The 56,443-nt window shown below is 45.3% G+C and carries 57 protein-coding genes, 2 tRNA genes, 3 rRNA genes and 1 pseudogene (2 of these 63 running past the window's edge); 38 read left to right on the top strand and 25 right to left on the bottom strand.

Going from position 1 to position 56,443, the window contains the following annotated elements:
- Positions 1-1,123 carry the 5' end (the start) of an EAL and GGDEF domain-containing protein gene (locus tag B1L02_RS00470; protein ID WP_232003121.1) on the bottom strand. Its footprint begins 1,550 nt before the window's first position, so 1,123 of the gene's 2,673 nt are visible here — the first part of the coding sequence; the start codon lies at positions 1,121-1,123; its stop codon lies off the left edge, out of view.
- Between the two features lie 255 nt (positions 1,124-1,378).
- On the opposite strand from B1L02_RS00470, the gene ubiD reads away from it, so the two are divergent.
- The 3 genes from ubiD to B1L02_RS00455 all read left to right on the top strand — a co-directional run bounded on the left by ubiD (position 1,379) and on the right by B1L02_RS00455 (position 4,207).
- Entirely contained in the window at positions 1,379-2,851 is a 1,473-nt protein-coding gene (gene ubiD / locus B1L02_RS00465; protein WP_088529514.1) for a 4-hydroxy-3-polyprenylbenzoate decarboxylase, read from the top strand.
- Between the two features lie 77 nt (positions 2,852-2,928).
- Complete coding sequence (gene fre / locus B1L02_RS00460; protein WP_088529513.1) at positions 2,929-3,642, top strand: NAD(P)H-flavin reductase; 714 nt, start codon at positions 2,929-2,931, stop codon at positions 3,640-3,642.
- 157 nt (positions 3,643-3,799) lie between these two features.
- On the top strand, positions 3,800-4,207 hold the full coding sequence (locus tag B1L02_RS00455) for a CBS domain-containing protein (protein WP_088529512.1): 408 nt from the start codon (positions 3,800-3,802) through the stop codon (positions 4,205-4,207).
- A 20-nt stretch (positions 4,208-4,227) separates the two neighbouring features.
- Here the strand turns inward: B1L02_RS00455 and add are convergent, their stop codons facing one another.
- The 7 genes from add to cyaY form a co-directional block, all read right to left on the bottom strand.
- Positions 4,228-5,223, bottom strand: a complete 996-nt coding sequence (gene add / locus B1L02_RS00450) for an adenosine deaminase (protein WP_039491021.1) — start codon at positions 5,221-5,223, stop codon at positions 4,228-4,230.
- Between the two features lie 132 nt (positions 5,224-5,355).
- Positions 5,356-6,459 (bottom strand): heme biosynthesis HemY N-terminal domain-containing protein, encoded by a 1,104-nt coding sequence (locus B1L02_RS00445; protein WP_088529511.1) that lies wholly within the window; start codon positions 6,457-6,459, stop codon positions 5,356-5,358.
- Entirely contained in the window at positions 6,456-8,273 is a 1,818-nt protein-coding gene (locus tag B1L02_RS00440; RefSeq protein WP_088529510.1) for a uroporphyrinogen-III C-methyltransferase, read from the bottom strand. Before B1L02_RS00440 ends, B1L02_RS00445 begins: the two co-directional genes overlap by 4 nt.
- Positions 8,274-9,212, bottom strand: coding sequence for a hydroxymethylbilane synthase (gene hemC, locus B1L02_RS00435; RefSeq protein ID WP_088529509.1), 939 nt, complete (start codon positions 9,210-9,212; stop codon positions 8,274-8,276). It lies immediately after the preceding gene.
- 103 nt (positions 9,213-9,315) lie between these two features.
- Complete coding sequence (locus tag B1L02_RS23640) at positions 9,316-10,203, bottom strand: DUF2914 domain-containing protein (protein WP_151208237.1); 888 nt, start codon at positions 10,201-10,203, stop codon at positions 9,316-9,318.
- Between the two features lie 45 nt (positions 10,204-10,248).
- Positions 10,249-10,905 (bottom strand): alpha/beta hydrolase, encoded by a 657-nt coding sequence (locus B1L02_RS00425; RefSeq protein ID WP_088529507.1) that lies wholly within the window; start codon positions 10,903-10,905, stop codon positions 10,249-10,251.
- Positions 10,905-11,225, bottom strand: coding sequence for an iron donor protein CyaY (gene cyaY, locus B1L02_RS00420; RefSeq protein ID WP_010604230.1), 321 nt, complete (start codon positions 11,223-11,225; stop codon positions 10,905-10,907). The genes B1L02_RS00425 and cyaY overlap by 1 nt, the downstream gene beginning before the upstream one ends.
- Positions 11,226-11,380: 155 nt before the next feature.
- On the opposite strand from cyaY, the gene lptM reads away from it, so the two are divergent.
- The 7 genes from lptM to B1L02_RS00385 all read left to right on the top strand — a co-directional run bounded on the left by lptM (position 11,381) and on the right by B1L02_RS00385 (position 17,613).
- Positions 11,381-11,557, top strand: coding sequence for an LPS translocon maturation chaperone LptM (lptM, locus tag B1L02_RS00415; RefSeq protein ID WP_010604229.1), 177 nt, complete (start codon positions 11,381-11,383; stop codon positions 11,555-11,557).
- Between the two features lies 1 nt (position 11,558).
- The gene (lysA, locus tag B1L02_RS00410) at positions 11,559-12,812 is read left to right on the top strand and encodes a diaminopimelate decarboxylase (protein WP_088529506.1); all 1,254 of its coding nucleotides are present in this window, start codon (positions 11,559-11,561) and stop codon (positions 12,810-12,812) included.
- 127 nt (positions 12,813-12,939) lie between these two features.
- Positions 12,940-13,770, top strand: coding sequence for a diaminopimelate epimerase (gene dapF / locus B1L02_RS00405; RefSeq protein ID WP_088529505.1), 831 nt, complete (start codon positions 12,940-12,942; stop codon positions 13,768-13,770).
- On the top strand, positions 13,767-14,393 hold the full coding sequence (locus B1L02_RS00400) for a DUF484 family protein (protein ID WP_088529504.1): 627 nt from the start codon (positions 13,767-13,769) through the stop codon (positions 14,391-14,393). Before dapF ends, B1L02_RS00400 begins: the two co-directional genes overlap by 4 nt.
- Positions 14,390-15,313, top strand: a complete 924-nt coding sequence (locus B1L02_RS00395; protein ID WP_088529503.1) for a tyrosine recombinase XerC — start codon at positions 14,390-14,392, stop codon at positions 15,311-15,313. The genes B1L02_RS00400 and B1L02_RS00395 overlap by 4 nt, the downstream gene beginning before the upstream one ends.
- Positions 15,314-15,315: 2 nt before the next feature.
- Positions 15,316-16,017, top strand: a complete 702-nt coding sequence (locus B1L02_RS00390; protein ID WP_088529502.1) for an HAD-IA family hydrolase — start codon at positions 15,316-15,318, stop codon at positions 16,015-16,017.
- A gap of 84 nt (positions 16,018-16,101) precedes the next feature.
- The gene (locus B1L02_RS00385; RefSeq protein ID WP_088529501.1) at positions 16,102-17,613 is read left to right on the top strand and encodes a peptide MFS transporter; all 1,512 of its coding nucleotides are present in this window, start codon (positions 16,102-16,104) and stop codon (positions 17,611-17,613) included.
- Positions 17,614-17,642: 29 nt separating this feature from the next.
- Here the strand turns inward: B1L02_RS00385 and B1L02_RS00380 are convergent, their stop codons facing one another.
- Positions 17,643-18,983, bottom strand: a complete 1,341-nt coding sequence (locus B1L02_RS00380) for a hypothetical protein (RefSeq protein WP_088529500.1) — start codon at positions 18,981-18,983, stop codon at positions 17,643-17,645.
- 114 nt (positions 18,984-19,097) lie between these two features.
- Here B1L02_RS00380 and B1L02_RS00375 point away from each other — a divergent pair, with 114 nt between their 5' ends.
- Positions 19,098-19,967, top strand: coding sequence for a dTDP-4-dehydrorhamnose reductase family protein (locus B1L02_RS00375; protein WP_088529499.1), 870 nt, complete (start codon positions 19,098-19,100; stop codon positions 19,965-19,967).
- A gap of 3 nt (positions 19,968-19,970) precedes the next feature.
- On the opposite strand, the gene B1L02_RS00370 is transcribed toward B1L02_RS00375, so the two are convergent.
- Positions 19,971-20,276, bottom strand: a complete 306-nt coding sequence (locus B1L02_RS00370; protein ID WP_045964690.1) for a DUF6482 family protein — start codon at positions 20,274-20,276, stop codon at positions 19,971-19,973.
- 82 nt (positions 20,277-20,358) lie between these two features.
- Here B1L02_RS00370 and B1L02_RS00365 point away from each other — a divergent pair, with 82 nt between their 5' ends.
- Entirely contained in the window at positions 20,359-21,051 is a 693-nt protein-coding gene (locus tag B1L02_RS00365) for a pseudouridine synthase (RefSeq protein ID WP_088529498.1), read from the top strand.
- Between the two features lie 24 nt (positions 21,052-21,075).
- Here the strand turns inward: B1L02_RS00365 and B1L02_RS00360 are convergent, their stop codons facing one another.
- Positions 21,076-21,462 (bottom strand): MAPEG family protein, encoded by a 387-nt coding sequence (locus B1L02_RS00360; RefSeq protein WP_088529497.1) that lies wholly within the window; start codon positions 21,460-21,462, stop codon positions 21,076-21,078.
- Positions 21,463-21,768: 306 nt separating this feature from the next.
- Between B1L02_RS00360 and B1L02_RS00355 the strand changes: the two genes are divergently transcribed.
- On the top strand, positions 21,769-22,638 hold the full coding sequence (locus tag B1L02_RS00355) for a DMT family transporter (protein WP_088529496.1): 870 nt from the start codon (positions 21,769-21,771) through the stop codon (positions 22,636-22,638).
- Here the strand turns inward: B1L02_RS00355 and B1L02_RS00350 are convergent.
- The gene (locus B1L02_RS00350) at positions 22,625-22,939 is read right to left on the bottom strand and encodes a DMT family transporter (protein WP_010604216.1); all 315 of its coding nucleotides are present in this window, start codon (positions 22,937-22,939) and stop codon (positions 22,625-22,627) included. The two genes, B1L02_RS00355 and B1L02_RS00350, sit on opposite strands and share 14 nt — an antisense overlap.
- A 1-nt stretch (position 22,940) precedes the next feature.
- On the bottom strand, positions 22,941-24,467 hold the full coding sequence (locus tag B1L02_RS00345; protein WP_088529495.1) for a bifunctional GNAT family N-acetyltransferase/carbon-nitrogen hydrolase family protein: 1,527 nt from the start codon (positions 24,465-24,467) through the stop codon (positions 22,941-22,943).
- 157 nt (positions 24,468-24,624) lie between these two features.
- Here B1L02_RS00345 and B1L02_RS00340 point away from each other — a divergent pair, with 157 nt between their 5' ends.
- On the top strand, positions 24,625-25,695 hold the full coding sequence (locus B1L02_RS00340) for a GGDEF domain-containing protein (RefSeq protein ID WP_088529494.1): 1,071 nt from the start codon (positions 24,625-24,627) through the stop codon (positions 25,693-25,695).
- Between the two features lie 28 nt (positions 25,696-25,723).
- Here B1L02_RS00340 and B1L02_RS00335 read toward each other — a convergent pair whose 3' ends face one another.
- Positions 25,724-28,018 carry a penicillin acylase family protein gene (locus B1L02_RS00335; RefSeq protein WP_088529493.1) on the bottom strand — a complete coding sequence of 765 codons (2,295 nt, stop codon included), beginning with the start codon at positions 28,016-28,018 and terminating at the stop codon, positions 25,724-25,726.
- 195 nt (positions 28,019-28,213) lie between these two features.
- Here B1L02_RS00335 and B1L02_RS00330 point away from each other — a divergent pair, with 195 nt between their 5' ends.
- From B1L02_RS00330 to folX, 6 genes are all read left to right on the top strand, one after another.
- The gene (locus B1L02_RS00330) at positions 28,214-31,570 is read left to right on the top strand and encodes an ATP-binding protein (RefSeq protein WP_088529492.1); all 3,357 of its coding nucleotides are present in this window, start codon (positions 28,214-28,216) and stop codon (positions 31,568-31,570) included.
- A 95-nt stretch (positions 31,571-31,665) separates the two neighbouring features.
- On the top strand, positions 31,666-32,295 hold the full coding sequence (locus tag B1L02_RS00325; RefSeq protein WP_088529491.1) for a YceH family protein: 630 nt from the start codon (positions 31,666-31,668) through the stop codon (positions 32,293-32,295).
- Between the two features lie 60 nt (positions 32,296-32,355).
- Complete coding sequence (gene nadE / locus B1L02_RS00320; protein WP_088529490.1) at positions 32,356-33,192, top strand: ammonia-dependent NAD(+) synthetase; 837 nt, start codon at positions 32,356-32,358, stop codon at positions 33,190-33,192.
- A 72-nt stretch (positions 33,193-33,264) separates the two neighbouring features.
- The gene (folM, locus tag B1L02_RS00315; RefSeq protein ID WP_088529489.1) at positions 33,265-33,981 is read left to right on the top strand and encodes a dihydromonapterin reductase; all 717 of its coding nucleotides are present in this window, start codon (positions 33,265-33,267) and stop codon (positions 33,979-33,981) included.
- Between the two features lie 6 nt (positions 33,982-33,987).
- Entirely contained in the window at positions 33,988-34,542 is a 555-nt protein-coding gene (gene folE / locus B1L02_RS00310; RefSeq protein WP_010378105.1) for a GTP cyclohydrolase I FolE, read from the top strand.
- Between the two features lie 7 nt (positions 34,543-34,549).
- Positions 34,550-34,912, top strand: coding sequence for a dihydroneopterin triphosphate 2'-epimerase (folX, locus tag B1L02_RS00305; protein WP_088529488.1), 363 nt, complete (start codon positions 34,550-34,552; stop codon positions 34,910-34,912).
- A 39-nt stretch (positions 34,913-34,951) separates the two neighbouring features.
- Here the strand turns inward: folX and B1L02_RS00300 are convergent, their stop codons facing one another.
- A complete protein-coding gene (locus B1L02_RS00300; RefSeq protein WP_088529487.1) occupies positions 34,952-35,380 on the bottom strand; it encodes a YqaA family protein in 429 nt (142 codons plus the stop codon).
- A gap of 106 nt (positions 35,381-35,486) precedes the next feature.
- On the opposite strand from B1L02_RS00300, the gene B1L02_RS00295 reads away from it, so the two are divergent.
- From B1L02_RS00295 to B1L02_RS00285, 3 genes are all read left to right on the top strand, one after another.
- The gene (locus B1L02_RS00295) at positions 35,487-35,999 is read left to right on the top strand and encodes a TlpA family protein disulfide reductase (RefSeq protein ID WP_088529486.1); all 513 of its coding nucleotides are present in this window, start codon (positions 35,487-35,489) and stop codon (positions 35,997-35,999) included.
- A gap of 12 nt (positions 36,000-36,011) precedes the next feature.
- Positions 36,012-36,476, top strand: coding sequence for a DUF2721 domain-containing protein (locus B1L02_RS00290; RefSeq protein WP_017219384.1), 465 nt, complete (start codon positions 36,012-36,014; stop codon positions 36,474-36,476).
- A 101-nt stretch (positions 36,477-36,577) separates the two neighbouring features.
- Positions 36,578-37,024, top strand: coding sequence for a c-type cytochrome (locus tag B1L02_RS00285; protein ID WP_010378096.1), 447 nt, complete (start codon positions 36,578-36,580; stop codon positions 37,022-37,024).
- A 196-nt stretch (positions 37,025-37,220) separates the two neighbouring features.
- Here the strand turns inward: B1L02_RS00285 and B1L02_RS00280 are convergent, their stop codons facing one another.
- Entirely contained in the window at positions 37,221-37,406 is a 186-nt protein-coding gene (locus B1L02_RS00280) for a PA3496 family putative envelope integrity protein (protein ID WP_010604204.1), read from the bottom strand.
- Between the two features lie 288 nt (positions 37,407-37,694).
- Between B1L02_RS00280 and B1L02_RS00275 the strand changes: the two genes are divergently transcribed.
- Positions 37,695-38,480: a YggN family protein gene (locus B1L02_RS00275; protein ID WP_088529484.1), complete on the top strand. Its 786-nt coding sequence runs from the start codon at positions 37,695-37,697 to the stop codon at positions 38,478-38,480.
- 38 nt (positions 38,481-38,518) lie between these two features.
- Here the strand turns inward: B1L02_RS00275 and B1L02_RS00270 are convergent, their stop codons facing one another.
- Positions 38,519-40,078 carry a PLP-dependent aminotransferase family protein gene (locus B1L02_RS00270; protein ID WP_088529483.1) on the bottom strand — a complete coding sequence of 520 codons (1,560 nt, stop codon included), beginning with the start codon at positions 40,076-40,078 and terminating at the stop codon, positions 38,519-38,521.
- Here B1L02_RS00270 and B1L02_RS00265 point away from each other — a divergent pair.
- Complete coding sequence (locus B1L02_RS00265) at positions 40,077-40,991, top strand: DMT family transporter (RefSeq protein ID WP_088529482.1); 915 nt, start codon at positions 40,077-40,079, stop codon at positions 40,989-40,991. The genes B1L02_RS00270 and B1L02_RS00265 overlap by 2 nt on opposite strands.
- Positions 40,992-41,032: 41 nt before the next feature.
- On the opposite strand, the gene B1L02_RS00260 is transcribed toward B1L02_RS00265, so the two are convergent.
- On the bottom strand, positions 41,033-41,875 hold the full coding sequence (locus B1L02_RS00260) for a diacylglycerol/lipid kinase family protein (protein WP_088529481.1): 843 nt from the start codon (positions 41,873-41,875) through the stop codon (positions 41,033-41,035).
- Between the two features lie 285 nt (positions 41,876-42,160).
- Here B1L02_RS00260 and B1L02_RS23945 point away from each other — a divergent pair, with 285 nt between their 5' ends.
- From B1L02_RS23945 to B1L02_RS00245, 4 genes are all read left to right on the top strand, one after another.
- Entirely contained in the window at positions 42,161-42,307 is a 147-nt protein-coding gene (locus B1L02_RS23945; protein WP_017219379.1) for a hypothetical protein, read from the top strand.
- Positions 42,308-42,531: 224 nt separating this feature from the next.
- A tRNA-Ser gene (locus B1L02_RS00255) sits at positions 42,532-42,622 on the top strand.
- An 18-nt stretch (positions 42,623-42,640) separates the two neighbouring features.
- Positions 42,641-42,733, top strand: a tRNA-Ser gene (locus B1L02_RS00250).
- A gap of 127 nt (positions 42,734-42,860) precedes the next feature.
- On the top strand, positions 42,861-43,610 hold the full coding sequence (locus tag B1L02_RS00245; protein WP_088529480.1) for an MBL fold metallo-hydrolase: 750 nt from the start codon (positions 42,861-42,863) through the stop codon (positions 43,608-43,610).
- On the opposite strand, the gene B1L02_RS00240 is transcribed toward B1L02_RS00245, so the two are convergent.
- Positions 43,607-44,719, bottom strand: a complete 1,113-nt coding sequence (locus tag B1L02_RS00240; protein ID WP_088529479.1) for an aminotransferase class V-fold PLP-dependent enzyme — start codon at positions 44,717-44,719, stop codon at positions 43,607-43,609. The two genes, B1L02_RS00245 and B1L02_RS00240, sit on opposite strands and share 4 nt — an antisense overlap.
- Positions 44,706-45,893: a PrnB family protein gene (locus tag B1L02_RS00235; RefSeq protein WP_017219376.1), complete on the bottom strand. Its 1,188-nt coding sequence runs from the start codon at positions 45,891-45,893 to the stop codon at positions 44,706-44,708. Before B1L02_RS00235 ends, B1L02_RS00240 begins: the two co-directional genes overlap by 14 nt.
- A gap of 116 nt (positions 45,894-46,009) precedes the next feature.
- Between B1L02_RS00235 and B1L02_RS00230 the strand changes: the two genes are divergently transcribed.
- The 3 genes from B1L02_RS00230 to B1L02_RS00220 all read left to right on the top strand — a co-directional run bounded on the left by B1L02_RS00230 (position 46,010) and on the right by B1L02_RS00220 (position 48,938).
- Complete coding sequence (locus B1L02_RS00230) at positions 46,010-46,477, top strand: Lrp/AsnC family transcriptional regulator (RefSeq protein ID WP_174694567.1); 468 nt, start codon at positions 46,010-46,012, stop codon at positions 46,475-46,477.
- Between the two features lie 63 nt (positions 46,478-46,540).
- On the top strand, positions 46,541-47,815 hold the full coding sequence (locus B1L02_RS00225) for an alpha/beta hydrolase (RefSeq protein ID WP_088529477.1): 1,275 nt from the start codon (positions 46,541-46,543) through the stop codon (positions 47,813-47,815).
- Positions 47,808-48,938, top strand: coding sequence for a GNAT family N-acetyltransferase (locus tag B1L02_RS00220; protein WP_088529476.1), 1,131 nt, complete (start codon positions 47,808-47,810; stop codon positions 48,936-48,938). The genes B1L02_RS00225 and B1L02_RS00220 overlap by 8 nt, the downstream gene beginning before the upstream one ends.
- Here the strand turns inward: B1L02_RS00220 and B1L02_RS00215 are convergent.
- On the bottom strand, positions 48,918-49,508 hold the full coding sequence (locus tag B1L02_RS00215; RefSeq protein ID WP_088529475.1) for a DUF938 domain-containing protein: 591 nt from the start codon (positions 49,506-49,508) through the stop codon (positions 48,918-48,920). The genes B1L02_RS00220 and B1L02_RS00215 overlap by 21 nt on opposite strands.
- Positions 49,509-49,674: 166 nt before the next feature.
- On the opposite strand from B1L02_RS00215, the gene B1L02_RS00210 reads away from it, so the two are divergent.
- From B1L02_RS00210 to B1L02_RS00190, 5 genes are all read left to right on the top strand, one after another.
- On the top strand, positions 49,675-49,857 hold the full coding sequence (locus B1L02_RS00210; RefSeq protein WP_010378070.1) for a hypothetical protein: 183 nt from the start codon (positions 49,675-49,677) through the stop codon (positions 49,855-49,857).
- Between the two features lie 117 nt (positions 49,858-49,974).
- Entirely contained in the window at positions 49,975-50,385 is a 411-nt protein-coding gene (locus tag B1L02_RS00205) for a hypothetical protein (RefSeq protein ID WP_088529474.1), read from the top strand.
- A gap of 8 nt (positions 50,386-50,393) precedes the next feature.
- A complete protein-coding gene (locus B1L02_RS00200) occupies positions 50,394-51,770 on the top strand; it encodes a class II fumarate hydratase (protein WP_088529473.1) in 1,377 nt (458 codons plus the stop codon).
- A 107-nt stretch (positions 51,771-51,877) separates the two neighbouring features.
- Positions 51,878-52,378, top strand: coding sequence for a hypothetical protein (locus B1L02_RS00195; protein ID WP_088529472.1), 501 nt, complete (start codon positions 51,878-51,880; stop codon positions 52,376-52,378).
- Between the two features lie 8 nt (positions 52,379-52,386).
- On the top strand, positions 52,387-52,767 hold the full coding sequence (locus B1L02_RS00190; RefSeq protein ID WP_088529471.1) for a hypothetical protein: 381 nt from the start codon (positions 52,387-52,389) through the stop codon (positions 52,765-52,767).
- A gap of 17 nt (positions 52,768-52,784) precedes the next feature.
- On the opposite strand, the gene B1L02_RS00185 is transcribed toward B1L02_RS00190, so the two are convergent.
- The gene (locus tag B1L02_RS00185; RefSeq protein WP_088529470.1) at positions 52,785-52,970 is read right to left on the bottom strand and encodes a hypothetical protein; all 186 of its coding nucleotides are present in this window, start codon (positions 52,968-52,970) and stop codon (positions 52,785-52,787) included.
- A gap of 768 nt (positions 52,971-53,738) precedes the next feature.
- On the opposite strand from B1L02_RS00185, the pseudogene B1L02_RS24085 reads away from it, so the two are divergent.
- A pseudogene (locus B1L02_RS24085) lies at positions 53,739-53,954 on the top strand (transposase); the annotation flags it as partial.
- Between the two features lie 190 nt (positions 53,955-54,144).
- Here the strand turns inward: B1L02_RS24085 and rrf (B1L02_RS00175) are convergent.
- The 3 genes from rrf (B1L02_RS00175) to B1L02_RS00165 all read right to left on the bottom strand — a co-directional run.
- Positions 54,145-54,258, bottom strand: a 5S ribosomal RNA gene (gene rrf / locus B1L02_RS00175).
- A gap of 40 nt (positions 54,259-54,298) precedes the next feature.
- Positions 54,299-54,412: ribosomal RNA gene (gene rrf / locus B1L02_RS00170) — 5S ribosomal RNA — on the bottom strand.
- Between the two features lie 191 nt (positions 54,413-54,603).
- Positions 54,604-56,443, bottom strand: a 23S ribosomal RNA gene (locus B1L02_RS00165); it runs 1,044 nt beyond the window's last position.

Genomic DNA, 56,443 nt, shown 5'->3' with positions numbered 1-56,443 from the left:
TCTCCCCAATCACTTCATCCATGCCAAAGCCAGTAATTTCGGTAAACGCGCGATTCACCATTTGGATTTGATTATGCTTGTCCGAAACCAACACACCTTCAGTGGTTGTCGCAAATACCGTACTTGCCAAGCGCTGCTCTCGTTCATTCTCAAGCTCTTCAGTAATATCTTGAATAACATAGATAAAACCGAGCTTTGCTTGCGTTTCACTTATCACAGGGGCGCAAGAAACCCGAACATTGCGATAGTCAAAACGCGCATCGAGTTGGCACTCAAGTGCTCCTTCCGCTAGCAGCTTTTCACTATCGAGGACATCAAATAAGGTATAAATAGATTTTGATTTTAACCCTTCTAAACTATCAAAATCCTTTAATACTGAGCCATTAGCGGCTTCAATGTGATGAGTTTCATCCGTAAACACCAGATATGCTTTAATACCATCAAAAATAGCACTGAGTTTCGCACCTTGGTCTTGTGCTCGTTGATTGGAGCGCCTTAGCCTGATCAAAACGGTCATCAATACCACCATCGATAAAATAAGCACCGCTATCACCGCAGTTAACAAAATGACCTGTACCGTATTGGCTTGCTTAATTTTTTCAGTTTGCAGCATGACCTGTTGTTCAAGATTGGCTTGGTAATGCCAGAGATCTTGCTGTAGCTTACGCTGCTCACTTATATCTTGAATAACAGAAAGTAATCTAGGTTTACCATCACTATTTTCAAACGGAGTCGTGTGAACGCTCACTGTTTTCACACCGCCGTCTGCAGTTTGATGTTGGAAGATAAAATAATTACGGCCTTCATTTAATGCAGCTTGACGCTCATTGGCAACCTGCTCGGCGGTAAATAAGTTGATATCTTGGATGACTTTTGATTCCAATACAGCCTCGCTGTAACCATAAAATGCGGCAGCAGCCTTATTGGCATCCAAAATTTTTCCAGACGTGGGCTCGATGATCAACATCACCGCACTATGATTAGAAAAAGTATAATATGGTAACTCGTGAGCTGGTGCTAACGTACAAAACAGCAACAGCAGCCCCCGAGCAATTTTGACATCAACTTCAAACTCAGACCCCTCAGGATATCGTTTTATGCAACCGCAGCGACTATAGCGCAAAGGGTATGTGAGCTACATCGAAAGTCGATTTTTGCTTGTTTCATATCAAAACAACTCAACACACACATCTTTTTATAACAATTTATACACTTGCTCTGGCGCACTGACAAGCCGATAAGTCCTGAAAGTGTAGTCTATTTCGCAATAGTGTAGATGCAAAAGTGAGTTGCTAAACCTTTTCACCATCCCATCCGTACAGCTAGGAAAAATATGCCTAGTTGATATACTAGGCCAAACTCAATTCATAGTGCGCCAATGAAATACCAAGACTTAAGAGATTTTATAGCCCAGCTTGAAAAGCAAGGAGAACTTGTTCGCGTCAAGCAGCCTATTTCCACCAAATTAGAGATGACTGAAATTGCAGACAGAACGCTGCGAGCAGGTGGACCCGCTATCCTATTTGAAAACCCTGTTGGTTATGACATCCCTGTACTGGCAAACCTATTTGGCACACCAAAGCGAGTCGCAATGGGCATGGGGCAAAGCGATGTCAGTGAACTAAGAGAAGTCGGCAAGTTACTCGCTTTTTTAAAAGAACCCGATCCACCGAAGGGAATTAAAGAAGCCATTGGTCAGCTGCCGGTGTTCAAACAAGTGTTGAATATGCCTGCTAAAGAAGTGAAAAAAGCCCCATGCCAGGAAGTCGTGCTGAGCGGGGATGAGGTCGATCTCACCAAGCTGCCTATTCAACATTGCTGGCCTGGTGATGCCGCACCTTTAATCACATGGGGGTTAACGGTAACCAAAGGTCCTTATAAAAAGCGTCAGAACTTGGGGATTTATCGTCAGCAGCTATTAGGTAAAAACAAAATCATTATGCGCTGGCTATCACATCGCGGCGGTGCGCTTGATTTTCAAGAATGGTGCAAAGAGCACCCAGGCGAACCGTATCCGGTATCTGTAGCACTCGGTGCTGATCCGGCGACGATTTTGGGTGCGGTAACTCCAGTGCCGGATACCCTAAGCGAATACGCATTTGCTGGTCTACTGCGCGGTAGTAAGACGCAGGTCGTTCAATCTATTTCTAACGAACTGCAAGTACCAGCAAGCGCTGAAATCGTCTTAGAAGGATATATTCAACCGGGCGAACTCGCGCCAGAAGGTCCGTATGGCGATCACACCGGCTACTACAATGAAGTTGACGACTTCCCTGTAATGACTGTCACCCATATGACACATCGCAAAGATCCAATTTATCACAGCACTTATACGGGCCGCCCGCCTGATGAGCCTGCCATTCTTGGTGTTGCCCTCAACGAAGTATTCGTGCCGATTTTACAAAAGCAATTTCCGGAAATCGTCGATTTTTACCTTCCACCGGAAGGCTGCTCATACCGCATGGCGGTCGTCACCATGAAGAAACAATATCCGGGGCATGCTAAACGCGTGATGATGGGTGTATGGTCTTTCCTTAGACAATTTATGTACACCAAGTTTGTCATTGTTTGCGATGATGATGTGAATGCTCGCGACTGGAATGATGTGATTTGGGCGATAACAACACGTATGGATCCCGCCAGAGACACCACCTTAGTTGAAAGCACGCCTATTGATTATCTCGATTTTGCTTCTCCCGTGTCCGGACTTGGCTCTAAAATGGGTATGGATGCAACTAACAAATGGCCTGGTGAGACCGACCGTGAATGGGGCGAGCCTATCGTTATGGATCCCGAGGTTAAACAACGTGTTGACGAAATTTGGGATACTCTAGGGATCACCATCAAATGACATATATCATCTAACATTGTGCACTCAGCTATGCTAGAGTGCACAGACTTTAGCCACGTGCTTAATAAAGGTAACACATGCAAGTATTAGCAGCAGAGGTTGTCTCAATTACACCTCTTACGGAATTTGTTCACAAAGTTATATTAAAACCTGAAGAAGCGGTGCAATTCGAAGCCGGCCAGTATCTGCAATTGGTACTTGGTGAAAAAGACAAACGTGCTTTCTCGATTGCCAGCAGCCCTTCAAAAACAGAGCAGTTAGAGTTACATATCGGTGCTTCTGGCGCAGACTCTTATGCCATGCAATCACTAGATTACTTACGTAACGCTTTTGATACAAAGCAAACCGTCGCATTAGAAGTCGGGCTTGGCGTATCTCAGATCCGTGTTGATCAAGCGCGTCCTTTAGTACTGCTAGCAGGCGGCACTGGGTTTTCTTATGTCAAATCTATGGCTGATCACTTAGCTGAAACAGGTTACGACCAACCGGTGCTATTTTACTGGGGTGTAAAAGAAGAGTCGGCGCTATATGCAAAAGCCGAAATGGAAGCTTGGGCCGCCTCAAATAAACACTTTCAGTTTATTCCTGTGGTAGAAAATGCCAGTGAGGCATGGCAAGGCCATCGCGGTTTCGTTCATCAGGCCGTGATGAAAGATATCGTTTCTTTAGAGCCGTACAGCATTTATATGGCAGGCCGCTTTGATATGATTGGCATCGTGCGTGATGACTTTATCAACCATGGTGCTGAGCGCGACTTTATGTACGCGGACGCTTTTGCGTTTATTAAATAACCTCGGCTTCAGTTAAGTAGCCAGAGCGTTATTCAATGTGTGGCTGGCCTTTAGTCACACATTGAAAAAACAGAACAAACCAATCAAAACAATCCATTTTACCAAACCACCATTTCCCCCTATTCTCATATTACACCCAAGCACCGTGAGAAGTATGATGAGTAAAGTTTATGTTCGTGACATCATGTCACCCGATTTCCCAGCCTTAACCGCTGAGACTGAACTAACCGACGCGATTAGTTTGCTGCAAAAGCATCATTTAATTGGTGCGCCAGTAATAGATGCACAGCGTCATCTTGTTGGATTTATTTCAGAGCAGCAGCTACTCAAGCCTTTGCTTAATTCCAGCTACTTTTGTGATGGTAAAGTACAGGTGAGAGATTTACTGGCAACGCCTGCTCTCAGCGTTGAAGGTGCAACAACCGTTGTCGATCTTGCACAGCGTATGCAACAAAATAGTCCTAAGGTCTATCCCGTACTCAATGACGGCAAAGTTATTGGTATTGTGACGCGCAGTCAAGTCGTTGCGGCACTAAAAGAGAGCTATCTTAGCTGTGCGGGATGATCCCACACAGCAATTTCGGCTTACGCTTTCTTTGCAAGCAACGCTTTTTTGTCAGCTTCGCTTAAAAAGGCAATCTCAACTGCATTGCGCTGCGCTTTATGGATATCACTCAAATCTAAACCTGCCGCCGCAGCCGCATGGCTATACTCGTTATCCAACTCAATACCTTGAACCGCAGGATCATCAGTATTGATGGTTGCCAATACGCCATGATCTAAAAATGCTTTCAGTGGATGCGTTGTTAAACTTTCGACGGTGCTTGTTTGGATGTTACTGGTTAAACAAGACTCGATCCCGATACGATTATCACGTAAATAGTCCATCAGTGCTGGGTCATGGATTGCTTTAACTCCGTGACCGATACGTGTTGCACCAAGTTCTTTAATGGCTTGCCAGATACTTACCGCGCCCTCAGCTTCGCCAGCATGTACCGTCACGCCAAGATAGGCATCGCGAACCTGCTTGTAATGTTCAATAAACAGCTCGCCAGGGAAGCCCAGTTCGTCACCCGCGAGGTCAATCGCAACCAACTGCTCTTTAAAGGCAAGTAGCGCGTCTAGTTCATATTGGCATTTCTCCACACCAAATGTGCGTGACATAATCCCGATCAGGTTAACCTTGATGTCTTGACCCTTGACTGCACTTTGTACACCGTCTACTACGGCTTCAACAACGCCCTGCGGGTGTAGATTATGGGTTTTTGCCATGTAGTAAGGACTAAACCTTAGCTCAGTGTAATCAATACCTTGTGCAACTGCGTCGGCAACATTTTCAATCGCAATACGGCGACAAGCATCGTAGTCACCCAGTACTTTTACGCCCCAATCTAGCTTTTCAAGAAACGCCATTAGATTGGGCGCATTGTCCAACACTTGAACATGCGGGCGTAGGCCTTCAAGGTCTGTTGCAGGTAAATCCATATTAAACTGCTGGCCAAGTTCTAAAATCGTTGTAGCACGAACGTTACCATCTAAGTGGCGATGTAAATCTAACAGTGGAAGTGTGTTATTGATCATAAGAGACTCGATTTGCAGTTAAAATTTTTGGGATCATACGCATCTAAACTGAGATAGCAAGGACATATGTCAGAGTTGAGTATAGCTAACTTTAATGCAAAAAAGCCTGCACATTGCTGCGCAGGCTTTTCGTTATGATTTTGCGATTAAGTACGCTTTCTCGTACGTATGCATTTTTTCGTAGGCAAGCTGAGCTTGCTTACTCCATCGCGCTTCCCAAGGGTTTGCACTTAAAGAATCAAAGATCTTCGCGGCAAGTTCATAATCCCCCTCAGCATTGCAAAGGCAAGCCAATGCAAACAGCAGTTCCTTGTCACCTGGATGTTTTTTCAACTGCTGCTGCAGTGCTAACTTGAGTTCATTACTACTTTGCGTGCTGTGTTGCAGATGGTCCGCCAGCTGGTGATATTGACCTTGTTTGAGCAACTTTTTGAGCTCACCCAACACTTCCGTTATGCGTCCCTGTTGCAGCTTCACTCTATTAAGGGCTGGTATTGCATGCGCTTTTACTGTCTTAGGTAGCGTATTAAACAAAGTGTCTGCTTGCTCTGGGGCTATCACAAACATGCGCTCAAACACACTCTGCCACTGGGCATCACTCCAGCTAAGCTTTTTGTGCCACTTCGCGATTTGTGCAGCAGCCAGCTCGGGTTGCTTAGCCTGTAGGCAAGCTAAAATGTAACCACTAAGCACCGCTGAAGTCGGTTTAGCCGCAGACATTTTGTCATCAAGTAAAGCTAACGCCTGTTCACTATTATTTGCTTCCAGCCACAGTGCCGCGAGCTGCCCTTGGTTGTCGTCAGATATTGCTTCTAACTCTGTATTTGCTTTGACAACATCTCCTTGCTTTAACGCCGCTTTTGCAGCGATGGCACGAACATAGTCTTGGCGCTCATCCGGCTGTGGCGTTTTCGTCAACAAGGTTGCGGCTTGTTCCACTTCGCCGTTAATAAATAGCCACAAACTTTCATTCCATGCTTGTTGCGCTTTTAGCTTACGCTTTCTGGAAAAATGACCTTTCGTATTGACTAGGCGATGCCATGACCAACGCACTGCCTTACCCAACAACACTAAAGCGGTGATGGCGAGCAACAACAAGATAGTGAAAGACACTATGCTGCCTTCAATCGTGGTTTGATTGAAAGAGATCAACACATAGCCTTTCTCATCAATGAGCAAATGACTGGCGGCTAGCGCGATAAAGATAAGCGCGAAGGTGATGATTTTTGCCATCATTTTAGCCACCCTTTTACTGCTGCTGGGGTGGCAAGCTCAATCGATTTTTGGCGCTGAACTTCACTGCGGCTCAGCTTGTTTAAAGCCTGCTGCATCGCGCTCACAGGCGCTTGCTGCGTATCAAAATAACGCGCCAACGTGTCGGCTGCACTATCAAGCGCACTGAAGTAAATGCTCGCTTGTTGATCCATTAATGCGGTTTGTGCTTGGGTTAAATAAGCACGAAGCTGTGTGCGAATCAGCAGTTGCTCGTTCTTATCAAGGAGTGGGTCTATCACTACCTCATCATGGTGACGTATGGTAATAAAATCATCAACCAATCCCTGCCAAGAGCGCTTTAAGTTCGCTTTCCAATCATCAACCTGTTGCGATAACGCAGCATCTTCACTCGCTGTCGCTTGCGGAATTTGTTTGGTTTTGATCGTTAGCGTATCAACTTGAGACAATAAACCATGAAGCTCAAAGTAAAGTGACTCCGTTTGCGGCTTAGGCAAGGCCTTCAAAGCCGCAATGTCGGTAGCAATCGCCTGCTTAACAGCAGCCGTATTGGGCTCAGACTCTAAGCTCTCTTGCAAGCGCTGCAGAATGGCAATTGCGCCAAGATAGTCTTGCTCTGCCGCAACCTTAAATGCAGCAAGGCGCTGTAAATACAATGCTTCTGAGGCAACTGCACCGCTTACTTGCTGCTGCGCCTTGGTAAGCGTCTGCGTTAGCTGGGTTTCCACGTGCTGTTGCTGCTCAGCCAATCGCTTTGCGACATTGTCTTGTAGCGAATCAAGCACTTTTTCTACTCGTTGAAGTTGCGATTTAGCGCCACTCAGCTGCGTGTTTAGTAACTGATTTTCAGCATTAATCGCTTGATTAGCTAGCAACGCTTGTTGCAACTGTTGTTGCTGTTGCAAATAGACATAGCCAGCACCAGCGCCGCTGCCGAGCGCCACCAATAACGCAAGGAGCGCAACCTTACTCACTCCCGCCTTACCTTGATGTGGTGTTACAGTTTGCTCTGCTGCTTTTGCAGCTTGCTGAGTATTTGTATTCTTTGTTTGCGATTCAGACTGAGTCATTTTGCGCCCTTGCTGCTTGGTATAGTCGATGATACTCCCTGCGATGGCACGATTATCAGGGCCATGACATACCACAATTTGAGACTGTTCGATGTTATAGGATTGCTGTACATGCTCAGCAATACGTTGGCTCACAACAAAGAATGTGCGCTGAGCCAACCAATCTTTACTTGCTGACGACTGCGTATTAAAAATCGCATCCGCTGCACTATTACTGGTAATGACTATACCTTCAATCTGTTGGCTTCGCCAGTGGTCTAACCAGCCATCTGCATTGTCTTTTACGGCAACGCGTTCATAAACCACAAGGCTATCAAGAATAGCACCCCGTGCTTTTAAGGTTTGTGCAATGACCAGGCGCCCGCCTTTCCCTTTGACCAACAGTACGCGCTTTCCCTCTACAGCAGACAGCTCCGCAAGAGCAAGCAAGCCTTCGGAATCAGGTTGTTTAGGGTATTTAGCTTTGATATTTAGGGTTTGTTGGATTGCATCGGCCGTACCTTCACCAACAGCAAAAGCTGCGCAATGTCCGGCTAATGGTACTTCTAATTGATGAAAGTATCGCACCGCATCTGGCGAGACAAAAATAGCTAACTCGGCTTCGCTTATCATTGCTTTGGCAGTGTCACTCACCGCCACTCCGTTAAGCTGCAATACAGGGCAAATCACTGACCTAATTTGCTGCTGTGTCAGTAACTCAGATAAAGGTTCTGATTTGCCGACGGGTCGAGTTAGCACAACTTTCATTTAAGCGTCCCTATAAACCTCGGCAAGAATTTTATCTGCACCTTGTGCAAGTAATGATTCTGCCAACTGAATTCCAAGTTGCTCAGCCTCTGCAACCGTACCTGAGCACTCGCCGCGCAAGATTTCACTGCCATCGACAGCACCCACTAAGCCGCGCAAGTATACCTGATCGCCCGATACTTCTGCGTAAGCACCGATTGGAACCTGACAACCCCCTTCCAAACGGCGGTTCATTGCCCGCTCGGCAAGTACACGAATACGTGTATCTGTGTGTTCCAGTGGTGCAAGGAACGCTTTGGTTTGAGCATCATCGCTACGACATTCAATGCCGACAGCTCCTTGACCATTGGCCGGTAATGACGCTTCAGGTTCAATATAACTTGCAATTCTATCAGCCATTTCTAAACGGATAAGTCCCGCAGCGGCCAAAATAATGGCATCAAACTCACCCGCATCCAGTTTGGCTAGGCGAGTATTAACATTGCCACGTAAATCTTTAATAACTAGGTCTGGGCGAGCCGCTCGAATTTGACATTGGCGACGTAGGCTTGATGTGCCAACCACAGCCCCCTCAGGCAACTCTGCAAGAGAAGTATAAGTATTAGATACAAACGCGTCTCTTGGGTCTTCACGCTCACAAATAGTATGCAGCTCTAACCCTTCAGGGAAGTCAACTGGCACATCTTTCATTGAATGCACTGCAATATCTGCGCGCCCTTCTAGCATGGCCTGCTCAAGCTCTTTGACGAACAACCCTTTACCACCAATTTTTGCCAATGGTGTGTCTAAGATCTTGTCGCCTTTTGTCGACATCGGCACAAGCTCTACTTTTAGATTAGCATGGTGTTTTTCAAGCTCAGCCTTAACAAATTCGGCTTGCCATAGCGCCAAAGCACTTTTGCGCGTTGCAATACGTATTATGGAAACTTGTTCTGTCATGATTTGCCTTTCATTTATTGCAGCGTCATAGCAGCTGCAAAAAGTTAATTATGTGGTGATGGCAGTCAGTCACGTGCTGCCATGCACGATACTGCAAGTAAGATTATTGCTGACTATTATCCACGATGCGGAATGTCTTTTGGGCAAGCAGTTGCCCAGACTGCGTCACCACCTCAACACGCCAATCCCCGGTTTGACTCGGCATGACGTTCTTACTTGAATAAGTACGATAGCGCGCGGCTTGGATCGGGAGCTCCACCTCTGCCATCAGCTCGTCTTGATGGAACCACAGGTGCGACACCACTTGATCTTTAAGTGCATGTACTTCAGTGAAAAAGTAAAGCTTGTCACTAAACTGAGTGGTCGCGATCACATCTTTCAACACGTTTGTTGGTTCGCGATCGTCAATCATGGTAGTGAGTACAGCGCGGCTGATAAATTGTGTGTCTATTTTTGCCCCTAGCGCGACACTGGCGATGTGCGCTTCGGCATCAAATTGATTTCTAGCTTCAACCCTTGTTTCTGTTTCTGTTTCTGTCTCTGTTTCTGTTTCTGTTTCTGTTTCTGTTTCTGTTTCTGTTTCTTCAAAATCTTGATGTTGAACTTGGTCTAACGCAATGACTTGAGCGACCTCTATTGAGGTCGTCGCGGCACCAGCTGGGGTGAGTTCAGGCGTCGTTAAAACGGTACCTGATGTTTCAGCACTTAGCTGCTCGCCCTCACGCTCCTCTTTGGAGTCTACTAATAGAGGGGAGTCGTTCAGCGATGTATCATCGGTTTTCGCAATGGTGGCATGCATAGGCACTGCCACTTGGACATCATCTTCATCTGCGTTGACGTTATCCACGACACCATAAACCCCCGCGGTTGCAATGCTAGCAAATGCTGCCGTTGCCATAAAAATGCGTTTCCAGTGCCATTGATAGGACACCGCTGAGGGCTCTGAGGGTCGCTTACTCACCGACGTTTTTATGACAATCTTTTGTGACATTGCTTTGCTCCTGTATCTGTCACCAGTACCTTATACCACTTACTATTAATCGCTCAATCTCGTAATTAACCAAGCGCGAATGGCTTTTAACTCTTCAAGACAGACCTGATGCTCCATTGGGTAGTCTTGCCAGCTCACTTCATAGCCTTGCTGTTGTAACGTGTTAAATGCGAGCTCACCTGCAAACATCGGCACAACAGGATCAGCACTGCCATGCGCCATAAAAATAGTGAGCTCGCTTTGCTGTGCTTCTGCGCTGAGCTTTTCAGGCACACACATATAAGTTGATAGTGCCATGACACCAGCCAGTTTAACAGTTAAACGCGGTGCAAGATGTAGCGCGATCACGCCCCCTTGAGAAAAACCAGCTAGAATAATGCGGTTAGCTGGAATGCCTTTATCTAACTCTGCCCGAATTAACGCTTCAACCTGAGCAGATGAGTCTCGCACACCTTGCTCATCCGCTCTTTTATCCAGATCAAATGATTTAATGTCATACCATGCACGCATCACCATGCCACCATTTATGGTTACCGGCTGCTCTGGCGCATGTGGGAAAATAAAGTGTGCACCCAATTCGTCAGGCAGGTTCAACTCAGAGGCAATGGGTAAAAAGCCGTTACCTGAATCGCCTAAACCATGGAGCCAAATAATACTCGCTTTATGTTGTCCTTTGGCAGGATAATCTACAAACTCCAACATTAATCGTGCTGCCACTCTATTGCGATATTTGCCTGTTTAGTCGCCGCGTCGCTCATAAATTGCCAAAACTCAGCACCTGAGCGATTATCAATCCACTGTTCGCCACGCAACTCAAAGTGATGACCATTAAACTTAGTCGCCACCCAGACTTGGTGCAATGGTGCTTGTTTGTTGATCACAATTTTGCTCTTGTCAGGGAAAATAATCTCTAGAATTCCCGATGCTGATTCGTAATCTAAATCAGCGTCACAATCATCGATCTGCTCTTCAATAGTCAACATTAGCGCATCGGCTAACTCATGATATTCACTTTCTGTCATCGTGATTTCCTCTTACTGACGCACTGCGGCATGGTGCCTAAGCTTAACTCGCTATTTGAGCAATTTGATGAAGACGAAATTTCAATAGCGAAAAGCTGCTTTTTTTATCAATTCTGTTACTCTGCGATTATAAAGGCACTGACACGAATTATCTAATGAAAGCGACACCTTATAAATTTAGCGTAACGGCACTTGTTTTTACTACTTTAATCGGATTATCGGGTTGCGGTCAAAGCGGTCCGCTTTATTTGCCTGAGCAACAGGCTAAAAAATCAAACCAACCGAAAGCAGCACAAGCAAACCAGCCTGAAGCAGAACAACAGGAGCGTTAAAATGGATTATTTCAATTATCAAGATGGCGAACTATTCGCTGAAGAGGTCGCCATAACCACAATCGCCGAGCAATATGGCACTCCTTGCTATGTCTACTCGAAGAAGACTTTAGCGCGGCATTATCACGCTTTTACGGATGCCGCAGCCGGTCATCCCCACTTAGTGTGCTACGCAGTAAAGGCGAATTCAAATATCGCCGTGTTGAACGTCTTGGCTCAGCTTGGTTCTGGTTTTGATATCGTGTCGAAGGGTGAACTTGCGCGAGTGCTAAAAGCAGGGGGAGATCCCCAAAAAGTCGTTTTTTCTGGTGTTGCGAAAACGGAAGATGAAATCGCGTTTGCGCTTGAGACTGGTATTAAATGCTTTAATGTTGAGTCGATAGCAGAGCTTCACCGTATCAGTGAAGTGGCAACCAAACTAGATAAGATTGCGCCGATTTCATTGCGTGTAAACCCAGATATCGATGCAAAAACGCACCCCTATATTTCAACTGGGTTAAAAGAGAACAAATTTGGTATTGATATCAAAGCCGCATTTGAGGTTTACCAGCTCGCTTATGCCCTACCGGGTTTAAAAGTGGTTGGGATCGACTTCCACATTGGCTCTCAGTTGGTTGAGGTTAATCCATTTTTAGCTGCTTTAGACAAAGTGTTGGCCCTAATCGCTCAACTCAAAAAAGCGGGAATTTACTTGCATCATCTCGATATTGGTGGCGGTCTTGGCGTGCCTTATGACGGTGAAAAACCGCCGCATCCGAGTGCTTATGCTGCAGAGATTAAAGCGCGATTGGCGCAGTTCAATGATCTAGAACTCATTTTTGAGCCTGGTCGTGCGATTGCCGCCAATGCCGGTGTGCTGGTGACTAAAGTCGAATTTATTAAGCCAACCGAGCATAAACATTTTGCCATTGTTGATGCTGGCATGAACGACATGTTACGACCATCGCTTTATCAAGCGTGGCAAAATATCGTACCAGTCACACCGCGAGACGACGTTGACGCGATAAATTACGATGTGGTTGGTCCAGTTTGTGAAACGGGTGACTTTCTAGGTAAAGACCGAGTACTTAAAATTAAGGCTGGCGACTTGTTAGTACAGCGCAGTGCAGGCGCGTATGGCTTTACCATGAGTTCAAATTACAACTCACGGCCCCGTTGTGCAGAGGTCATGGTTGATAACAACCAACACCATCTAATCCGCCAAAGAGAGCCGTTAGAGTCTCTGTGGCAATTTGAGCAACTACTGCCACAATAATCCGACTTGGATACGTCCTAGGGGTACAAAGCAAGGCTTAATGCCAAGCCGCTTCCCTAGTCGAGGTATCCATGGCAAAGTATTAGCAAAGTGAGGCCATGGTTTTATACCAAAAGATAACCACTCTATGTTTATAAACTTTTCAAAAATGCATGGTTTAGGCAACGACTTTGTGGTGATAGATAATGTCACCCAAAATGTGTTTTTGTCTCGAGACCAAATCAAGAAGTTAGCAGATCGCCACTTTGGAATTGGCTTTGATCAGCTGTTGATGGTTGAAGCGCCTTATTCCCCGGACTTAGATTTTCATTATCGTATTTTCAATGCGGATGGTAACGAAGTTGAGCAGTGTGGTAACGGTGCGCGCTGTTTTGCTCGTTTTGTTCGCATGAAGGGCTTAACGAACAAACACAAGGTTTGTGTCTCTACAAAGGGCGGCAATATCACCCTGTATACCGAAAAAGACGGCCAAGTTACCGTGAATATGGGCAAACCGAACTTTAACCCACAAGCCATTCCATTTCGTGCAAACAAGCAAGAAAACACCTATATTTTAAGAGCCGACGAACATACGGTGTTTTGCAGTGCTGTCTCTATGGGTAATCCTCATGGCGTGATTATTGTCGATAGTGTAGAAACTGCTGAGGTAGATACACTCGGGCCACTCCTTGAACACCATGAACGTTTCCCACAAAAGGCCAATATTGGCTTTATGGAAGTAGTTTCTCGTGAATACGTTAAGCTACGTGTTTGGGAGCGTGGCGCTGGCGAAACCCTTGCCTGTGGCACTGGTGCATGTGCCGCCGTTGTTGCCGGCATAATGCAAGGCAAGTTAGAGGAAACCGTTAGGGTCGACTTACCAGGTGGCAGTCTTCAGATACGTTGGGGCGGTCAAGGTCAGGTGGTTAAAATGACCGGACCTGCAGAGCATGTTTTTGACGGGCAAATCGCAATATGACCATAAAAGAAGCAAATTCAACCGAACAAATAGTCATTGAATACCTGCGCAAGCATCCTGATTTTTTGCTTAGGCACCCTTATGTGCTATTGGATTTGCAGCTACATCACCAGCAGCAAGGGCTCCCAAACCTTGCTTTGCACCAGCAGCGGATGCTCCGCGACGAAGTCAACTCACTACAGCAACAGATCAAAGACATGATCCATTACGCAAAAGCCAACGAGCTGGTTTTCAAGCAGTTGAGTGAATGCCAATTGGCTATCATGCGTTGTAATGAGTTGAGTGCTATCAATCATACGTTAGCACAGCGCTTTGAGGACCACCCGGACATCCAAGCGTGTAAACTCATCAACATCGATGACACGCTTTTGGAGCTAGTATCAGCCAAACTGAGCGCTAACAACAGCTACTTAGGACGACTCAGTCAGTCACAAACTGAACTCTTGTTTGCCGATATTGAAGTGGGCTCGGTAGCACTTTACCGCGTTGATGCGTCAGACAAAGGTCGCTTTATTCTGGCCTTTGCCAGCCGCTCATCAGAACACTTTTCGCCACAACATGACAATATGTTGATCACGGCTTTTATTCAAACATTATCGCTTAAGCTCGAAGCGCTGGCATGAGCCTAACACCACTATCGGAAGATTGGACGCAACCAGTAACCGCCTTTATGGCACACTTGCGCCACGAAAAGCACTATTCAGAACATACACTAACCCAATACAAAACTCAGCTGCTCCAATCAGCGCAATATTTTTGTGACCACGCCTCCTCTTGGCTTGAAGTCAGTGGCGAGCAAATTCGCCGCTACAGCATGAAGCTTCGCGGTCAAAATTACAGCCCAAGAACCATCAACCTTAAACTCAGTTGTGTTCGGAGCTTATATAAATTTCTTAAGCTCAAGTCACAATCGCAACAGGCTGTCGTCAATCCCGCGCAAGGGATCCGAGGGCCTAAGTTTCAAAAACCACTCCCAAAAAACCTTGATGTTGACCAAATGGGACAACTTCTCGAAATTCAGGCAGATGATGCGCTTGCCATTCGTGACAAAGCCATGATGGAATTAATGTATTCCAGTGGTTTGCGATTAAGCGAGTTGGTTGGTGCAAACCTATTGGATGTCAAAGACGGTGAAATACGCGTGCTTGGTAAAGGCGGCAAGGAGCGTGTTGTGCCTGTCGGCGGCAAAGCGCTAAACGCGCTAGCTGATTGGCTCAAAATAAGGCCGCAATTTGCAACGTTGGAAGAACCTGCGCTTTTTGTGAGCAAATTAAAGCGCCGGATCAGCCCTCGCCATGTCCGCGCAAGAATGAAAGAATGGGGTCTAAAGCAAGGGGTTAGTACACCTATTCATCCCCATAAACTGAGGCACTCGTTCGCCAGCCACATGCTAGAATCCAGCGGTGACTTGCGCGCGGTACAAGAGATGCTTGGCCATGCCAGCTTATCCGCCACTCAGGTCTACACCCATTTAGATTTTCAACATTTAGCAAAAGTGTATGATAGCGCTCACCCAAGAGCGAAAAAGCAAAAAGACGAGTAACAATGCGATTCAATAAGCCCATTTCAGGCATTGCCGCCATCAGTTTTGATTTAGACGATACGCTATACGACAACAGGCCTGTTATCATGGCGGCCGTTAACGCCATGACAGCGCACCTGAATACTATTCCCGAGTGGCAAGCGAAAGGGGGATCATTCTGGTCTCAATGCCGAAACGAAGCGCTCAAACAAAACAGTGCGCTTGCAGAAGATGTGACAAAGTGGCGTCAAGTGGCACTTGAGTGGGGCTTTTCTGCACTGGGGTTTGATGCCGCAACAAGTAAACAGCACGCGCTACAAGCCTACCAATCCTTTGCCGATGCCCGCAGTAATATCACGGTCAGCGACGCCGTCATCAGCCTGCTTGCTCAGTTACGCAGTCAATATCACATTATTGCTATCACTAATGGTAATGTCGAGATAGATAAATTTAATCTTCGCGATAGTTTTGACTTAGTGCTTCGCGCCGGAATTGATGGCCGCGCCAAGCCTCACCCAGAGCTTTACCAGCTTGCCTGCCAGCATTTTAACCTTAAACCACATCAACTTTTACATGTCGGCGATAGCTTAGATACCGATGTGCAGGGAGCACACCGTGCCGGCTGCCCTAGCGTTTGGCTTCGCAATCACTTTGCACCATACCAGTACAAAGGATTAGCCAATGTGGAAATCGATGACATACAAATGTTAAAAAAGATGATGTAATGTTTCCTTTCATGCGGTTGCATTCGGTGCTTGAATAACGTACTAATATTGACTTCCAAAAAACGATAATAATGGAAGTGAAATATGTCATCACAGGACACAACAAGTGATACAGGCTTTTTTGGTCATCCAAAAGGCCTGCAAACTCTGTTTCTCACGGAAATGTGGGAACGAATGAGTTATTATGGCATGCGCGCCATGTTAGTACTTTTCATGACGGCTACCTTGCAGCAAGAAGGCCTTGGCTTTACCGTTGCCTCCGCCGCCGCAATATATGGCCTCTATACTGGCTCAGTGTATTTCTTAGGTTTACCAGGTGGTTGGATAGCGGACCGTTTATTGGGTGGCCAACGTGCGGTTTGGTACGGCGGCATTATCATCATGTGCGGCCACATCATTCTTGCCATCCCCAGTCAATTTTCCTTTTTTGTTGGCCTTATCTTTGTTGCCAGTGGTACCGGTTTATTAAAACCAAATATCAGTGCCATGGTTGGCCAGCTTTATACCGATGAAGATAACCGCCGTGACAGCGGCTACGCGATTTACTATATGGGGATCAACCTAGGGTCGGTGATCGGCTATGCGGTATGTGGTTACTTTATGGAAAACGTTGGCTGGCACTGGGCCTTTGGCGCAGCTGCTGTAGGCATGGCAATCGGTTTAGTAAACTATCGCCTTACAGACAAACACATCGCTACCGTTGGCAATGCGCCAACTAACCCAATGACGGGGAGTCAAGGTGCTAAAGCTTGGGGGGCGATTGCTTTAGTCATTGTAGCTGTTGCAGCAATAACGACAGCGGCATTTACAGGTATTTTTGTGATTAACCCTGTAGAGCTCGCAAAATATGTCGCGATTGCCTTTACCGTTACTTTCTTTTTGTATTACGGTTATATCTACTTTGGCGGTAATCTTGATGCCGATGAAAAACGCCGGATGTGGGCACTCTTTTTAGTGTGTGTTGCTTCCACTTGTTTTTGGTCTGGTTTCGAACAAGCTGGTTCTTCGCTTAACCTCTTTGCTCGTGATTATACGGACCGCTTAATAGGCAGCTTTAGTATTCCCACCGCTTGGTTCCAATCAGCCAACGCTTTCTTCATTATCGTGTTATCTCCTTTCTTTGCTGCGCTATGGATTAACTTGGCTAAGCGCATGATCACTCCAACCTATAGCGTGAAATGTGCGATTGGTCTGATCATCATGGCGAGCGGATTTATTGTGATGTTTTTCGCTTCCCAATATGCAGCTCAAGGCCTACAAGTAGCACCGATGTGGTTGATCACCACTTACTTTTTGCACACCGTGGGTGAACTTTGCTTAAGTCCTGTGGCGTTAAGCGCAGTAAGTAAGTTGTCACCCAAGCGTTTTGCTGGGCAAATGATGGGCGTTTTCGTACTCACTTACTCAATTGGTAATATCTTCTCGGGCCTGCTTGCGGGTAGCTTTGACCCTAATAATATCGAAGACTTACCCAATCTTTATCTGCAAATTGCACTATTTACGATCGGTATTGGTGTATTTGTTGGTGTACTTGGTCTGAAAACCAGGCACTGGGAAAAGCAATCTGAAAAGCCGCTAACAGAGCAAACGGCTTAAATAAATTAGAGGTGTAGGAGTGATGGCTCCTACATCTTTTCAAACTCAGCAGAAACAAGCTGACCATCGTAAGATTTGAAGTGACCGACCCAATCAGAGTTTACTACCTCAATAGTGCCATATAAATTTTCAGTAGAACCTATTTGAGACGCTCGACTTTCAGGATCAAGATAATTCACTCCATAGAATTGCCAAGGGGCAAGAGCATTCGATATCGCGGTCAACCCAGATAAATTTGCATTGCTTAACGACCAACTCTCTAACAGCTTAACTCCTGTCACTCGACCAAATTGGCTTTGCTCAATTAACTGATTACATCCGGTGTAAAATAGCGTTTTCTTATCAAGACCATACCATCGTATTAAGCCGCCCTGATGCTTCGCAATAAAGGATTCGATATCTTCTTGACCACTCCAGCATGCAGGAGTGATTGGTTTCGCAATCTCTGTTTTGCCTATGGTGAGGGATGATAGCTTGGTTTTTGGATCGGTCGTATATCTCCCCTCAACAAAAAACTTGATGTCAGGAAACTTTTCCTTAAGTTCGGAAACCGTCACCTCATCCAAGTCACGATTTGCAATTTGAGTATGTTGGTGACTTAGTGGTGTCGCAAGAGCAACATCATAAATATCAATTAGATTTGCAAGACTGATAGGAAGAAGATTGAATGCATATTGGTACCCCACGAGCCTATCATGTTCAAATAAAAACACATTATTGCGACCAATAAATGCAAACTTTTGATACGCATTAATTGGCCATTGAATCGTAAAACGGCCTACTTTCTCTTCCGCTTGTGAAAAAGAGTCTCCGAGCTTAATACCAAATACTCGGTCCCTAGTAACAGAAGTATCAAGTACCTCTGTTAGCTTTGGCTTGAGTCGACTTTTGTGCGGATCAATCGTTGTTTTATAAGTTATTGAATGGGTAGTTGGCTTGGATGAAAAAACAGCACCAGATATCAGCTCGGTGTTTTTTGCTGTGAGTACTTCAGTATAATGGCAAGATAAAACGGGCTGAGCTACAACTTTCCCGGATACAACAGCTCTTTTCGACCACCCATCAGCCGTTCTTTTAAATGAAGCATTTTTAATAATTATACCTTTTTCAAACGCTTTAGCTTCTTCAGATAATGCGTCAAATAGTGACAATCTAACATCGTCAAGCAGTACAGTGACAACATCTGATAGCTCGCCATTACTCGCCTCTTGTCCTCCCAACAAACGCATTGACTTTGAGCTTTGCTTGTATATTTCAATGGGCGCTTTACTTTCATCAGTGACACAATCACTATTTTTCGCAAATATTTGGGTCGCACTCACTTGCGCACTCACCGTCAACAAACCAGTTAGCAAAATATTTTTTTTCATTTTTTGTCCCTTTTTTAGCCTTATCCCAACCTTAGCGTAATCTGATACAAATCTGTAGTTTTTCTTCCGACTTTGCTACTGTACTGGCTCTTTTAAAAAAGGATGCTGTTTTCTATGTCTAAAGTCATGATCACTGGTGCAACGGGCTTATTGGGTCGCGCACTTTGCCAAGAGCTAAGTAGTACCCACGAGATTTTAGGATGTGGCTTTAGCCGAGCAGCCGCGCCACTTCACAAACTTGACTTGGCTGACCACAATTCGGTTTTAGATTTCTTAGATAATCATAGCCCAGAGGTACTTATTCACGCAGCAGCAGAGCGTAGACCAGAGCAATGTGAGCGAGACCAAGCGGCAACGCTTGCGCTCAATGTTGCAGCAACCGAGTTTTTAGCCCAAGCCTGCCGCGAAAGAGATATTCGGTTTTTCTTTATTAGTACTGACTATGTGTTTGATGGCACCTCAGCACCTTATGTTGAAACAGATATCACTAATCCTGTGAACTTCTACGGCCAAACCAAGCAAGCTGCGGAACGTGCAATACTGGCGGATAGCGCATTACACACCATAGTACGAGTGCCAGTATTATACGGCGAGGTAAAAGCGCTGGAAGAATCTGCGGTAACCGTTATTGCAAAACAGCTGTTAGCCGACTCCGCTTCAAGTCACGATCACTGGGCCATTCGCTACCCCACCCACGTCAATGATATTGCGCTAACGCTCAAAGATGTTATCGCACAGCCTAGCCTTGGTGGGATTATTCATATCAGTGGCAATCAAGCATTAACGAAGTATGAAATGGCGCTGGTCATGGCGCAGGCTTTGCAGCTACCGACGCAAGATCTCGTGCCGCTGAGCCAACCGAGTGACGATGCCACAAGACCACAAAATTGTGCCCTAAAAGACACAAGATTGATTAACATGGGGATCGCTCACCAACGCGATTTTGCAACCGCTGTGAGTGAAGTACTTGCTAAACACAGATAACGCTTAAAACAGGTTATTACGACCAAAGGGCACTTCCAGTGTATTGTCATTGGCTGATACTGGGTGCCCTACCATCTCGTCATAAGCGCTTTGATGCCTAATCACCATTTCCATGTAACTAATATCAAGCAGGCGTTTTTGAATTTGCAGCGGATTATGCGCTTTTAAAAACTCACCATTTTCTTCCGTAACATAATATTCCACGTTATTAATAAGCACGCTGACTTGATAAAGCGCTAAATCAATGGAATGCACTATTACCTTTTGCAGCGGTTGATGCTGTTTTAACTTTGAAAACGCAATGGCCATTGATATTCCCCCATGCATAGATCCAAACAGTCTGTTGCCCTACAATACGCGCTGTTATCTCTTTTTGATCATGTGGATGTCTATGTCCTATCCGATGCGTTTGGCTAAATATCTCAGCCACTGCGGTGTTTGCTCTAGGCGACAAGCGTCTCGCTTAATTGATACTGCAAGAGTGACCGTAAATGGTCGTTTGGCCAACCACATAGATCACATCAATTTGACCGATTGCATTATGGTCGATGGTGAATCGGTCGCACCGCCGCAAGCGAGAAGACTCTTTGTTTACCATAAACCTGTTGGTATAGACTGCAAAGTGAACCCCGATGATCCAGCAAGTATCTACCATGTACTACCAAAATCGTGTCGTGTGTATCCGATAGGTCGGCTAGACAAAGACAGTCGAGGCTTACTACTACTCACCAATGATGGAGCACTGTGTCAGCAGTTAATCCACCCAGACCATCATCAAGAGAAAGAATATGAGGTGCAAGTCGATAAGCCTCTGGACCCAGATTTTTGCCTTAAAATGGCAGCCGGCGTGCCCGTAAAGGGCCAAATAACCCTCCCCTGTACCGTTGAACAAATCGCACATGACCGCTTTAGAATAGTGTTACGACAAGGACTCAATCGCCAAATAAGAAGAATGGCACACTACTGTGGTTATCGGGTTATCGACTTATTCCGAGTGCGCATAGCAAACTTGGCATTGACACAGCTAAAGGTTGACTCTGCCGAAGTAAAAGAGATTTCAGCAGAGTTAATTCAGTTGACCTGAGTACAGAGTCACCCAAAAAAGGGACTACAATCCACATACCACGATAATGGCGATAGCAGAGCCGAGCCCTAGCGCCCATACAATGGAGCGCAGCACGTCAATGTTCGCCCAATACAGCACACAATATAATGCTCGAGCGACAATATGGCCAATGGCTAGCCATTCGACAAGAGAAGTATAGGTTTGAGTACCAAACGCAACGGCCAAAGCAACAGCAAACACGGCTAATGACTCAAAACAGTTTTGATGTGCAGCCAGTGCTCTTGCCCCCAGCCCAGTCAGTTTCTTTTGCTGTTCACGCGGGTGCTTGTTGTCATAGCCCCCTTCTTTGTTCATTGCCACTGCCACAGGAATTTTGGCAAAATAAGGTAGTAAGATGGCAAGAATTGCACAGATGATTAATATATCCACAAGATACTCCTTTAACCTTTTCATTACTAACGTTCAGTAAAACAGAATAGATCAAAAAAGAGAAGCCATAAGTCAGTATACACACTCAGACCTATGGCCAAACCTCGTAGCATCGACCTTAATCATATCGTGACATTGAAAATTGACCATGTGGCAAATTGTCGCAGTACGCCAATCACAAGAGAAAAGTCACCCAGCATCTTGAATACACATTGAATTATTTTCACTATCACGATAATTCATTTATTCAGACTCGCTCCGATCCGTTATGCTGATGCACATTCGAGCATTGTAGAGTCACCTCTCATGTGGATTTTGTTCACCTTACTAGCTGCTTTTTCTCAGGCTTGGCGAAATGCCTTTCAAAGCAAATTGAGTGAAAATGCCTCCACAGCCAGCGTCACCTTGGCGCGGTTTATATTAGCCAGCCCACTCGCGGGGTTATATCTTTGGAGCCTTTACCATATCGCTCCCGCAGAGCCACTCGTCATTAACGATGACTTTCTAGCCTATGTGCTAGGTGCCAGTATCATGCAGATCATCGCGACGGGGCTAATGGTGGTGCTGTTTAAGCAGAATAATTACGCCATAGGTGCTGGACTTGCGAAGAGTGAGGCACTCGTAGCGGCAATTTTGGGCGTACTCTTTTTTGGTTCACACTTAACTTTACTTGGTTGGTTTGGTGTCTTTATCGGCGCCATCGCCGTGTTGTTATTGAGTGGTTTTAGCCTGCGAGCCTTCAATGGTAAAACCGCACTTGTAGGACTCGCCTGCGGAACAAGCTTCGCGCTCACCTCACTTTGGGTTCGCGAAGCCAGTATCGCATCGGGTCTACCTTTTCCTCACAGTGCAGCATGGGTGTTACTGTTGGTGCTCGTTTGCCAAACTGTGATGTTGAGCATTTATATAATGATGCGAGAGCCACACTCTTGGCGCGTACTGTGGCAACGTCGAAAACTGACAGTAGCAATTAGTGTCAGCAGCTGTATCGGTTCTATAGGTTGGTTTAGCGCAATGAGCCTTGAGCATGTAGCCTACGTAAAAACACTCGGTCAAATCGAAGTGTTTTTCACTTTGCTTATCTCATTTTTATGGCTCAAAGCACCGGTAAAGAAGCGTGACTCAATGGGACTGTTACTTATCGCCGTCGCTGCTGTTTTGGTTATGCTAACTTAAGTACCACCACACCACTGATGATAAGTAAAACGCCCAAGTAGCGCATAAAACTACTTGGGTCACCGTAAAAAAAGATACCCACTAAGAATGTGCCTGCCGCACCAATACCCGTCCACACAGCATATGAGGTGCCCAGTGGAATTTGCTTTTGTGCTAGCCATAGCATCCATCCACTCAAAGCCATAAAACCAACGGCTATCACTATGCCTAACCAGCGCGTATCAGCTTGTTGGGCCATTTTCAGACCCACAGGCCAACCAATTTCAAACAGGCCAGCCATAATCAAATAAACCCACGCCATACTATTTTTGTTTCAGCTCCACAGAATACAAATCTTTCCTTCGGTCTCGTAAATTACGCACCGTTCCTTCACTATGCAATATTTTGAGTTTATCTAAGTCTAAGTCACTGAATAAAAGCATTTCCGTATTCGGTGTTGCTTCGTTAAGTGCGGCATCATGAGGAAAAGCAAAGTCTGACGGCGTCAACACCGCTGACTGCGCGTACTGCACATCTAGGCTTTCTACCTGAGGTAAGTTGCCAACACTGCCTGCAATAACGACGTAGCATTCGTTTTCAACCGCCCGCGCCTGCGCACAGTGTCTGACTCGTAAGTAACTGTTTTTTGTGTCAGTCCAAAATGGTACAAACAAAATATCCAACCCTTTTTCAGCCATAATCCGCGATAACTCTGGGAACTCCACGTCGTAGCATACTTGGATCCCTACCCGACCTGCATCCGTATCAAACACCTCAATTTTATCACCGCCCTTGATAACCCAGTCATAGTCTTCGTGAGGAGTAATATGAATTTTACGCTGTTCATCGACCTTGCCGGAGCGGTGGCACAAATAACTGACGTTGTAGAGCTTGTCGCCCTCAAGTAGCGGCATAGAGCCGGTAATAATATTGGCATTGTACTCAATCGCCATTTGCGACATGGCGGCTCTGAACTGCTCAGTATATGTCGCCAATGCACGGATAGCTTCGGTCTGATTTCTATAGCTGCCAAGCCCCATTAGTGGCGCGTTGAAGAATTCAGGGAACAGGATAAAGTCACTTTGGTAATCCGAGACCGTGTCCACAAAATACTCAACCTGCTTCATTAGCTCCTCTACCGATTCCACCCGGCGCATTTGCCACTGTACCGCCCCCACTCTGACGATGGTTTTCTTACTTTCTATCACGGTATCGGTAGGCTCGAAGAGAATGTTATTCCACTCAAGTAGGGTTGCATAGCCTTCGGAGTCCTGATCTTCCGGCAGATATTGTTTAAGCAGTCGCTTTACTTGGAAGTCGTTGGCAAGTTGGAAGCTTAGAATGGGGTCGTGTAATTCTTTATGATCGACTTTGTTTATATATTCCATTGGCGACATACTGCCACGGAATTGCTTATAAAGCGGGATACGACCACCCGCTAAAATTGCGCGCAAGTTGTACTGACGACAGAGCTCTTTGCGGGCATCATAAAGTCGACGACCAAGGCGTAGACCACGGTGACTTTTAGCTATTACTACATCAAGTCCGTACAGTGCATCGGCATTACTATCACTAAAAATTCGGCTATGCGCATCAACAATCTCTTCATAGGTATGCGGATTAGAAAAGGTTTGATAGTCAACTTGAACACTAAGTGCAATACCGACGAGACGGTCACCGTCTTTTACACCGATCTGTCCCTCAGGAAACTGGTCAATCAACCTAAATATCGTATGACTAGGCCACGCACCACCGAGATCAGGGTAAGCTTCGTCCATTAATGATTTGACCTGATCGTAGTCGGACTTTTCTAGGTTACATAGCGTGATCCGCGCTTTTTCTATAGACATATCAACTCCAAAGCTTATGTTATCTAACTATCTCTCACTCTACTACAGCGAACCTTGCTGAATGCTGAGCGAATAACCTGAGCTTAGGCCAAATAAACAGCAAATCAAAATAGAGCTTCTATACTTATTCTATTGTGAATACCACAAGAGCTTACGTTTGACTAAATACCACCCTTATAGCAAACCAGACCAAGTAGAAGCATTAAAATTTGCATTATTACGACGTGTGGCTGTGTATTGTATGTGGCTCCACACTGGGCTTATTGGTGTTTTCTGGCATTTAGAGGTGACCATACTTGCTTTGGTAAACGTAGGTAGCGTGCTGATGTGGTACGCTGGCATTAAACTCATTGATGCCAACAAGCCCTCTATTGCACTGCGGGTTTTCTGTCTTGAAGTCGCCATACATGCAACACTGGTATGTGCCTATTTAGGCATGTCACTCGGATTTCAATACTATCTCTGGACAGTGTCTTGCCTCATGCTGCTAGATTACCAACTCAGATTACGTAATGCCGTTATTTATTCCGTAGTGCTCATCACGCTATTCGCAGTCTTAGAATTATTGTTTGGTGATATTGCCTATCAATATCGCTATCAACAGTTAATTCCCTATGTACATTTTGCCAATGTGCTCATATGTGGCATTCCAATGATCTACACGATCAGCCACATACGCAAAATGACGGTGCAACAAAGGGACAAATTAGAGGAACTCGCTGCACACGACCCGCTCACACAAATGTTCAACCGGCGCTATGCGCGCGAGTTAATCACCCATGCTAAAGAAAACTGCATCTCCACTCACTCTCCTTTATGCTTGGTGATGGCGGATATTGACCACTTCAAAAAAATCAATGACACCTTTGGCCATGACAAAGGAGATCAAATTTTAAAATGCGTGGCCGAAACGATTAAATCACATATTCACCCTGCGGATATTGCCGTCCGTTGGGGCGGTGAAGAGTTTTTAATCGTGTTGGCACCTTGTTCTAGCGGAGAAGCAATGCAGCGTATGGAAAAGTTACGGCGAGCCATTGAAGTCACAAGCTTTGAAAACGAAATCCTTAAGGTCACTATGAGTTTTGGCGTTGCGAGTTGGGACCCCAGTCAATCTTTTGAAGTCGTCATTCAGCATGCAGATGCAGCGCTTTATGACAGTAAACATTCAGGACGCAACCGCATTACTGCAGCACCAATTTTGCGCGTATCGGAGGGAGTTAGCTAAACTCCCTCATAAGTCCACTATATCGGTTTTACTTAGACGAAATTGGCGTAATCACTATCTGGTGGGTTAATTCGCTAGGTAATAAGGGGGTATTTTCCCCTTTGACATAATCAGCAAAGCCAGACCGATAAAACGGTGATAGCGGATGTCCACTTTGTCCACCAGCAACCGTTAAAATCGCATTTTCTAAGTGACCGGGTTGTGCGATAAAGCGCTGTGACGCGCCGAAAGACTTACCTTGCACTGCGGGCATAAAAGTATCACCAAAGGCCTGTGCAGTCGGCATATCTAATAAACCACTCAGCATTGGTATTTGTTTTGAGAACGGATGCTGCACCTTGAGTGCATTAACATCCCCCCAACGCCAAGCTGCCATATTACTGCCATATCTTTCGCTAAGTTGCTGCTTGGCAAGCTTGTAAGCAGCCAGTTCTAACTCAAGCCAAGAATCATGTTCGCCTAACCAGCTATTTGGTTGCTCGGTTAAAAGCTGCCAAAGTCCAGGCTCAAGATAACGTTTAATCGGCTTCAGCGACAATTTTTGCGTGTTTAAGTGCTGCTCCAAGGGTGCGTAAAGTGTGTCGATCAGTGCATTGCGGTAGGCTTTCACTAAAGTGTAACCGACAGAATCGGCACAAGCACACGCCTGCCAGTCATTAAGGAGCGAAATATCATTTTCAAAAGATGCGGAATTTTGATTCTGCAATAAGGATACTAGGTGTTTGTGCCACGGCGCTAAAAACTTGGCGTGATTGTCCAATTGCAGCTGATAAAAATCCGCTTCCGTAAATTGTTGCTGACCCAAAAGTCCTTCTTGGATCTGCACGGCGCGTGCACCTAACGCATAGCCGCCGTCACCAAATCTTTGATTGTCTGCTATCGAAACCACTCGAGAGTTTGCCGTCCACAGTTTGCCGTTTTCAGGGTTTTGCACAACCGGGCGAACTTGTTCGTTGTTCTGCCACGCTTGCTCATATTCATCTGCTTTTAAAGCCGTGTCATGAGCCATTTTGCGTGCAGGAATAGCCCCCATCAGTGTCCAAGCGGCTGCCCCTTTGCTGTCTACCACCATCAAGTTTTGTACTGGGATCCCCACCTTTTTAGCATGTGCTGTTGCTTGCTGAACTTCGGTCAATCGCTCAAGTTGCACCAGCTCTAAGTTTACCGCATAGGATTGATGAGCAACCCAGCTCAGCGCTAGCTTTTTATCTCCAAGTTGTTTGACAGGACCGAATGCGCTCATTTCCAATTGATAAGTATGGCTTGCACCGTCTGGCAGTTTAATTTCTTCGGCGATGAACTGCGTCTTGGCGTCTGCGTCGAGCTCAATCCAATCGGCAGTATCTAAATAACCATTGGTGAACCCCCACGCTATACGATTATTACTCCCAACAACAATGGCAGGAGCGCCCGGTAACGACACCCCAGTTACCTGAATTGCACTGCCTTGTTCCTGATAATTAAGCTGGGCGCGATACCAAATCGACGGCACATTTAAGCCAAGGTGCATATCGTCGGATAGCATTGCCGCCCCGGTCTTCGTGAGCGCACCGGTTACCGCCCAATTATTACTGCCATAGAGCGGTACATCGGCAATATGTGATGGCTGAGCTTGCACGATTTGCTGCTGTAGTACAGGAATAGTGACCGGCGATGCCGTAAGTACACTGTTATCTAAAGCAGCCTGATATTGACTGGGCTGCAAGATAAAATCGAGCATACCTTGTCCATATTGCTGCTTAAGGGCAATTAGCGTTTCATCGCGTTCATAAGTACCCGCTTGCAAGTCTAGATACATGCTAAAAATAGCGAGTAAACTGTCTTCTGGTTGCCATGGTGCAGGAGTTGCACCTAGAAGCAGATATTCAAAACTGGTGAAACCAGATTGTACTCGCCCATCGTTCACCCCTTGTGTGTAACGCTCAAGGATTTGCCTATGCGCCTCTGGTAAGGACATCACGATAAGCTTTGCCCGTTTTCTGAATTGATGGAAACGCATGCTTTCATCAAGGTCAATTGCCGCCGCGCCAAATAACTCACTCAACTCACCTGCGGCATTGCGACGCAGCAAGTCCATTTGAAAGAAACGGTCCTGACCATGCGCAAAACCTAATCCATACGATGCATCGGCTCGGGTGTCAGCCGACACCACAGCTTGCCCCATGGCATCGCGCGCTACCGTTACTGTATTATCTATCTTCGATGTACTTCCTTTACCATCCAATGCGGGCAAACTCAACGCAAGCAAGCCATATATGCTCGCAGTTCCAAGCAATACCAATAACAGCAGAACGACAACTATTCGTTTAATCCAAGTAAACATGACCATCCTTCAACAATGTATCCAGCGCTAATTTATGCCTAGAACATATAGCATGTCATTGGCTAATAAACCAATATTCTCGACTTTGTCACAGTTATAAGACAATCAAGTTAAAGCATTTTATTTTGTTTAATTAGATTTCGATTTGCGAGGACTGAACTATAGTTAAATCATCGTCTTCAACACAGAAGCACCATGATCTCCGAACTATCGACATCACCGCTTAAGTTTCGCTTTGTGAAATATAGCTTCTGGCTTCTGCTCGTCGTGATTATCGCGGTGGCGTGGTATGTCGATCAAGTAAACTATCGCCGCTTAGTCGCGATAGAAAAGAGCCGCTCGACCGAAGAAGTGAATGTATACCGCACCAAGATAGAAGGTATTCTGGCAAAAAATGTACAACTTGTTAGAGGGCTAGGCATCGCCCTTTCCGGTCAATCAGAGCTATCTCAAGCTCGCTTCGAACAGCTCGCAAAACCCTTATTCGATAGTAGCCAAATCCTTCGCAATATCGGGGCGGCCCCAGATATGCAGCTCGATTATATTCACCCTTTGAAAGGCAATGAAAAAGCCATAGGCCTAGACTATCAAACCCATCCGACGCAAAAATACGGTGCATTACTCGCCAAAGAGAGTCGCGAAATCGTGATGGCGGGTCCGCTAGAGTTGCTTCAAGGAGGCACAGGCTTAATCGCAAGAGTTCCAGTCTACACTGACAAAGCTCACTTCTGGGGATTGCTCTCTGTCGTGCTCGATATGGATAGCCTGTATCAACAAGCAAACTTTACCGCATTAGAAAGTCAATATCTGATTGCGATTCAAGGTGTCGATGGCAAAGGCCGAGAAGGAGATTACTTTTATGGCAACAGCAATATCCACTCGCTTGCCCCCATCGCATTTAGTGTTAACGTGCCCTCCGGTGAATGGGAACTCTACGCAGTACCTCGCATTGGCTGGCAACCAGCGGCAACCGCGGTATGGCCTTTTCGCTTGGCTATCATCGCGCTGATTATCATCTTTATTGCCGCATTTATCTTTATCACTCGACTGCTATCGCAACTTCAACGCAATGCCTTATCACTTACTAATATGGGCATACTCGCAGAAGTTGGTGCATGGGAGATTGACGTCAATACGCGCGATATTATTTGGTCGGACGTCACCCGCAGCATTTTTTGCGTGCCAAGACAATTTCAGCCCACTTGGATGAATACTACTGAGTTTTTCAAAGCAGGTTTGCACAGAAAGCGCTTGCAAGACCGTGTTGATGACCTGATAAAAACAGGCAATGAGTTCGAAGAAGAGTTTATCATCCAAACCCAAAATATGGATGACTTATGGGTGCTAGTGAAAGCACGCGCTGTTCGCCGCGGCAAACGCACTACTCACATTTTTGGTTCCATTCAAAATATTCATAAACGCAAAATCATGGAGATGGAACATGATAAATTCGCCAAAAATAATGAGCTCCTAGCCTATTTGAGCTCTCACGAAGCCATCCTAAATAACCATCTTAATAAGGCACTCACACTCTGTGCAGATACCTGCAAAAAAGGAGTGGAGGTTAATAAAGTGAGCATTTGGCAATTTAATGAGGATAAAAACCAGCTGATCCCAGTGTGTTTTTCAAATGCAGCAATGGATAACTTAATACACTTTCCCCCTTGGCGAAAAGCAATGGCGCCAGCGTTTTTCAATGGGATTGAGAGTGACCAAATAATTGCAGCAGAGCAAGCAGAAAACCACCCTGCAACGATGGCCCTCACCACAACTTACCTTGAACCTTTTGAAATTAAGGCGATGCTTTGCTGCCCTATCAGTCATAAAAATCAACCCTTAGGCGTTCTTTGTGCAGAGTACGACGTCGTGAGTCCAGCTTGGGGTCAAAGCGATATCCGTTTAATGAAGTCTATCGCCGCCATGTTGGGGAGCCTTTTTATCAATAAAGCCCATCAAAAAGCGAAAAACCAAGCCATCATTGATAAAGACTTAGCAGAACAATCCGCCAAAATGAAAGCCGAATTTTTGGCCAGTATGAGTCATGAGATACGCACCCCACTCAATGGTGTAATGGGTATGGTTGAGCTCGTCATGCACTCACAACTCACCACAACTCAGCAACATCAACTGTCACTAGCACATAGTTCAGCGAAGTCATTACTAACCATCATTAACGACATTCTCGACTTTTCCAAAATTGAGGCTGGTAAGCTAACGATAGAATTTGTCGAGTTCGATCTTATCGAAATGCTAAGTAATATGTTGTCAGGCTTTGTACGTGCTGCAGATGCCAACAATAACCAACTACATATCGATTTATCAGGCATGAAAGTCCATACCGCGCAAACTGACCCCAATCGCCTCAAACAAATCCTTAATAATTTGTTGAGCAATGCGATTAAATTCACCCATGATGGTTCAGTGACATTAAGTTGTCATACCGAACAAACAGGGGATCAAACTCGGTTATGGTGCAGTGTAGAAGATACTGGCATTGGTATTTCAAAGGAAAAACTCAATAAAGTTTTTGATTCATTTACCCAAGCAGATTTATCAACCACTAGACAATACGGCGGCACAGGGCTTGGTCTCACCATTGCAAAGCAATTGTCTCAACTGCTCGGTGGTGACCTACAAGCATTTAGTAAAGAACAGGTGGGCAGCACGTTTTCATGTAATGTGCTACTGACAGCAGCTCAACCCATTACCATGCACGAAAAGTCTGATAATTCAACGCTATATGTATTTACCGATAGCAATGCAAACTACAGTAAACTACTGAAGCCTTGGCATATCACGTGCTTACACGTACAGCAACTTGATATGCTCATGACACAACTGCAACAACCATCCTCACATCTTGCTGTTATTTTGGATGCCAAGTTACTCAATGCCGCGCCGCGAAAAAAGCAACAAGCACTCAAAACACAGCTAACACAACAACAGATTGTTCATGCGGTTGCCGTTGAAGAGCAAAGTAGCGAAACGCTCTCGCTATTTTCCTCTTGTGAGCGGGTCTACTATCCCATTACCCCATACGCAGCACTGCATGTATTCAATTCCGACTACCAAGATCCAAACAAGCCGAAACCAGTCAAAACCGACTCACCTATCAGTTCTGAGCTCCTGTCAGAATGCTCAATCTTATTGGTGGAGGATAATCGGATAAACCAAACTGTTGCGATGACTATGCTAGAACGCTTAGGCGCAGAAGTGGTCTGCCAAGAAAATGGAGAGTTAGCACTTGCACACTTGCAATCATCTAGAAAACCTTACGATGTAATTCTAATGGACTGCCAGATGCCGGTAATGGATGGTTATCAGGCAGCACAGCAAATCCGCCAAGGTGTTGCCGGAAAAACTCATCAGGATAGCGTGATCGTTGCACTCACCGCCAACGCGATGCAAGGTGATCGAGAGAAATGCCTAGCTGCTGGTATGGATGACTACCTCACTAAACCCATTGACTTTGATGAGCTAAAAGCCAAACTTCTGCAAATAAAACCACAGCAAACAACTCAGGCACCTTCGCCTACGGTCCAACAAAGTTAGCTTACGCACTTTGCTGCACCACGTATTGGTATTATATTGCTACTATCAAGACGGTGTTATTCACCTCATCAGCAACAACAAAAATAAGGAAAGTGATGCAATTAGATACTCAAGAGCAACGTGTACTGGGTAGCTTAATCGAAAAGCAAGTCACCACCCCAGAACAATATCCGATGTCACTCAACGGCCTCACGAATGCGTGCAATCAAAAGTCGAATCGCGAGCCGGTGATGGAACTCTCGCAAAATGACGTGCTAGACACACTGACTCGCCTACAAGAAAAACGCTTAATTACCTGCGACGAAGGGCTGTCTGGTCGCGTCGACAAGTATAGCCAACGCTTTTGTAACAGTGATTTTGGCCAGCTTAAAGTCAACGCAAAACAAAAAGCGATTATCTGCTTGTTGTTACTGCGTGGACCACAAACCCCAGGCGAACTGCGCACCCGCAGCAACCGTCTCGCAGAATTTAGCTCCGTACAGGACGTTGAATCGACATTAAGTGCGATGCAAGAACATGATTATGTGGTTAAGCTTGCCAGAGAGCCAGGAAAGCGAGAAAGTCGATATCAACACTTGTTTGGCGATCAAGTAGTTGAACCAGCAGCAACGTCGCCAGAGCCGTTGACCTGCACACAAAATGACAGCGAAATCGAAAGCTTGATTGCTGAGGTCGAACAATTAAAGCAAGAACTCGCCACCATCAAAGCACATTTAGGGCTTTAAAAAGCGCGCCAGCACCAACATAATAGAAGTTTATCGCCCCGATAGTATTGAGGAACCTGTATGCGTGAAGCAATCATGGCCGAAATGAAAGTTCAGCCAATTATTGACCCAGAATTTGAAGTCAAACGACGTGTCTCATTTTTAAAAGCACGATTACAAGCCTCTGGCTGCTTCACCCTTGTGCTTGGCATAAGCGGAGGGGTTGATTCGTCAACCTGTGGACGCCTTTGCCAGCTGGCTATTGATGAACTCAATGCTGAGCATGGTACTGGGGCTTATAAATTTATTGCCATGCGCTTACCGTATGGTGTTCAAGCTGATGAAGATGAAGCGCAACTTGCACTCGAGTTTATCCAACCAAGTCAGCGCTTAACAGTCAATATCAAACCTGCGGCCGATGCCATGCACGAGCAAGCGCTTGCATCAATGGCAGGTGGCAACATTCCATTGCCATCACAAGCCAGCGTGGATTTTATTAAAGGAAACGTAAAAGCACGCCAGCGCATGGTAGCGCAGTACGAAATTGCGGGCCTGACTCGCGGCTTAGTGGTCGGCACTGATCACAGCGCTGAAAACATTACAGGCTTTTACACTAAGTTTGGTGACGGCGCCTGTGACTTGGCGCCCTTGTTTGGCTTGTCAAAACGCCAAGTTCGCGCACTGGCTGCTTTTCTCGGAGCGCCAGCTGGATTGGTACATAAAGTGCCAACGGCAGATCTCGAATGCGACCGCCCAGGCCTTTCCGACGAAGAAGCGCTGGGACTTAGTTATGACAATATAGATGACTTCCTTGAAGGTAAGCCCGTTAGCAGTGAAGTGAGTGAAAAGCTTATTGCTATCTATCAGCGCACTCAACACAAGCGTCAACCAATTCCTACGGTGTACGACGAACAATAGTATTGCTGGCAGGAGATAACTAATTATTCGCCCTGCCACCCCTAATATATCAATTCACAAGGTGATTAACTTATGAGCCCTGCAGCTGCACCTATTTTAATTACTGGTGGCGCACAGCGCATTGGACTTGCTTTGGTGAAACACTTTCTCGCTAAACAGCAAGCCGTCATATTGACGTATCGCACCAAACACCAAGTTATCAATGAACTAGCATCGCAAGGTGCTATTTGTATCAAGGCAGATTTTGACGAGCCAGAAGCAATCACGCAGCTTAACGACCAAATTCGTGCCCATACCGGCGCGCTCAGCGCCATCATCCACAATGCATCGAGCTGGGATTGTGAAGCCAACAATCCTGATTTTTCAGCATTATTCGACAATATGATGCGGATCCACGCTAAAGTCCCTTATTTGCTCAATCATACCTTGAGCGACTTATTGACAGCAAACGATGATGTAAGTGATGTGATCCATATTACTGACTATGTAGTAGAAAAAGGCAGTCCAAAACACATTGCCTATGCCGCGAGTAAAGCAGCATTGGATAACCTAACTCGGTCATTTGCCGCTAAGTTTGCACCTGACATCAAAGTGAATAGCATTGCACCTTCGCTTATCATCTTTAATCAAGACGATAGTGATGAGTACAAGGCAAAAACCTTGAAAAAGTCTATTATGGGAATTGAGCCTGGTAGCAAAGAAGTTATCAATAGTGTCGACATGATACTCTCCAGCAACTATATGACAGGACGCACGGTACAAATCGACGGTGGCCGCCATTTGAGGTAACGCATTATGCAAGACAAATTACAACAAAGTTATAAAACAATTATTGAAGCAGTGGGCGAAGATGCAGACCGCGAAGGATTACTAGACACACCAAAGCGCGCAGCGAAAGCGATGGAATATCTGACTCAGGGTTACCGTCAAACACTGGATGAAATCACCAACAACGCGGTATTCAGCTCGGATGCCGATGATATGGTGCTGGTCCAAGATATAGAGTTGTACTCTATGTGTGAGCATCACCTTCTACCTTTCGTTGGCCGTTGTCACATCGCTTATATACCTAACGGTAAAGTGCTTGGCTTGTCTAAATTTGCCCGCATTGTTGATATGTTTGCCCGACGTTTTCAAATCCAAGAACAGCTAACTCATCAAATCGCCAAGGCCGTTGAGGAAGTCACCGGCGCAAAAGGCGTTGGCGTGATCGTTGAAGCCAAACATATGTGTATGATGATGCGTGGGGTTGAAAAACAAAATTCTAGCATGCGAACGTCTGTCATGCTTGGTAACTTCAGAAGCGACCCCAAAACCCGCAACGAATTTTTACAGTTAGTGAAAGGATAAGCACGCTATGTCGAATGCCATTATTAAGGTGACGAATTTAAGGCTACGTACCTTTATTGGTTTTAATCCCGAGGAGCGGGAAAAAAAGCAAGATGTGGTGATCAATATTGAAATTCACTACCCAGCGGATACGGCATGTTTAGATCATGATAACGTGGCTCACGCGCTTAACTACAAAACGGTGACCAAAGCTGTCATCACACTGGTAGAAGAAGGGCATTTTTTGTTACTTGAGAAATTAGTGGCAGACATACTCACTGAATGTCATCAACATCAAGACGTGACGTACGCGAAAGTCACCGTAGATAAACCACACGCTTTACGGTTTGCTGACTCAGTATCACTCACACTTGATTGGTACAGGAACTAAGCGATCTGACTTCGATATTCTCTTCCTTGCCTTCTGGTGTTAAGAAATCACCTGTAGGGCAAGGTAAATCACCAGTGCATAACGGGCGCCTTTACCGAGCGCGACTAACACAAAAAACCACCCAAAAGAGGTTCGTAAAGACCCCGCTACCACAGTCAAAGGATCTCCGACTATGGGCAGCCAAGCAAATAGCAATGAAAACTTGCCGTAACGATTAAACAACCCGCAAGCCTTGTCGTATTGCCGTTGAGAAACCGGAAACCAGCGCTTATCCCGCCATTTAGCGATAAACCAACCAAGATAATAGTTCACACAGCTACCAAGTAAATTACCCGTTGTCGCAGCCAGCCATAACCAAACTAATTCGCCTTGTTGTTTCACAACGAGCCCACTCAATGCCAGCTCCGACGACGCAGGTAATAAGGTTGCGGCAATAAAAGCAAGCCCAAATAAAGAAAGGTAAATCATATCAACGGCTATAAGAAATTGGACTTTAAGAAATCACCTAAGTCGGGCAATATACTGAAATATGCGCAAGACTTCAAAAACACTGACATGGAAACAAGGGATAGGCATGAAAACAACAATAAAAATGTTACTACTTAGTACCATACTCGCTACCGGATTAAGTGGCTGCAAAGCCTCTAACGAAGCGCAACCAAAAACAGAAGATGGCTATGAGACCTATATCCATGCTGGCGACACCTTCAAGCACTTGCAATTTACGGATATCAAAAACCAAGCCCTTAGGTTCGATGCTAAACACAAAAAACTCGTGATTTTATTCGCGACTTGGTGCTCTGATTCACAACGTTTGTTGAGTGAACTAAAACAATCTGAATTATTAACCCGAGCCGATTTAACCATCGTTGCCATTGGCCGAGAAGAAACGAACACTACGCTTGAGCAATTCAACGAAACCATGCAATTGCCCGTCCATTTTGTTGCCGACCCTAATCGAGATATTTACAACACCTATGCCAACAAAGGCATTCCACGAGTCATATTGCTTGATGAACACAATCAAGTGATGCAAACCCTCATCGGTGAGCAACCCAACACCTTATCAAAACTAAACTGGAATTAACGAGGTAACTATATGAATCCAGAAGTCGTTAGCATTCTCACGATGGCCAAAGTTATCCAGACCGCCGTTGCTCCTGTATTTTTAATTACGGGTATTGCTGCGACCTTAGGAGTACTATCAAATCGCTTAGCACGGATCACAGATAGGGCTCGCTTACTTGATAGAAAGATCAATACCACGCAAGATGAAGAGCTCAAAATGCACTTTAGCCGCGAAATGCGCGCGCTGTTAAAACGGTCTCGCTTTATTCACGTTGCATTTAGCATGAGTGTACTCAGTGCGTTGCTTGTGTGTGCAGTGGTTATGCTGCTGTTCATGTCACACTTGTACAGTATGCCATTGGGCATTACTTTATCGTCTTGTTTTATCGCCGCTATGGTGCTGCTTATTGGCGCGTTTGTCTCGTTACTTGGAGAAATCTTTCTAGCCACCCGCAGTATGCGCAGGGGCATGATATTCAAAGACATCGAGAGCTGATTATTTGAAACTAGTTTCCTCCATCACAGGGAACTTATCGCAATTGTTTGATTATATTTGTAATTTACATTGAAAATAGGGAAAAATATTAGGGGTTTACTATGAAGAAACTACTTACCGTCACACTATTTAGCTGCCTTGCAGCGACAGCACAAGCTAACACGATGTTTGAATCGGCTGAAGATGCGATTGAATACCGCCAAGCGTCTTTCCAATTGATCCGTTTCCAGATTGGCAATATGGGCGACATGCTAAAAGGCAAAGTGCCATTTGATGCAGAAGTATTTAAGCAACGTGCTCACAATGCTGCGCAATTATCGCAAATGCCTTGGGAAGCATTTATCGACGGTTCTGACAAAGGCAATACTGATGCCCTACCAGCCGTTTGGTCAAACAGAGCTGAGTTCGATGGTAAAGCCAAGCAATTTGCCGAGTATGCTCAAGCACTGGCTGTTGCAGCTGACTCTGGCGACAAAAAGCTGATTGCTTCTGCATTTAAAGATTGGGCAAAAGGCTGTAAAGACTGCCATAAATCTTTCAAAGATTAATACCAATCGTATAAAAACAAAACAGCCGCATATTTGCGGCTGCTTACTATCTGAATATCTCGTCACTTGCTTGGCTATCACCAACGAGACAGTAACTAGTAGCTCAGACATCACACCCAACAACTCACTGCCCTGCTTTATCACACAGCCAAATTGAGTTACTGTCGGTGCTAGACTCGTAGATGACGCCTAGTGATCAATCATCAATGTAGTCGAAATCATCATCGCCTAGATTTCTACGTAGGCGTTTTTGCTCTAAGTAGTCGTCTAGCTTTCTTTTGACTTTACGTTTTTGCTTGTCATGTTGGTTACGACCCAACTTTTCAAATTCATCGTCTGCAAAATCATCATCAAGCGCATCGTAAGAGAATGTCTTACCCACAACTAACTCCAAAATTAAATAGTCATTAATAAAATGAGAGCCGTCTCTCAAGATCACTATTTAGCGCTAAATTGTCATTCTGAAAAGTGAGAGTTTCTTATCCTTACAATAAAAATTTTTTATTGCCTAATTCATTTTGACAAAAACAACTATATTTTAGTCAATTCCATCACTTTTATAGCACATTAAATTTCAATGCAAAAACATAACACATTGATTTTAATGTTATTCATATTTGGCATTGTTCTTGTAACAACAATCATACAACTGAGCCAATAAGGATCGACCATGAATAAAATTTTACTACTAACTGCAGCAACGATGATGACAACCACCGTCGCTGCACACGAAAAAAATAACATCACGTTTAGTGGTGACAATTGTGAAGTAGAATTTCAGAATGACGTTAGGATCACCCCTGATAACTTGGTGATCACAACGGCCAAAAACAGAACAGCTGAAATCAACAACCTCGGCGAACTAATACTCAATGGCGAGCGCATCGCACTCAATACGCAGCAAAAAACGATGCTCACGCAATATGGTGATGAACTAAGAGGCCGCCTACCACAAGTGGCTGACATTGCCTTTGAGGGCATAAAGTTAGCGGGCGTTGCCCTTAATGAAGTGGCGCAAACCTTTAATTTAACCAGTTTAGATAGCATTCATGCTGTGATCGACGACCTCGAAACGGAAGTGCAAAATACGTTTTATCAGCAAGGTGCATTTGTGATGGGCAAGCAAACCTTTAATGAGTTTGGCCAAAATTTCGATAATCAGTTTGAAGAGAAAATTGAGACTGCAGTACAAGGTGCCATGATGCAATCGATAGGTAGCTTACTGGTGGCGATTGGCAACGAAATGTCGGATTCAAACGGTGATATGAGCAGCTTTGAACAACGTATGGAAAACTTCGCAACACAAATCGAAACCAAAGTTGAACAACAGGCAGAATCTATTGAGAAAAAAGCAGACGCACTGTGTGGTGACTTTGAGCAAATAGCGCAAAACGAAGCCATTGTCGCAAAGTCTATCCCCGCAATGTCGGAGTACCAACTATTTAAATTTAAATAATCTGAAATTGGCATAACTTACTCCTAATTTAGGATAAGTTATGCCAACCCTTTCCTTTGTGCATCAGCCAACTCACCCAGCGTTTTAATCGCTTGCTCTACCGAATCATCCCACGGCAAACCATAACTGATACGAATACAATTTTGATACTTTTTGCTGGCACTAAATAGCGTACCAGGCGTAATACTGATCCCGCGCTCCAAGGCTTTTTGGAATAGCAAGGCACCATCGACTTGCTTGCCTAAGTCTAACCACAGTACACAACCACCTTGCGGGCGACTGACTCTTACCTCACGACCAAATGCAACATTCACCGCTTGGATCATGCGATCTCGATTCTCAATTAACCGTTTGCGGACCAGCTTTAAGTGGCGCTCGTAGCCCCCTGAGCTGAGAAAATCCGCCAATGCCCATTGATTCATTAACGATGACGAGCAACTCAACGCACGTTTTATACGCTTTGCTTTTGCACTAAATTGACTGGCAACCATCCAACCTACTCGATAGCTCGGTGCTGCGGTTTTTGAAAAAGAAGCACATGTGATCACTAAGCCCTTGTGGCTAAATGCTTGTGCCGGTATGCCACGCTGCTCGGTAAAATATAAATCCCCATACACATCGTCTTCTATCAACACCACGCCACGTTGCTCTAATAACGCCACCAGCTGCGCACGTCTCGTATCTGGCATAAAACTGCCAAGCGGGTTACTAATACTGGTAGAAAACACACAAGCTCGAATATCATGCTTTTCAAGCGCCCGTTCAAGGTCGCTCAGCCAAATGCCATCATCCGGGCAAACTGGTATTTCAATGGCCTTTAACCCTAAGTTTTCAGCCAGTTCAACAATGCCAAAATAACAGGGGGACTCAATCGCTATCACGTCCCCGGGCTTAGTCACCGCTTGTAACGCAATCGCTAGTGCTTCTTGCGCGCCATTGGTGATCACCACTTCGTCCATATCTATTGCTAAGCCCATATCCAAATAACGCCGCACGATTTGCTTTTTTAAGCTATCTAAACCATCCATAGGACCATAATTGATGAGCTCATTCCCCGCTTCTTTCATTGCGCGGCGCATAATTTTGGCAAGAACCTGCTCTGTACCAGCGATAGCAATAGGGTTAGCGATGCCTAAAGGGATGGCATGTGGCTGATGGATCCCTTTATACACTTGTTCAATCAACACCTGCTTGTTAACCACCACAGGTTTGGCAGGCAATCGTGCACGCTTTGGCGAGTCGTTGTGTGAAGCTCTGTGGCATAAAAAGTAGCCGGACTTCTCTTTGGCAACCACTTTTCCTTGATCTTCAAGTGCTTGATAAGCCTGCTTTACCGTTGGGATACTGACATTTAAGTTTTGCGCCATAACACGCAATGAGGGAAGCTTTTCGCCCGGTAAAATAGACTCTTGCTCTGCCATCGACAAGATCATTTGGATCACCTGCTGATAGAGAAAGGCGGAATGTTGGCGTCGAATCACTGTACTCATAAGTAATAATCTGTATAGGTATAAATTAGTAAATTCTGTATATAGCTTATACAGAATAACAGCGTAAACTACAGACTTCCACTGCTGTTTGAATCTAGAACCGATCATGAAAAATCTATTTCTTTACGCCATCACAGTGTTGATCTGGGGATCAACATGGCTTGCCATTGAATACCAGCTTGGCAGCATCAACGAGTTTGTGTCGCTGTTTTACCGCTTTGGCCTCGCCGCGGTTTGTATGTGGGCATTTGTCATCTATAAGCGTGTGCCAATGCGATTTTCTCGACGAGATCACGGCTTTTTTATCCTCTTAGCGCTGTGTAATTTTGGTGCTAACTATCTCTTCTTATATTGGGCTCAGGCACATTTAACGTCAGCAATGGCCTCGATTGCGTTTTCATTATTATTGGTCGTTAACATCGTCAACACTAAGCTGTTTTTTGCCAAACCTATTGCAAAGCGAATTTACTTTGGCGCATCACTGGGCACGCTTGGGATAGTCAGCTTGTTTTGGCACGATTTGGTCGCATTTGATTTGCAAAGCAAGGCCTTCTTGGGATTATCATTAGCTCTATTAGGAACAGTGGTCGCATCACTCGGCAATATGGTGAGCGTGCGTAATTCCAACCAGCAAATTGATGTTATGGCGGGAAATGCGTGGGGCATGCTTTACAGCGCTGTCATGTTAGCTACTTATGTCGCATTTAGTGATCATCAGTTTATCAACCAAGCCCCGGCATCATATTGGTGGTCTCTGATTTACCTTAGCGTGTTTGGCACCGTCATCGCCTTTGGTTGTTATTTCTCATTACTCAAGAATATTGGCCCTGAGAAAGCGAGTTATTTGATAGTGTTATTTCCTTTTGTTGCCGTGGTATTGAGCACCTTATTTGAAGGCTTTGAGTGGCAGCAAAACACCTTTATTGGGTTTATTTTGGTCATCCTAGGTAATGCGATTGTACTCACGCCTTTAGATCGCATCTACGCTTGGTTGTTCATTCGGTCCCCAGTTAGAAGTTGAAGTCTTACCAATACTTTAGCTTCTTACTTTTCAGCGCCATTTTATAATGGCGCTTTTTTTATGCTCAGAGCTCGGCGGCAGCAGGTTATCGTCGCAGGCGTGCACCCAACAATCTCGCCATCAGCTTCAATGTCATACCCCTCTTGTGCAATAAAAAGCTCTGCAATGCGGGCGTGATGCACATTTCTCGTGCCCATATGGCGTTTTAGCAGCAGATTGACAAACAGTACCACTCGCTGCCAATGCGTTTGCGGCGTGAACCACAGCAGCTCCAGCTGACCGTCATCAAGACAAGCCATAGGAGCGGGAGTTAGCCCTGCCCCAAAGTGTTTGCCATTCGCAAGTAACAACATCAAACCCTGCTCAGGCCACGCTTTGCTGTGATAGCGAATGAGTTGTGCAGTAAACAGCGACATTAATCCCGCATAGATATAGCTCAGCTTTCCTAAGCGTTTGGTTTGTCCTAAGTTATTCATGACATGCGCGTTAAAGCCAATCCCAGCAACATTGACAAACCAGCGCCCGTCCACTTTACCCAAATCAATAGTTGTGACCTGATCTGAAAATACAGCTGCTCGCCACTGTGCTTTGGAATAATTAAACTGCCGAGCAAAATCGTTGCCAGTCCCCGCAGGCAGCAACGCAAGCGTGTTATCCCGCTCAGCAATGGCATTGGCGACTAGATGCAACGTGCCATCCCCCCCAATCACCACCACGCTAACTCCCGCCGTAGCAGCTTGAGCAATTGCGTCCCTATCTGCGACAAAGTTTCCAGTGGTATTAAACCAAGTTGCCGTCAACTGTTGTTGTGTTAATTGTTGCTTTAACCATGCAATTTGCGCTTTCCCCTCAGCACCCGCTAAAGGGTTGACTACCACCAGCATAAAAACCCTTAAATACAAAAACTCAACTTATATGAATAAAAAACCAAAACTAAAACCAAAAATCAAAAACAAAAACCACAAACACCCATATTAATTGGGTTACAGCCTAACCAAGACAATCAAAGTCATGCATAAACATGCAAAAAATCCATTAAAACAAAAATGAATAAACCATTAATTCATTAGTTATTTTTATCCGAAAACATCAATTTTTATCGTTTTAAATTTAAACAGATTGCGTGCAAAATAGCCTTGTTTTCAATCATTGCTTATTAGGAGCCAGACATGCTTAATTCAGCTGCACCTTGCAGCCCATCACAAAACACGTTTAACCAAACACAACCAACTAAACAACGTCGTATCAATTGGACGAAGTGGTTGGCAGTATGTGGTCAACACTTAGCGTTAAAAGACGTGATTATGTATAAGTAAGTCTGCACAGAGCATGGCGTCCCAACCCGCCATGCTCTCGTCAGCATTTGTTTCAATAGACCATAAAAGCACCACTTCAACCAGCATTTTTGTACAAAACCTCTTCGTCAAACCGCTAATTTCTAGCACAATTTTAAAAAAACCTCACTTTTAGCACATTTTTTAAGCAAACAGTTTAAAAACGGTTTACAGCGCCTAAATCGCTAAGTATTATCTTTGCCCATGGAGAGATGGCTGAGTGGTTGAAAGCACCGGTCTTGAAAACCGGCATACGTTAATAGCGTATCTAGGGTTCAAATCCCTATCTCTCCGCCATTTTTAAAGTATTGCGCTGGAGAGGTGGCCGAGTGGCTGAAGGCGCTCCCCTGCTAAGGGAGTATAGGGTTTGTAGCCCTATCGAGGGTTCGAATCCCTCCTTCTCCGCCATCACTTATAAACAAACCGCTTAATTGCGGTTTTTTTATGTCTGCAATTTATCACTTCCACACACAACTGGTCAGATGTCTTTAACCTATGCTATGTTGAGATCTGATTGGGGAAATGAGTGTGACTAATGAAAATCCATGTCTTAGAAGGCTATATTCAACATATTTATCTGGTTGAACACGAAACGGGCCTGCTGTTACTCGATGGTTGCTGTCGTGCCGATGTTGAGTTGGTCTGCAACTACATCCAACAACTGCAAAAGCCACTAAGCGCACTCAAGCTGATTGTGGTCACGCATATGCACCCAGATCATGCCGGTGGCGCGCACAAACTCAAAAAACTCACGGGCGCAAAGATTGCGGCCGCAAATGCCCCCAGTCAGTGGTATCGTGGTATTGATGGGGTCATGATGCACCTCTCCGATATGGCACTGGCACTTTGGGTTGCAGGGAGAAAGCGCAAGGCCAAACGCAATCTTTGGTACTCAAGACAATTATCACCAGACTTTTACCTAGCCGATGGTGATAGCTTGCCCCACTTTAACGAATGGCAAGCGATACACACACCCGGTCATACGGATAGAGATTTGAGCTTGTATCATCTCCCCAGTAAGCGCATCTATGTGGCGGATTTGACGGTAAAAGTGAAAGGGCAATTTGTTGCGCCTTTTCCGGTATTCTATCCACGCTTGTATCGCCAATCTCTTGCCAAAGTAAAGGCACTACAACCCAACTCCGTGCTCTTGGCGCATCAAGGAGAGGTACTTGCAGAAGAAATTGATTTCAACGCATTGATAGCGCGCGCGCCCAAGCAGCCAATGACACATTGGCGCTCGGTGAAGAAGAAGACCAAAAAAGCACTAGGATTAGGAAACTAGCTTTCGTTGATAACCTGCACCAACTGCGCGATGTCCTCCTGACTATTATAAATATGTGGTGAGACACGAATACCGTAGCGACGATTATCCACAGCAATGCCTGCTCGCTTAAGCTGCTCCATCACTGACTCATGCCGCGAGCCAAAATGCAAAATAGCTGTCCCCGAGCAAGCACTCTGTGCTGTAGGAGAGCGATAAAATTCAGGCAATGCCGCTTGTAACTCAGATAACAAAGCAAAGTTGTGCGCTCTTACTTGCTCAATCCCAAGCTCGGCAAAATAGCCAAGGCTGTGCCCCGCATAGATATAAGGTGCCACACTTGGTGTACCGCCCCAAAAACGCAGCGCACTTTCACTCAGCGCAAAATGATGAATATCAAACTCGAATGGATTTTGATGCGAAAACCAGCCAACATCTTTTGGCTCGCAATAAGGCAAGACATCTTCATTCACCCAAATAAAACCGGCGCCAGGGCCACCGCAGCTCCATTTCACACAAGAGCCGATAACGCAATCCGCGCCCCACTCGCTTAAATTTATTGGTAATACACTAAGTGACTGAGCAATATCAATAATGCTTCGACAGCCATATTGGTTAGCAAGGCTAATGATGTCAGCGACAGGCGCCTGCCGACCGCTGTTCGAATACACATGACTGACAAATACCCAGTCAATTTGCTCGTCAATATATTGCTGCCACACACTTAGGTCGTGCATATTCATCGCTTCGGGAACATAGACAATCTCAATATTGTCCAGCGCGTTTTGTAACGCAAACCCCATGCTGGGGAAGTCTTGCTCACTCATCAATACACGTACTTTACGAATGCCACTTTCGGGCAAACTCATCGCCCATTTCGTTAAACCACTGGAAAGGTTTGTTTGCGGACAAAACAGGCGCGCATCGGTGTGTAATAGGGAAGCTAGGGCTGAGGTAAAGCGATCAATTCCACTTAGCCACTGCTGCCAAGGCTCTTGATTTTGTTGTTGCCACGGCACCATAAATTGCTGATGAAAATCTTCCGCCGCAGATTTCAACACACGACCAACGGAATGACTCAATAAATAGTGACCCGTAGGCAGGTGAAAATCATCCCTATATTGCTTCATGCTTAACCCCTATTGCTTGGCGTAGTCGTTTTAAGTCATGATGCCGAGTAAAGATATCAGCGCGCTCGGCAGCTGCTCGTCTATCTCTTAAGTCTGCGAGTTCTTTGAGTAAGACTTCAATCGGTGGACCACTGGCGGTCACTTTGCTTAAGTGCTGTTGCTGCATTGCCTGCGAAGGTTTGGCGATATACTTTTCGACGAGTTGATTGTGATGTTGTATGGCCGTATCTCCATGCAGCTTACACACTTGTATAAACAAGCTACAGGCAGGGCCGAACCAATCACTTTTCGGCCCTTTCAATGCACTCAGAAACGCATCCATTAAATTAGGCGTACGCATGCATTCACGCAGGGTTGCTTGGTCTTCTGGCATCATATAGAGGAATTTTTCCACCAGCATTTGACCGTAACTAATGTCATTAGCCGGGCATAACCCCAACATCATATCGATAACATTGATACCCGCAAAATCTCCAGCGTTTGCACCACGATAGACCTCTTTACCAACTCGGTAAGGTTTGTAATAGGGTCGTACAACGTAAAAGAATGCCTCGGTATCCAGTTCCTTAAATAACTCTCGATTAGACTCTATCACCTCAAGCAGCGCTTGCTTAACTTGTTTGAGTAGCACCAATGACATGGGATGGGAAATTCCCAAATGATGTACCTTCATTAGCGATTCGGATGCTCGTTTATAGGCAAGAATGGCCTGAGTATTGTAGTCGATGAATAAGCGCTCTGCCGGATGAGAGGTAAAGCGCTTATACACGCCGTTGATTGCCCGGTTGTGTGTGGTGAGATGAGCCGTTGCGAAGCGCGGCGTAACTCCCAAAGAGGCACCGATGTGCATAGCCAGTGCCGATGCTTGTGTTAGTGGAGACACCCTTTCACGGCTTGGCTCGGTAATTTCGTGGCGTCTGCATGCAGCCATAAATAGACCAACGTTACCGAGTAAGTCGAATGCTTGCTCAAAGCCTTCGTCGGTATTACCTTCTTCTAGCAAGGCTTGGATCAGTTGATTACCTTCTTCTAATAACTGTGCTTTTAGCGTTTCACCAACGCCTTCAACGTTTGCTTTATCCTGTTGCTGCCAATAAAGATGTTCAAGCTTGTCGTTAAGGTCCACAAACGGACCTCTAATCCAAGCGTCAAATTGTACGGCTAATGGACTCATTATTACTTCTCGTGATTATTCCACAGTTAAGGCTAGCAAATCACCACGAGCATAATTTGCCAATTTTCTCTAAAAGTTTAATACTGATTAGCAAGAATCACTCTTTTATTTGGTTTATGTCGGTAAATCTAGATGCCAAGGACAAATTGCTCCTTAACTCCTTGCAGCATAATGCACGTTTGAGTAATGCCTCACTCGCCGAAAAGGCAAACCTTTCCGATACTCCCTGTCTTCGACGCGTAAAACGCTTGCAAGATACAGGAGTAATTTCAGGCTATCATGCGGCACTGGATAGAGCGCAAGTTGACCTAAGTATTTTGGTTTATGCATTTATAAAACTCAGCGAAAATACCGCAACCGCAGCGCATTTATTTGAACAACACGTGGAATCTGAAGATCAGGTGATCAGCTGTTCGGTGATCTCTGGAAGTCATGATTACCTATTGGAAATCGTAGCAAAGGATTTGCCCAGCTATGAACAATTTGTCAAACATCAACTGGGCGCCTGTAAGGTGATTAGCGGGATTGAATCAACGATTGTCCTCAAGCAAACTTTTGCGAAACGCATATTACCGATCCGCTAACCATTTTTATCGTCACCTGTTCTCGCTATACTGCATGTGATTTTATGCTCATAAGGACCGACTATGCGCCACTACCTTACCTCCACAGTATTTGCTTTTAGCCTGCTTGGCTCACCTTTGGTCATCGCACAAGACTGTGTTACCCAAGTGAGTGATATGTCGCTATTCACCAAGAGCAAAGCGTCGGGATTATTTCGCGAAGCGATCGATAAAGGCCCTGTCACCGTCGATATAGCGAATATAAAAAACTATAACGATTATATTCGTTCGACTAAGCAAATTATTGAAAGCCGTAATCCCCGCGCTACACTGCCGTGCCCGTTAATGACGCCCACTGCAAAATTACTCAACCTGACAACCCCCAAAGTAAGCGACTTAATCGCGCCCTTTTCACTTGAGCATGACAACAAAGATCACGCCATTTTACTTATCCATGGTCTGACCGATTCTCCTTTTACTTATCACTACCTTGCGGCAGCGCTCTATGAAGCAGGATACAATGTCAGAACCATGTTACTACCAGGCCACGCGACTGCACCTAGCGATTTAGCCGAAGTTGATATTGACGATTGGCAAACCCATACGGATTATGCCATCGCACAGACGAGCCAAGATTTTAAGCATTTTTCCGTACTTGGTTACTCCACGGGTGCCGCCTTGATGCTGAGTAGCATAGCGAAGCACAAGCCCAATAATTTAGACTCTGTTGCACTTATCTCACCCGCCACGGAGCCACATAATAAGAACGGTTGGCTAGCCAAATGGATTGATTACGTGCCATTTGTCAACTGGATAGATGAAGACGCAGATTTGGATTTCGCCAAATATGAATCTTTTCCATGGCATGGCGCAACGTTAGCCCATCAGGCTATGGCGCCACTCAAATCACTCACCACTTTGCCAGATGTACCTATGTTTATCAGCTATAGCGATGTCGATACCACCATAGATAATCATGCAACGGCAAAGCTGCTAGAAAAGTGGCAACCTAAGTCAACATTGACACTATTTATCTACTCGGAAACGCCATTGGCTAAGCAAGGTGTGAATTATCGGAGCGTGAAAGCCGACAACATTGTCGATATGTCTCATATTGGTATTTTGCAGCCATCTGAACATATTTTTTATGGCCGCAAAGGGCCTTATCGTAATTGCACCAGTTACCACTTAGAAGACCAAGCCTTCATTAACTGCCGCACAGGTAAAACCGTCCATTTTGGCGAGCGTCACGAGAAAAGCATGACGCAATACACTGCTCTTGCACGGATCACGTTTAACCCTGATTACAGCAACTTTGAGCAAGCACTGCTCGCATTTTTTGACGGCCACAATGACTGAGTACCAACACAGGTTTATCCATTCTCTGACTGAAGTGACAGAAGCACAGTGGGACTGTGTTTCACCATCACATGTATTTACGAGCTACGCTTGGCTGCTTGCATTAGAGTTGAGCGGCTGCACCAGCAAAGAGACTGGTTGGATACCTCATCACCTAATGATTGAACGCCAAGGCGAGTTGATTGCAATTTTGCCAGGCTATATTAAATCGCACTCTTATGGCGAGTACGTTTTTGATTGGGCTTTTGCTGAAGCCTACGAGCGCCACGGATTAGATTACTATCCTAAATGGCTGTGTGGTGTCCCCTTTACGCCAACTCAAGGGCCAAGAATATTAACTAAACGACTGTCTTCTTGCTTGCTTGAATATATTGACACCACGCTCACGAGCCTCGCCCAACTGGGCATTAGTGGAGTCCATATTAACTTTTGTCGTGAAAGCGACTTCCTCGTTCAGAGTCATTTAACGATGCGCCGCAATGTGCAATTTCATTGGCATAATCAAGGTTACGCCGAGTTCGATGATTTTCTCGCACAACTCACATCAAGAAAGCGTAAAATGGTCGTGAAAGAGCGCCAAGCTGTGATTGCCCAAGGTATTAACATAAGCTGGACTGTTGGCAGAGAAATAAGCACAGTACAACTTGATGCGTTTTTTCTCAGCTACCAACTCACCTACCTTAAACGTTCGCGACACCACGGCTATCTCTCTCGCGATTTTTTTCAGCAAGTTATCACCTCGATGCCAGATAAGCTTCGTCTTTGCTGCGCTTACTTAAACCACGAAATTATCGCCACCAGTTTATATCTTGTGGATGGCGATACCTTGTATGGTCGCTATTGGGGCGCAATTGAGGATAGTTACGACTTTTTGCATTTTGAGCTGTGTTACTATCAAGGCATAGAGTACGCCATTGCTAATCAGCTTGCTGTCTTTGACGCGGGTGCTCAAGGCGAGCACAAGTTAGTGAGGGGTTTTGAGCCGGTGTGGAGGCAATCGTATCACCGCTTATTTCAACCTGACTTTCAACAAGCGCTTGAGGATTTTACCAAGCGCGAAGCTGACGCACTCGAGCATTACTTTACCGAGTGCCAAGCAAAATTACCGTTTAAACACCAATAAGCGATTATTAGCCGGCATCGCATAGTCTTGCTGTAGTGTAAGTCCTTGCTCTGCTGCAAGCGCCAATACCCATTCTTGATCGCGAATGCCACTCTCTTTGTCTTGCGATTTTAAATACGCATCAAACTCTCGGTTACTCTCGCTCGTAAATTCACCTTGATAATTAAACGGCCCATAAACTATCAGGTAGCCGCTTTCTTTAAGGTGTCGTCCTACTCCTGCGATTAAGCGCTCAACGAGCGTTGATGACACAATGTGCAAGGTATTAGCGGTATAGATCACATCATAACGCTGATTAACAGGCCACGCATGGTGTAAGTCTAGCGCCAATGGCGGTAAAGTATTTTCTAATTCTGCATCATCAAGCCACGCTTGAATACCTGCGTGATTAATCTCCCTGTCCGCCGTCTGCCACGTTAAATGCGGTAACGCCGCAGCAAAGTGCACAGCATGCTGACCCGTACCAGAGCCTACCTCTAGCACTTTCAACGGTTTATTTAGATAGGGAGTGAGCTTTTCTAATATTGGCCGTTTATTGTTTTCACACGCTTGAGAGTAAGGTTTTGTCATTTCGTTTGCACTATTTTGATCGATTTATGCGCCTCATTGAGGCAAGAATTTATCTCAATTGCAAGGCAAATAGCTAAAACTTCTACTAAGCAATTAAAATTAGAAAAGAAATTTATTTTGGTACAACTTCTGCTAAGTTTAAAGAGTACTAAGAGGAGAAGCGAGCATGAAAATTTCAGAGATCACCCAAATGCCAAGCCAACTTAAAAGCGAAGGACTTGTTCTGAAGAAGCGTAAAAATACCTTCACGAAAAGTCGCGCTTACCGACAAGAAGTCGCCAACCTGATGCAACTCGAAGAACAAGAGAAAGAGCATTCAGAACAGCAATATCTCCTCGGCTATAATTAAGCTTAATCACACTTTCTTAAATTCATTTCAGACTCATAGTGAGCTGCTATGGTGAATGCTAAACAAATTGTTTGGCAGTGCGAATACTAAAGCTTGAATTGCCAACCAAACGATGTAATGATAACCATTATCATTACATCGTTTGGTTTTGTATTTATGCAGCTAGCTACCTTATTACAGACTTATCGTGCGAAGCTTAATCGCCACTGCCAGCGACCACAACTCGAGGCTCCGCTCTTGGTTGCGGAATACATTTCGGCGGGCATAGGCATGGCGAAATGGTACGAGCGCCACAATAACCCGCTGCTGCAAGAGTTTTATCTTAAAAATACATTATCCGAACTGTTAGAACAGATAGCCGATCCACTCGTTGATACAGCCATACGCAAGCAATGCATGGATCAATTATTTAAACCTTTGCTGGCACTAAAACGGTTTTATAAACACCACCATACTTCGTCACAGCAATTTCTGAAGCTCCAGCGAGATGCGTGCCAAACCTGCCAGCAGTTTAACCCTTTTTATTAGGAGCAACGATGACTACATTTCGTCAAGAATCCGATAGTATGGGAACATTAGATGTTCCTGAGCATGCGCTCTACAAGGCGCAAACACAGCGCGCTGTAAATAACTTTCCCATTAGCGGGATCACAATGCCAAGTAGCTTTATCAAAGCATTGGCCTACATCAAACAAGCCGCAGCAGAAACCAATCAATCCCTTGGACATCTATCAAGTGATAAAGCAACAGCGATAGTGAGTGCCTGTCAGCAGCTAATTGATGGCAAACACTTAGACCAATTTCCAGTGGATGTCTTTCAGACAGGTTCTGGAACCAGTTCAAACATGAATGCCAACGAAGTGGTAGCCACACTGGCTACTGAATTAAGCGGCGTAGCAATTCATCCTAATGATGACGTTAACATGGGTCAAAGCTCAAACGATGTGATCCCAACAGCTATTCACGTAAGTAGTGCAATCACAGCGGTGTATGACCTTTTGCCAGCACTAAAACACTTATCTAGTAGTATTGAACAAAAAGCTGAGCAAGTTGGCCATCACGTCAAAACTGGCCGTACTCACTTAATGGATGCAATGCCGGTGACCTTTGCACAAACATTAAGTGGCTGGCAAGCGCAAGTAGATAACGCTTGTCAGGGAATTGTTCACTCCTTAGAGAAAGTCTACGAGTTAGGTCAAGGTGGAACAGCGGTAGGCACAGGAGTTAATGCCGATCCACAGTTCGCTAAATTATTTAGCCAAAACTTGAGCACTAACATCGGGATCCGTTTCAGTAAAGGCAGCAACTTTTTCTATCATATCGGTTCACAAGACGCGATAGTGGGACTTTCCGGCCAACTTAAAACCTTTGCAGTAGCACAAATGAAGATAGCCAATGACTTGCGCTGGATGAATTCAGGACCGCTTGCTGGCCTAGGTGAAATCGAACTTGAGGCGCTACAACCAGGCTCTTCAATCATGCCAGGTAAAGTAAACCCTGTTATTCCAGAAGCGGCTGCAATGGCCAGTGCTCAAGTGATAGGTAATGATGCAACGATTAGTGTTGCAGGCCAGTCTGGCAATTTTGAGCTGAACGTTATGTTGCCAGTGATTGCACTAAATATTTTGCAAAGCATTGAGATCCTTTCGAATACCGCGAGGCTACTTGCGGACAAAGCTATCTCAAGCTTTAAAGTGAATGAGCAGAATATTCAAAAGGCATTGGCTAAAAACCCGATTTTAGTTACCGCGTTAAATCCTGTGATCGGGTATGAAAAAGCAGCACAAATCGCCAAACTTGCATACAAAGAAGGACGTCCAATTATAGAGGTTGCTGCTGAACAAACCGATCTGAGTGAAGACGAACTTCAATCATTACTCGATCCGCAAAAACTCACCAAAGGCGGTCTATAGCGCCGTCCTTCACAGCCTGCAATCACAGATGGTGTATGCAGGCTGCAGAGCTTGCTATTCCTTAAGGACTTGCGTAGTTTAATTAGCAAACATTAGGAGAGCATATAATGAACAAGATGATCCCCACTTTACTGACAACCTTTTTGCTGTTTGGTTGCCAAGAAGAAGTAACTAAAAAAGAAACCACAGAACAAAAAGCACAGGAAACCAAAACTGTAAGCGAAAAGCACACCGAAATTAAAGAATCAAAAGAAGCAAGCTTGCCTATTCAACAAGATGGTAAAAAGCTCGATACCTCTGATATCAAAACCCATAAACAATCATTGGAAAACATCGTGGCCGACAAAAGCTGTGATAACGATACCCATTGTAAAGTCATTGCCGTTGGCGATCGTGCCTGTGGTGGCCCTTCTTCTTATCTAGTGTATTCAACAAAATCAGCAGATGAGGCCCAAGTTAAGCAGCTAGCGGAGCAAATTACTACATTAGAGCGCGCCTATAATATGCAAAATCAGATGATGAGTATCTGTCAGCATTTAATTGAACCCGCAACACAATGCGTTGAAAATAAGTGTGTTAAACTAGAAAATAGTCGTCCTACATACTAGAGGCAATAATGAAGTTAGCTATTTCTCTCGCTTGCATCGGCACACTAATTGCGGCGTTATCTGGCTGTGAAATGACACCAAGCGATACAACAAGTCGCTCTAATGCTGCACATACACTCAGCGATATAAAAGCAAATATTGGGTGTGATGCAAGCTACCAATGTAAAGTAATTGGGGTAGGTGAGCGATTAACCTGTGGTGGACCAAGAGAATACCTGATCTATTCAACGAAGCATACTGATGAGCAAGATGTAGAAGCAGTCGTTAGCGCTATTACAGAGCAAGAAAAGCGGAATAACAAAGGAAAAGCGCCAGCGGTTAGTTGTGAACCTGTGATGCCAATACAAACACTATGTATTGCGCATACCTGTCAGGCAGTGCCTTTATAAACTGATGAGCGCTCAGATTATCGAACAACCTCATTAATCACTGAGATCACCATCACTAAAACCGCACAAACACCCGCATTAACAATATACTTCAGTTCAAGCCGCTTCTTAATCCAATAGCTATACATAAAGCGAATTAGGTAAGTGGCTGAAGTACCAAACAATGCAAATATTACCAACAGTGCAATTAAATGAAATGACACGCTAAATCCCCTGTTTTTAGCCCATCATATCGTTAATTGACCCTTCCTTATAGCCCTTATTGCATAAAACCATATAGCAGCTTCTCGCTCGCAAATGCTCGGCGGATAAACCACCCCCTACCATGTTGCACTGTGCTGATACTGTGGTGGGAGCGAGTTTACCTCGCGATGTGTTGATTACCTTGCGAGGTTTTTTAAATCACACATAGGAAAAAACCCGTCATATTGTTGAAACGGGTTTTGATGTACATGGGTGTTCCACATTATTTTTGGGCCGAAACTTTCATTGCAAGCCATCGGCGGATAAACCGCCTCCCACGATACATGTTTATACTGTGGTGGGAGCGAGTTTACCTCGCGATGTATTGATTGCCTTGCGTGGCTTTTTAAATCGCACATAGCAAAAAACCCGTCGCATTGCTGCAACGGGTTTTGATGTACATGGATGTTCGAATGTCGATGAAGTTCATGGATGAACGCTTTTCATCAACCTCTTATTTGGCCCTAGTTCGCTACGAAGTAGGATGTTCTCATTTTTTCAATAGAGAGTCATATGGATGATCCACACTATCATTGACTGGGGCCGACCCTTCGGCTGTTTTGTTTCACTTCTGATACCAATTAGCTTAATTAAGTGATCTATTTTGAGGCGAGAAAATCTTGTCGATAACTAGGCGAAAATTTTGCTATTTAGTTGTTCTAAATGAGAAATTCTTAACGCAGTTAGCGTCGGATTTGCTCCTTCAAATTGAGCAAGTATTAAGACTAATTGGTATTATCAAGCTACTTCCCTATTCTCCTGAGCTGAACCCAATAGAGCAAGTATGGAGTTGGCTGCGTCAGCATCATTTAGCAAATCGTTGTTTCAAAGGTTATGAAGATATTGTTGAGAGTTGTAGTGAGGCTTGGAATGACTTTGTATCATGTACAAAACGAGTGGTTAAAATGTGTCAACGTGACTGGATAGAGGTGGGAAAAAGTTAAGATGGATTGGTATTATACCGTACTCTCCCGTTAAGGGAGAGGAGTCCATACATCTCCTACCATGTTGCACTGTGCTGATACTGTGGTAGGAGCGAGTTTACCTCGCGATGTGTTGATTGGCTTGCGAGGTTTTTTTAATCGCACATAGCAAAAAACCCGTCGCATTGCTGCAGCGGGTTTCTCTAATTGGCCCTGACGATGTTCTACTTTCACATGGGTAATCCACACTATCATCGACGCTGTTTTGTTTCACTTCTGAGTTCGGCATGGGGTCAGGTGGTTCCAAAACGCTATGGTCATCAGGAAAATACTGTTTTTAGTTTTTATTTTTATATTAAATTTGGCCCTGGCGATGTTCTACTTTCACATGGGTAATCCACACTATCATCGACGCTGTTTTGTTTCACTTCTGAGTTCGGCATGGGGTCAGGTGGTTCCAAAACGCTATAGTCACCAGGAAAACTGGGGGCAAATGTCTAATGACATCGTGCCTCGCACGAGCATTCCATTTGCGCAAGGTGAACCGATTTCGCGATACCGCTGAGGTTGGTCACCTTGTTTAATTCTTAAATCCGGAAAAAGCTTATTAAATTCTTTTGTCTACTTTAGTCTATTAACTTCTGTCGCTTATAAACCACTTTGGCGTTGTATGGTTAAGCCTCACGGGTAATTAGTACGAGTTAGCTTAATGCCTCACAGCACTTCCACATCTCGCCTATCAACGTTGTAGTCTTCAACGGCCCTTCAGTTGACTCTAAGTCAAAGTGAGAACTCATCTCGAGGCTCGCTTCCCGCTTAGATGCTTTCAGCGGTTATCGATTCCGAACGTAGCTACCGGGCAATGCAATTGGCATCACAACCCGAACACCAGCGGTTCGTCCACTCCGGTCCTCTCGTACTAGGAGCAGCCCCTCTCAATTCTCAAACGCCCACGGCAGATAGGGACCGAACTGTCTCACGACGTTCTAAACCCAGCTCGCGTACCACTTTAAATGGCGAACAGCCATACCCTTGGGACCGACTTCAGCCCCAGGATGTGATGAGCCGACATCGAGGTGCCAAACACCGCCGTCGATATGAACTCTTGGGCGGTATCAGCCTGTTATCCCCGGAGTACCTTTTATCCGTTGAGCGATGGCCCTTCCATTCAGAACCACCGGATCACTATGACCTACTTTCGTACCTGCTCGACGTGTCTGTCTCGCAGTTAAGCTTGCTTCTACCATTACACTAACCGTACGATGTCCGACCGTACTTAGCAAACCTTCGTGCTCCTCCGTTACTCTTTGGGAGGAGACCGCCCCAGTCAAACTACCCACCAGGCACTGTCCTCAACCCCGATTCAGGGGCCTAAGTTAGAACATCAACACTACAAGGGTGGTATTTCAAGGTCGGCTCCACACAAACTAGCGTCTGCGCTTCAAAGCCTCCCACCTATCCTACACATGTAGGGTCAATGTTCAGTGCCAAGCTGTAGTAAAGGTTCACGGGGTCTTTCCGTCTAGCCGCGGGTACACAGCATCTTCACTGCGATTTCAATTTCACTGAGTCTCGGGTGGAGACAGCGTGGCCATGGTTACACCATTCGTGCAGGTCGGAACTTACCCGACAAGGAATTTCGCTACCTTAGGACCGTTATAGTTACGGCCGCCGTTTACCGGGGCTTCGATCAAGAGCTTCGCCTAAGCTAACCCCATCAATTAACCTTCCGGCACCGGGCAGGTGTCACACCGTATACGTCATCTTACGATTTTGCACAGTGCTGTGTTTTTAATAAACAGTCCCAGCCACCTGGTCACTGCGGCTCTCGTTTGCTTACAGAGCAAGTCTTTCACAAACAAGAGCGTACCTTCTCCCGAAGTTACGGTACAATTTTGCCTAGTTCCTTCACCCGAGTTCTCTCAAGCGCCTTAGTATTCTCTACCTGACCACCTGTGTCGGTTTAGGGTACGATTCAGTATGAACTGAAGCTTAGAGGCTTTTCCTGGAAGTAGGGCATCAACAACTTCACCACCTTAGTGGCTCGTCTCGACTCTCAGCCTTAGCAACCCGGATTTTCCTAAGTCACCAGCCTACAGCCTTTCACATGGACAACCAACGCCATGCTTGCCTAGCCTGCTCCGTCCCCCCATCGCATTCATACCGAGTACGGGAATATTAACCCGTTTCCCATCGACTACGCTCTTCAGCCTCGCCTTAGGGGTCGACTCACCCTACCCTGATTAACATGGGATAGGAACCCTTGGTCTTCCGGCGGAGGAGTTTTTCACTCCTCTTGTCGTTACTCATGTCAGCATTCGCACTTCTGATATGTCCAGCATGCCTCCCGGCACACCTTCAGCCACTTACAGAACGCTCCCCTACCCCGCGAATAAATTCGCAGCCGTAGCTTCGGTGGTATGTTTAGCCCCGTTACATCTTCCGCGCAGGCCGACTCGACTAGTGAGCTATTACGCTTTCTTTAAAGGGTGGCTGCTTCTAAGCCAACC

This window comes from Pseudoalteromonas piscicida (genome assembly GCF_002208135.1).
Taxonomy (GTDB): domain Bacteria; phylum Pseudomonadota; class Gammaproteobacteria; order Enterobacterales; family Alteromonadaceae; genus Pseudoalteromonas; species Pseudoalteromonas piscicida_A.
The sequence above is the reverse complement of the archived record's forward strand: the minus strand, read 5'-3'. Positions and strand labels throughout refer to the sequence as shown.

Excerpts from the sequence above, each read along its gene's own strand:
- ubiD (WP_088529514.1), top strand. The coding sequence starts at position 1,379 with ATGAAATACCAAGACTTAAGAGATTTTATAGCCCAGCTTGAAAAGCAA.
- fre (WP_088529513.1), top strand. The coding sequence starts at position 2,929 with ATGCAAGTATTAGCAGCAGAGGTTGTCTCAATTACACCTCTTACGGAA.
- B1L02_RS00455 (WP_088529512.1), top strand. The coding sequence starts at position 3,800 with ATGAGTAAAGTTTATGTTCGTGACATCATGTCACCCGATTTCCCAGCC.
- add (WP_039491021.1), bottom strand. The coding sequence starts at position 5,223 with ATGATCAATAACACACTTCCACTGTTAGATTTACATCGCCACTTAGAT.
- B1L02_RS00445 (WP_088529511.1), bottom strand. The coding sequence starts at position 6,459 with ATGATGGCAAAAATCATCACCTTCGCGCTTATCTTTATCGCGCTAGCC.
- B1L02_RS00440 (WP_088529510.1), bottom strand. The coding sequence starts at position 8,273 with ATGAAAGTTGTGCTAACTCGACCCGTCGGCAAATCAGAACCTTTATCT.
- hemC (WP_088529509.1), bottom strand. The coding sequence starts at position 9,212 with ATGACAGAACAAGTTTCCATAATACGTATTGCAACGCGCAAAAGTGCT.
- B1L02_RS23640 (WP_151208237.1), bottom strand. The coding sequence starts at position 10,203 with ATGTCACAAAAGATTGTCATAAAAACGTCGGTGAGTAAGCGACCCTCA.
- B1L02_RS00425 (WP_088529507.1), bottom strand. The coding sequence starts at position 10,905 with ATGTTGGAGTTTGTAGATTATCCTGCCAAAGGACAACATAAAGCGAGT.
- cyaY (WP_010604230.1), bottom strand. The coding sequence starts at position 11,225 with ATGACAGAAAGTGAATATCATGAGTTAGCCGATGCGCTAATGTTGACT.
- lptM (WP_010604229.1), top strand. The coding sequence starts at position 11,381 with ATGAAAGCGACACCTTATAAATTTAGCGTAACGGCACTTGTTTTTACT.
- lysA (WP_088529506.1), top strand. The coding sequence starts at position 11,559 with ATGGATTATTTCAATTATCAAGATGGCGAACTATTCGCTGAAGAGGTC.
- dapF (WP_088529505.1), top strand. The coding sequence starts at position 12,940 with ATGTTTATAAACTTTTCAAAAATGCATGGTTTAGGCAACGACTTTGTG.
- B1L02_RS00400 (WP_088529504.1), top strand. The coding sequence starts at position 13,767 with ATGACCATAAAAGAAGCAAATTCAACCGAACAAATAGTCATTGAATAC.
- B1L02_RS00395 (WP_088529503.1), top strand. The coding sequence starts at position 14,390 with ATGAGCCTAACACCACTATCGGAAGATTGGACGCAACCAGTAACCGCC.
- B1L02_RS00390 (WP_088529502.1), top strand. The coding sequence starts at position 15,316 with ATGCGATTCAATAAGCCCATTTCAGGCATTGCCGCCATCAGTTTTGAT.
- B1L02_RS00385 (WP_088529501.1), top strand. The coding sequence starts at position 16,102 with ATGTCATCACAGGACACAACAAGTGATACAGGCTTTTTTGGTCATCCA.
- B1L02_RS00380 (WP_088529500.1), bottom strand. The coding sequence starts at position 18,983 with ATGAAAAAAAATATTTTGCTAACTGGTTTGTTGACGGTGAGTGCGCAA.
- B1L02_RS00375 (WP_088529499.1), top strand. The coding sequence starts at position 19,098 with ATGTCTAAAGTCATGATCACTGGTGCAACGGGCTTATTGGGTCGCGCA.
- B1L02_RS00370 (WP_045964690.1), bottom strand. The coding sequence starts at position 20,276 with ATGGCCATTGCGTTTTCAAAGTTAAAACAGCATCAACCGCTGCAAAAG.
- B1L02_RS00365 (WP_088529498.1), top strand. The coding sequence starts at position 20,359 with ATGTCCTATCCGATGCGTTTGGCTAAATATCTCAGCCACTGCGGTGTT.
- B1L02_RS00355 (WP_088529496.1), top strand. The coding sequence starts at position 21,769 with ATGTGGATTTTGTTCACCTTACTAGCTGCTTTTTCTCAGGCTTGGCGA.
- B1L02_RS00350 (WP_010604216.1), bottom strand. The coding sequence starts at position 22,939 with ATGGCGTGGGTTTATTTGATTATGGCTGGCCTGTTTGAAATTGGTTGG.
- B1L02_RS00345 (WP_088529495.1), bottom strand. The coding sequence starts at position 24,467 with ATGTCTATAGAAAAAGCGCGGATCACGCTATGTAACCTAGAAAAGTCC.
- B1L02_RS00335 (WP_088529493.1), bottom strand. The coding sequence starts at position 28,018 with ATGTTTACTTGGATTAAACGAATAGTTGTCGTTCTGCTGTTATTGGTA.
- B1L02_RS00330 (WP_088529492.1), top strand. The coding sequence starts at position 28,214 with ATGATCTCCGAACTATCGACATCACCGCTTAAGTTTCGCTTTGTGAAA.
- B1L02_RS00325 (WP_088529491.1), top strand. The coding sequence starts at position 31,666 with ATGCAATTAGATACTCAAGAGCAACGTGTACTGGGTAGCTTAATCGAA.
- nadE (WP_088529490.1), top strand. The coding sequence starts at position 32,356 with ATGCGTGAAGCAATCATGGCCGAAATGAAAGTTCAGCCAATTATTGAC.
- folM (WP_088529489.1), top strand. The coding sequence starts at position 33,265 with ATGAGCCCTGCAGCTGCACCTATTTTAATTACTGGTGGCGCACAGCGC.
- folE (WP_010378105.1), top strand. The coding sequence starts at position 33,988 with ATGCAAGACAAATTACAACAAAGTTATAAAACAATTATTGAAGCAGTG.
- folX (WP_088529488.1), top strand. The coding sequence starts at position 34,550 with ATGTCGAATGCCATTATTAAGGTGACGAATTTAAGGCTACGTACCTTT.
- B1L02_RS00300 (WP_088529487.1), bottom strand. The coding sequence starts at position 35,380 with ATGATTTACCTTTCTTTATTTGGGCTTGCTTTTATTGCCGCAACCTTA.
- B1L02_RS00295 (WP_088529486.1), top strand. The coding sequence starts at position 35,487 with ATGAAAACAACAATAAAAATGTTACTACTTAGTACCATACTCGCTACC.
- B1L02_RS00290 (WP_017219384.1), top strand. The coding sequence starts at position 36,012 with ATGAATCCAGAAGTCGTTAGCATTCTCACGATGGCCAAAGTTATCCAG.
- B1L02_RS00285 (WP_010378096.1), top strand. The coding sequence starts at position 36,578 with ATGAAGAAACTACTTACCGTCACACTATTTAGCTGCCTTGCAGCGACA.
- B1L02_RS00275 (WP_088529484.1), top strand. The coding sequence starts at position 37,695 with ATGAATAAAATTTTACTACTAACTGCAGCAACGATGATGACAACCACC.
- B1L02_RS00265 (WP_088529482.1), top strand. The coding sequence starts at position 40,077 with ATGAAAAATCTATTTCTTTACGCCATCACAGTGTTGATCTGGGGATCA.
- B1L02_RS00270 (WP_088529483.1), bottom strand. The coding sequence starts at position 40,078 with ATGATCGGTTCTAGATTCAAACAGCAGTGGAAGTCTGTAGTTTACGCT.
- B1L02_RS00260 (WP_088529481.1), bottom strand. The coding sequence starts at position 41,875 with ATGCTGGTGGTAGTCAACCCTTTAGCGGGTGCTGAGGGGAAAGCGCAA.
- B1L02_RS23945 (WP_017219379.1), top strand. The coding sequence starts at position 42,161 with ATGCTTAATTCAGCTGCACCTTGCAGCCCATCACAAAACACGTTTAAC.
- B1L02_RS00245 (WP_088529480.1), top strand. The coding sequence starts at position 42,861 with ATGAAAATCCATGTCTTAGAAGGCTATATTCAACATATTTATCTGGTT.
- B1L02_RS00240 (WP_088529479.1), bottom strand. The coding sequence starts at position 44,719 with ATGAAGCAATATAGGGATGATTTTCACCTGCCTACGGGTCACTATTTA.
- B1L02_RS00235 (WP_017219376.1), bottom strand. The coding sequence starts at position 45,893 with ATGAGTCCATTAGCCGTACAATTTGACGCTTGGATTAGAGGTCCGTTT.
- B1L02_RS00230 (WP_174694567.1), top strand. The coding sequence starts at position 46,010 with ATGTCGGTAAATCTAGATGCCAAGGACAAATTGCTCCTTAACTCCTTG.
- B1L02_RS00225 (WP_088529477.1), top strand. The coding sequence starts at position 46,541 with ATGCGCCACTACCTTACCTCCACAGTATTTGCTTTTAGCCTGCTTGGC.
- B1L02_RS00220 (WP_088529476.1), top strand. The coding sequence starts at position 47,808 with ATGACTGAGTACCAACACAGGTTTATCCATTCTCTGACTGAAGTGACA.
- B1L02_RS00215 (WP_088529475.1), bottom strand. The coding sequence starts at position 49,508 with ATGACAAAACCTTACTCTCAAGCGTGTGAAAACAATAAACGGCCAATA.
- B1L02_RS00210 (WP_010378070.1), top strand. The coding sequence starts at position 49,675 with ATGAAAATTTCAGAGATCACCCAAATGCCAAGCCAACTTAAAAGCGAA.
- B1L02_RS00205 (WP_088529474.1), top strand. The coding sequence starts at position 49,975 with ATGATAACCATTATCATTACATCGTTTGGTTTTGTATTTATGCAGCTA.
- B1L02_RS00200 (WP_088529473.1), top strand. The coding sequence starts at position 50,394 with ATGACTACATTTCGTCAAGAATCCGATAGTATGGGAACATTAGATGTT.
- B1L02_RS00195 (WP_088529472.1), top strand. The coding sequence starts at position 51,878 with ATGAACAAGATGATCCCCACTTTACTGACAACCTTTTTGCTGTTTGGT.
- B1L02_RS00190 (WP_088529471.1), top strand. The coding sequence starts at position 52,387 with ATGAAGTTAGCTATTTCTCTCGCTTGCATCGGCACACTAATTGCGGCG.